This window comes from Halomonas sp. Bachu 37, from assembly GCF_039691755.1.
In the GTDB taxonomy this organism is placed as follows: Bacteria; Pseudomonadota; Gammaproteobacteria; order Pseudomonadales; family Halomonadaceae; genus Vreelandella; species Vreelandella kashgarensis.
In genome coordinates this window covers 3,383,596-3,439,483 of record NZ_CP137552.1, presented here as the reverse complement: position 1 = coordinate 3,439,483, position 55,888 = coordinate 3,383,596, and the positions used below count along the sequence as shown (strand labels likewise).

The 55,888-nt window shown below is 60.6% G+C and carries 56 protein-coding genes (2 of these 56 running past the window's edge); 40 read left to right on the top strand and 16 right to left on the bottom strand.

The annotated features are described in order from the left end of the window. The 14 genes from mnmG to mgtE all read left to right on the top strand — a co-directional run. Nucleotides 1-497 carry the 3' end of a tRNA uridine-5-carboxymethylaminomethyl(34) synthesis enzyme MnmG gene (gene mnmG, locus R5M92_RS15895; RefSeq protein ID WP_346796942.1) on the top strand. The gene continues 1,402 nt to the left of window position 1, outside the view, so only the last 497 of its 1,899 coding nucleotides appear in the window; the start codon falls outside the window, past its left edge; its stop codon occupies nt 495-497. Beyond that, nucleotides 490-1,170 (top strand): 16S rRNA (guanine(527)-N(7))-methyltransferase RsmG, encoded by a 681-nt coding sequence (gene rsmG, locus R5M92_RS15890; RefSeq protein WP_346796941.1) that lies wholly within the window; start codon nt 490-492, stop codon nt 1,168-1,170. Before mnmG ends, rsmG begins: the two co-directional genes overlap by 8 nt. A 186-nt stretch (nt 1,171-1,356) precedes the next feature. Then, on the top strand, nt 1,357-2,124 hold the full coding sequence (locus R5M92_RS15885; RefSeq protein ID WP_346796940.1) for a ParA family protein: 768 nt from the start codon (nt 1,357-1,359) through the stop codon (nt 2,122-2,124). A gap of 35 nt (nt 2,125-2,159) precedes the next feature. After that, a complete protein-coding gene (locus tag R5M92_RS15880; protein WP_346796939.1) occupies nt 2,160-3,131 on the top strand; it encodes a ParB/RepB/Spo0J family partition protein in 972 nt (323 codons plus the stop codon). Between the two features lie 281 nt (nt 3,132-3,412). Continuing rightward, complete coding sequence (locus R5M92_RS15875; RefSeq protein WP_417339039.1) at nt 3,413-3,730, top strand: ATP synthase subunit I; 318 nt, start codon at nt 3,413-3,415, stop codon at nt 3,728-3,730. Between the two features lie 12 nt (nt 3,731-3,742). Further along, the gene (atpB, locus tag R5M92_RS15870) at nt 3,743-4,570 is read left to right on the top strand and encodes a F0F1 ATP synthase subunit A (RefSeq protein ID WP_346796937.1); all 828 of its coding nucleotides are present in this window, start codon (nt 3,743-3,745) and stop codon (nt 4,568-4,570) included. A 64-nt stretch (nt 4,571-4,634) separates the two neighbouring features. Further along, the gene (gene atpE, locus R5M92_RS15865) at nt 4,635-4,862 is read left to right on the top strand and encodes a F0F1 ATP synthase subunit C (protein ID WP_018918432.1); all 228 of its coding nucleotides are present in this window, start codon (nt 4,635-4,637) and stop codon (nt 4,860-4,862) included. Nucleotides 4,863-4,938: 76 nt separating this feature from the next. Continuing rightward, nucleotides 4,939-5,409 (top strand): F0F1 ATP synthase subunit B, encoded by a 471-nt coding sequence (locus tag R5M92_RS15860; RefSeq protein ID WP_346796936.1) that lies wholly within the window; start codon nt 4,939-4,941, stop codon nt 5,407-5,409. 11 nt (nt 5,410-5,420) lie between these two features. Next, on the top strand, nt 5,421-5,957 hold the full coding sequence (locus tag R5M92_RS15855; protein WP_346796935.1) for a F0F1 ATP synthase subunit delta: 537 nt from the start codon (nt 5,421-5,423) through the stop codon (nt 5,955-5,957). Between the two features lie 16 nt (nt 5,958-5,973). Beyond that, a complete protein-coding gene (gene atpA, locus R5M92_RS15850; RefSeq protein WP_346796934.1) occupies nt 5,974-7,518 on the top strand; it encodes a F0F1 ATP synthase subunit alpha in 1,545 nt (514 codons plus the stop codon). 71 nt (nt 7,519-7,589) lie between these two features. Continuing rightward, entirely contained in the window at nt 7,590-8,489 is a 900-nt protein-coding gene (atpG, locus tag R5M92_RS15845; RefSeq protein ID WP_346796933.1) for a F0F1 ATP synthase subunit gamma, read from the top strand. Nucleotides 8,490-8,563: 74 nt separating this feature from the next. Next, nucleotides 8,564-9,940: a F0F1 ATP synthase subunit beta gene (gene atpD / locus R5M92_RS15840; protein ID WP_346796932.1), complete on the top strand. Its 1,377-nt coding sequence runs from the start codon at nt 8,564-8,566 to the stop codon at nt 9,938-9,940. A gap of 24 nt (nt 9,941-9,964) precedes the next feature. Next, nucleotides 9,965-10,393 carry a F0F1 ATP synthase subunit epsilon gene (locus R5M92_RS15835; protein ID WP_346796931.1) on the top strand — a complete coding sequence of 143 codons (429 nt, stop codon included), beginning with the start codon at nt 9,965-9,967 and terminating at the stop codon, nt 10,391-10,393. Between the two features lie 128 nt (nt 10,394-10,521). Next, nucleotides 10,522-11,910: a magnesium transporter gene (gene mgtE, locus R5M92_RS15830; protein WP_346796930.1), complete on the top strand. Its 1,389-nt coding sequence runs from the start codon at nt 10,522-10,524 to the stop codon at nt 11,908-11,910. An 86-nt stretch (nt 11,911-11,996) separates the two neighbouring features. Here mgtE and R5M92_RS15825 read toward each other — a convergent pair whose 3' ends face one another. Then, nucleotides 11,997-13,190, bottom strand: coding sequence for a cation diffusion facilitator family transporter (locus R5M92_RS15825; protein WP_346796929.1), 1,194 nt, complete (start codon nt 13,188-13,190; stop codon nt 11,997-11,999). Between the two features lie 220 nt (nt 13,191-13,410). Between R5M92_RS15825 and R5M92_RS15820 the strand changes: the two genes are divergently transcribed. From R5M92_RS15820 to R5M92_RS15790, 7 genes are all read left to right on the top strand, one after another. Next, nucleotides 13,411-14,211 carry an undecaprenyl-diphosphate phosphatase gene (locus tag R5M92_RS15820; protein ID WP_346796928.1) on the top strand — a complete coding sequence of 267 codons (801 nt, stop codon included), beginning with the start codon at nt 13,411-13,413 and terminating at the stop codon, nt 14,209-14,211. A gap of 9 nt (nt 14,212-14,220) precedes the next feature. Beyond that, the gene (locus R5M92_RS15815; protein WP_346796927.1) at nt 14,221-15,348 is read left to right on the top strand and encodes an FAD:protein FMN transferase; all 1,128 of its coding nucleotides are present in this window, start codon (nt 14,221-14,223) and stop codon (nt 15,346-15,348) included. Beyond that, nucleotides 15,323-16,732 (top strand): bifunctional UDP-N-acetylglucosamine diphosphorylase/glucosamine-1-phosphate N-acetyltransferase GlmU, encoded by a 1,410-nt coding sequence (gene glmU / locus R5M92_RS15810; protein ID WP_346796926.1) that lies wholly within the window; start codon nt 15,323-15,325, stop codon nt 16,730-16,732. The genes R5M92_RS15815 and glmU overlap by 26 nt, the downstream gene beginning before the upstream one ends. Before the next feature lie 50 nt (nt 16,733-16,782). After that, nucleotides 16,783-18,609 (top strand): glutamine--fructose-6-phosphate transaminase (isomerizing), encoded by a 1,827-nt coding sequence (gene glmS, locus R5M92_RS15805; protein ID WP_346796925.1) that lies wholly within the window; start codon nt 16,783-16,785, stop codon nt 18,607-18,609. 287 nt (nt 18,610-18,896) lie between these two features. Then, a complete protein-coding gene (locus R5M92_RS15800) occupies nt 18,897-19,241 on the top strand; it encodes a hexameric tyrosine-coordinated heme protein (RefSeq protein ID WP_346796924.1) in 345 nt (114 codons plus the stop codon). Nucleotides 19,242-19,609: 368 nt separating this feature from the next. Further along, nucleotides 19,610-20,761, top strand: coding sequence for an AraC family transcriptional regulator (locus R5M92_RS15795; protein ID WP_346796923.1), 1,152 nt, complete (start codon nt 19,610-19,612; stop codon nt 20,759-20,761). Nucleotides 20,762-20,965: 204 nt separating this feature from the next. Next, on the top strand, nt 20,966-21,553 hold the full coding sequence (locus R5M92_RS15790; RefSeq protein WP_346796922.1) for a DUF6448 family protein: 588 nt from the start codon (nt 20,966-20,968) through the stop codon (nt 21,551-21,553). 385 nt (nt 21,554-21,938) lie between these two features. Here R5M92_RS15790 and R5M92_RS15785 read toward each other — a convergent pair whose 3' ends face one another. Further along, complete coding sequence (locus R5M92_RS15785) at nt 21,939-22,478, bottom strand: CAP domain-containing protein (protein ID WP_346796921.1); 540 nt, start codon at nt 22,476-22,478, stop codon at nt 21,939-21,941. A 4-nt stretch (nt 22,479-22,482) separates the two neighbouring features. Continuing rightward, nucleotides 22,483-22,971: a pyridoxamine 5'-phosphate oxidase family protein gene (locus R5M92_RS15780; RefSeq protein WP_346796919.1), complete on the bottom strand. Its 489-nt coding sequence runs from the start codon at nt 22,969-22,971 to the stop codon at nt 22,483-22,485. Between the two features lie 230 nt (nt 22,972-23,201). On the opposite strand from R5M92_RS15780, the gene nirK reads away from it, so the two are divergent. Continuing rightward, the gene (gene nirK, locus R5M92_RS15775; protein ID WP_346796918.1) at nt 23,202-24,611 is read left to right on the top strand and encodes a copper-containing nitrite reductase; all 1,410 of its coding nucleotides are present in this window, start codon (nt 23,202-23,204) and stop codon (nt 24,609-24,611) included. 60 nt (nt 24,612-24,671) lie between these two features. On the opposite strand, the gene R5M92_RS15770 is transcribed toward nirK, so the two are convergent. Together R5M92_RS15770 and R5M92_RS15765 are read right to left on the bottom strand one after the other, a co-directional pair. After that, nucleotides 24,672-25,688, bottom strand: coding sequence for a sodium:calcium antiporter (locus R5M92_RS15770; protein ID WP_346796917.1), 1,017 nt, complete (start codon nt 25,686-25,688; stop codon nt 24,672-24,674). A gap of 73 nt (nt 25,689-25,761) precedes the next feature. Continuing rightward, entirely contained in the window at nt 25,762-26,085 is a 324-nt protein-coding gene (locus R5M92_RS15765) for a thioredoxin family protein (RefSeq protein ID WP_346796915.1), read from the bottom strand. 233 nt (nt 26,086-26,318) lie between these two features. Between R5M92_RS15765 and R5M92_RS15760 the strand changes: the two genes are divergently transcribed. Next, on the top strand, nt 26,319-27,332 hold the full coding sequence (locus R5M92_RS15760) for a c-type cytochrome (RefSeq protein WP_346796914.1): 1,014 nt from the start codon (nt 26,319-26,321) through the stop codon (nt 27,330-27,332). Between the two features lie 162 nt (nt 27,333-27,494). On the opposite strand, the gene rep is transcribed toward R5M92_RS15760, so the two are convergent. Then, nucleotides 27,495-29,552, bottom strand: a complete 2,058-nt coding sequence (gene rep, locus R5M92_RS15755; protein WP_346796912.1) for a DNA helicase Rep — start codon at nt 29,550-29,552, stop codon at nt 27,495-27,497. A 94-nt stretch (nt 29,553-29,646) separates the two neighbouring features. On the opposite strand from rep, the gene R5M92_RS15750 reads away from it, so the two are divergent. Continuing rightward, nucleotides 29,647-30,117, top strand: a complete 471-nt coding sequence (locus tag R5M92_RS15750) for a tRNA (cytidine(34)-2'-O)-methyltransferase (protein WP_346799407.1) — start codon at nt 29,647-29,649, stop codon at nt 30,115-30,117. On the opposite strand, the gene pyrE is transcribed toward R5M92_RS15750, so the two are convergent. Beyond that, a complete protein-coding gene (pyrE, locus tag R5M92_RS15745; RefSeq protein ID WP_346796911.1) occupies nt 30,114-30,773 on the bottom strand; it encodes an orotate phosphoribosyltransferase in 660 nt (219 codons plus the stop codon). The genes R5M92_RS15750 and pyrE overlap by 4 nt on opposite strands. A 154-nt stretch (nt 30,774-30,927) precedes the next feature. Between pyrE and R5M92_RS15740 the strand changes: the two genes are divergently transcribed. Next, nucleotides 30,928-31,695, top strand: a complete 768-nt coding sequence (locus tag R5M92_RS15740; RefSeq protein ID WP_346796910.1) for an exodeoxyribonuclease III — start codon at nt 30,928-30,930, stop codon at nt 31,693-31,695. Nucleotides 31,696-31,782: 87 nt separating this feature from the next. Here R5M92_RS15740 and rph read toward each other — a convergent pair whose 3' ends face one another. Then, nucleotides 31,783-32,538 (bottom strand): ribonuclease PH, encoded by a 756-nt coding sequence (gene rph, locus R5M92_RS15735; RefSeq protein ID WP_346796909.1) that lies wholly within the window; start codon nt 32,536-32,538, stop codon nt 31,783-31,785. Between the two features lie 120 nt (nt 32,539-32,658). Here rph and R5M92_RS15730 point away from each other — a divergent pair, with 120 nt between their 5' ends. From R5M92_RS15730 to R5M92_RS15720, 3 genes are all read left to right on the top strand, one after another. Further along, complete coding sequence (locus R5M92_RS15730) at nt 32,659-33,537, top strand: YicC/YloC family endoribonuclease (protein WP_346796908.1); 879 nt, start codon at nt 32,659-32,661, stop codon at nt 33,535-33,537. Nucleotides 33,538-34,048: 511 nt separating this feature from the next. Next, nucleotides 34,049-35,089 carry a zinc-dependent alcohol dehydrogenase family protein gene (locus tag R5M92_RS15725; RefSeq protein WP_346796907.1) on the top strand — a complete coding sequence of 347 codons (1,041 nt, stop codon included), beginning with the start codon at nt 34,049-34,051 and terminating at the stop codon, nt 35,087-35,089. A gap of 139 nt (nt 35,090-35,228) precedes the next feature. Further along, on the top strand, nt 35,229-36,107 hold the full coding sequence (locus tag R5M92_RS15720; protein ID WP_346796906.1) for a pirin family protein: 879 nt from the start codon (nt 35,229-35,231) through the stop codon (nt 36,105-36,107). Nucleotides 36,108-36,129: 22 nt separating this feature from the next. Here the strand turns inward: R5M92_RS15720 and R5M92_RS15715 are convergent, their stop codons facing one another. Next, nucleotides 36,130-36,741 (bottom strand): DNA-3-methyladenine glycosylase 2 family protein, encoded by a 612-nt coding sequence (locus R5M92_RS15715; protein ID WP_346796905.1) that lies wholly within the window; start codon nt 36,739-36,741, stop codon nt 36,130-36,132. Between the two features lie 185 nt (nt 36,742-36,926). Here R5M92_RS15715 and R5M92_RS15710 point away from each other — a divergent pair, with 185 nt between their 5' ends. Together R5M92_RS15710 and R5M92_RS15705 are read left to right on the top strand one after the other, a co-directional pair. Then, entirely contained in the window at nt 36,927-38,114 is a 1,188-nt protein-coding gene (locus tag R5M92_RS15710) for an MFS transporter (protein ID WP_346796904.1), read from the top strand. A gap of 126 nt (nt 38,115-38,240) precedes the next feature. Continuing rightward, on the top strand, nt 38,241-38,486 hold the full coding sequence (locus tag R5M92_RS15705) for a hypothetical protein (protein WP_417339038.1): 246 nt from the start codon (nt 38,241-38,243) through the stop codon (nt 38,484-38,486). 2 nt (nt 38,487-38,488) lie between these two features. On the opposite strand, the gene R5M92_RS15700 is transcribed toward R5M92_RS15705, so the two are convergent. Further along, a complete protein-coding gene (locus tag R5M92_RS15700; RefSeq protein WP_346796902.1) occupies nt 38,489-39,184 on the bottom strand; it encodes an extensin family protein in 696 nt (231 codons plus the stop codon). A 144-nt stretch (nt 39,185-39,328) separates the two neighbouring features. Between R5M92_RS15700 and gmk the strand changes: the two genes are divergently transcribed. The 4 genes from gmk (at nt 39,329) to R5M92_RS15680 (ending at nt 42,923) form a co-directional block, all read left to right on the top strand. Next, nucleotides 39,329-39,961: a guanylate kinase gene (gene gmk, locus R5M92_RS15695; protein ID WP_346796901.1), complete on the top strand. Its 633-nt coding sequence runs from the start codon at nt 39,329-39,331 to the stop codon at nt 39,959-39,961. Nucleotides 39,962-40,052: 91 nt separating this feature from the next. Further along, nucleotides 40,053-40,313 carry a DNA-directed RNA polymerase subunit omega gene (gene rpoZ, locus R5M92_RS15690; protein WP_346796900.1) on the top strand — a complete coding sequence of 87 codons (261 nt, stop codon included), beginning with the start codon at nt 40,053-40,055 and terminating at the stop codon, nt 40,311-40,313. 22 nt (nt 40,314-40,335) lie between these two features. After that, a complete protein-coding gene (locus R5M92_RS15685; RefSeq protein ID WP_346796899.1) occupies nt 40,336-42,471 on the top strand; it encodes a bifunctional (p)ppGpp synthetase/guanosine-3',5'-bis(diphosphate) 3'-pyrophosphohydrolase in 2,136 nt (711 codons plus the stop codon). 62 nt (nt 42,472-42,533) lie between these two features. Then, on the top strand, nt 42,534-42,923 hold the full coding sequence (locus R5M92_RS15680; RefSeq protein WP_346796898.1) for a RidA family protein: 390 nt from the start codon (nt 42,534-42,536) through the stop codon (nt 42,921-42,923). A 131-nt stretch (nt 42,924-43,054) separates the two neighbouring features. On the opposite strand, the gene R5M92_RS15675 is transcribed toward R5M92_RS15680, so the two are convergent. Continuing rightward, nucleotides 43,055-43,933 (bottom strand): SDR family oxidoreductase, encoded by an 879-nt coding sequence (locus tag R5M92_RS15675; protein ID WP_346796897.1) that lies wholly within the window; start codon nt 43,931-43,933, stop codon nt 43,055-43,057. Nucleotides 43,934-44,058: 125 nt separating this feature from the next. Between R5M92_RS15675 and R5M92_RS15670 the strand changes: the two genes are divergently transcribed. Beyond that, nucleotides 44,059-44,994 (top strand): hydrogen peroxide-inducible genes activator, encoded by a 936-nt coding sequence (locus tag R5M92_RS15670; RefSeq protein WP_346796896.1) that lies wholly within the window; start codon nt 44,059-44,061, stop codon nt 44,992-44,994. Next, nucleotides 44,991-47,072, top strand: coding sequence for an ATP-dependent DNA helicase RecG (gene recG, locus R5M92_RS15665; protein WP_346796895.1), 2,082 nt, complete (start codon nt 44,991-44,993; stop codon nt 47,070-47,072). The genes R5M92_RS15670 and recG overlap by 4 nt, the downstream gene beginning before the upstream one ends. A 17-nt stretch (nt 47,073-47,089) precedes the next feature. Here recG and yccS read toward each other — a convergent pair whose 3' ends face one another. From yccS to R5M92_RS15645, 4 genes are all read right to left on the bottom strand, one after another. Next, nucleotides 47,090-49,300, bottom strand: coding sequence for a YccS family putative transporter (gene yccS / locus R5M92_RS15660; RefSeq protein WP_346796894.1), 2,211 nt, complete (start codon nt 49,298-49,300; stop codon nt 47,090-47,092). 152 nt (nt 49,301-49,452) lie between these two features. Further along, entirely contained in the window at nt 49,453-49,809 is a 357-nt protein-coding gene (locus R5M92_RS15655) for a hypothetical protein (protein ID WP_346796893.1), read from the bottom strand. Continuing rightward, nucleotides 49,809-50,081, bottom strand: a complete 273-nt coding sequence (locus R5M92_RS15650) for an HU family DNA-binding protein (protein ID WP_346796892.1) — start codon at nt 50,079-50,081, stop codon at nt 49,809-49,811. The genes R5M92_RS15655 and R5M92_RS15650 overlap by 1 nt, the downstream gene beginning before the upstream one ends. 167 nt (nt 50,082-50,248) lie before the next feature. Further along, a complete protein-coding gene (locus tag R5M92_RS15645; protein ID WP_346796891.1) occupies nt 50,249-51,412 on the bottom strand; it encodes an FAD-dependent oxidoreductase in 1,164 nt (387 codons plus the stop codon). 99 nt (nt 51,413-51,511) lie between these two features. On the opposite strand from R5M92_RS15645, the gene R5M92_RS15640 reads away from it, so the two are divergent. From R5M92_RS15640 to phoR, 4 genes are all read left to right on the top strand, one after another. Beyond that, nucleotides 51,512-52,027 (top strand): chorismate--pyruvate lyase family protein, encoded by a 516-nt coding sequence (locus R5M92_RS15640; protein ID WP_346799406.1) that lies wholly within the window; start codon nt 51,512-51,514, stop codon nt 52,025-52,027. Between the two features lie 53 nt (nt 52,028-52,080). Further along, nucleotides 52,081-52,971, top strand: coding sequence for a 4-hydroxybenzoate octaprenyltransferase (gene ubiA / locus R5M92_RS15635; protein ID WP_346796890.1), 891 nt, complete (start codon nt 52,081-52,083; stop codon nt 52,969-52,971). Between the two features lie 108 nt (nt 52,972-53,079). Then, the gene (gene phoB / locus R5M92_RS15630) at nt 53,080-53,769 is read left to right on the top strand and encodes a phosphate regulon transcriptional regulator PhoB (protein WP_346796889.1); all 690 of its coding nucleotides are present in this window, start codon (nt 53,080-53,082) and stop codon (nt 53,767-53,769) included. 1 nt (nt 53,770) lies between these two features. After that, complete coding sequence (gene phoR / locus R5M92_RS15625) at nt 53,771-55,063, top strand: phosphate regulon sensor histidine kinase PhoR (protein ID WP_346796888.1); 1,293 nt, start codon at nt 53,771-53,773, stop codon at nt 55,061-55,063. Nucleotides 55,064-55,524: 461 nt separating this feature from the next. Here phoR and R5M92_RS15620 read toward each other — a convergent pair whose 3' ends face one another. Then, nucleotides 55,525-55,888, bottom strand: partial view of a copper chaperone PCu(A)C gene (locus tag R5M92_RS15620; protein WP_346796887.1) — the 3' portion only. Its footprint extends 113 nt past the window's final position; only the last 364 of its 477 coding nucleotides appear in the window; the start codon falls outside the window, past its right edge — the gene reads right to left on this strand; the stop codon is at nt 55,525-55,527.

Below are 55,888 nucleotides of genomic sequence, written 5' to 3'. Positions count from 1 at the left end.
TCAAACGCGACGCCATCGACAAGGAGAGCCAGCGTCTTGCCGCCACCTGGGTCCAACCCGGCAGCGCCGAAGCCGATGCCTTGGCCGGCAAGCTGGACAAGCCGTTGACGCGGGAACATCGCATGATCGACCTGCTCAAGCGTCCGGAGCTTACCTATGCCGACATCGCCAACTTGGCGGAAGACTCGCCAATGCTGGACGAGCAGGTAAGCGAACAGGTGCAGATCCAGGCCAAGTACCAGGGCTATATCGAGCGTCAGCAGGACGAGATCGACAAGCTCAAGCGTCACGAAGCCACTCCGCTGCCGGCAACACTCGATTACCAGAAGGTCGAAGGGCTCTCCCACGAGATCCGCCAGAAGCTCGACCAGGCTCGCCCCGAGACCCTGGCGCACGCCGCTCGGATTTCCGGGGTTACCCCGGCGGCGGTATCGATCCTGCTGGTTCACTTGAAAAAGCGTCGCCTGCTGGGAGACGCCAAGGTGAGCAATGGATAAGCCGATATCGGAAACCTTGAAACCCTTGATCGCTTCGCTGCCCTCGGCCGCAGTCGAGCGTCTGGATCAAGGCCTTGACCAGCTGCAACTGGATGTCAGCGCTCACCAGCGTCAACAACTGCTGGGGCTGCTTGCGTTGTTGCACAAGTGGAATCGGGCTTATAACCTCACCGCAGTACGCGATCTTGAAGAAATGGTCTCGCGCCATCTTCTCGATAGCGCTGCGGTAAAGCCCCATGTATCGGGGCCACGCTTGCTGGATGTCGGCTCGGGGCCGGGATTGCCGGGGCTGGTACTGGCGATTCTCGACCCGACGCTCGACGTCACCCTGCTCGACAGCAATGGCAAGAAGGTCCGTTTCCAGCGCCAAGCGGTGATGGAGCTGGGTTTGTCTAACGTCGTCGCGACGCAGGCGCGGGTGGAGTCCTTCGCCGGGGAAGCGTTCGATCAGGTGATTTCCCGAGCCTTTGCCAGCCTGGAGGACTTCGTCACCCTGACTCGTCAATTGCCGGTCCAGGGTGGTCAATGGCTGGCCATGAAGGGTCCCGGCGCCGATGAAGAGTTACGCGACTTGCCGCCCGAGATCGAACTCGAAAGCCGCCATGTCCTCGATGTACCGTTTGAAAACGCGCAGCGCCAGGTCCTGATACTATCCGCCAGGCGCGGTTCTTGATCGGCATGATGGCCTGTGTTTCGTCGCTCTAGGCTTTGTCTGAAAAGTCAGCTAGCAATGGCCAGGCTAGGCAAAAATCGGCGAAAAAACGGAGTTTACGGGTTGTAAATGAGTATTTTGAGCCGATTTTTAACACCGCATGGCTGAGCGTAGCCAGTTTTCAGAAAGAGCCTAAGGAGTTTGCTCGTGAGCCACATTATTGCCCTGACCAACCAGAAAGGCGGTGTGGGCAAGACCACCTCGGCCGTGAATCTGGCCGCCAGCCTGGCAGCACTCGATCGCCGTGTGCTGCTGGTGGATCTTGATCCCCAGGGCCACGCCAGCATGGGCAGCGGTATCGACAAGCATGAACTGGACCATAGCGTGCTGGACGTTCTGCTGGGTGAGCAGCCCGCCGAGGCGGTGATCGAGCGCAATAGCGCGGTAAAATTCGATGTCTTGCCGAGCAACGGCGATCTCACCGCCGCTGAAGTGGAGCTGCTCGATCGCGACAAGCGTGAGCGTTGTCTCGAGACCGCCCTGGCCGGCGTTGCCTCGCACTACGATGTCGTGCTCATCGACTGCCCGCCGTCGTTGAACATGCTCACGGTCAATGCCTTGACCGCCGCCGACGGGGTATTGATACCGCTGCAGTGCGAATTCTATGCGCTGGAAGGGCTCTCGGCCTTGCTCGATACCGTCGAGCAGATCAAGCACAGCGTGAACCCGGAGCTTGCGATCAGCGGAATCCTGCGCACCATGTACGACAAGCGCACCAGCCTCACACGGGAAATTGACAAGCAGCTGCGCGACTATTTCGGCGATGCCTTGTTGAAGACCACCATACCGCGCAACGTCAAGGTTGCGGAGTCGCCGAGCCACGGCTTGCCGGTCACCCAATACGCCCGCTTTTCCCGGGGCAGCCAGGCCTACCGTGTGCTGGCCAAGGAAATGATTCGCCGCTTGTCGCTGTAAGAATCCATGGGACACAAATCGATGAGGAAAGATCGATGACGCGTAAACGCGCTTTGGGACGCGGGCTGGATGCCTTGATAGGCGCTGGCGCCCGCCGTCGAGACAGCCTGGACCTTCCCGGTGGAGAGGAGCTTGGTGAAGAAAAGCTTAGCGAACTGGCCCAAGCCCACGAGAGTGATGGCAAGGGAGCCGGAACATCGGTGCAAGCCCCTCAGTCGGGCAGCGAGGATCGCCTGGAACGCCTGCCGCTGGGCCAGCTGACGCGGGGCAAGTACCAGCCGCGGCGCGATATCCAGCCCGAAGCGCTAGAAGAGCTTGCCGACTCGATCCGTGCCCAGGGTGTGATGCAGCCCATCGTGGTGCGCCCCATCGGTGAGAATCGTTACGAGATCATCGCCGGGGAGCGGCGCTGGCGGGCCGCTCAGCTTGCCGAGCTAGACGTCATTCCCGCCGTCATTCGCGAAGTATCCGATGATATCGCCCTTGCCCTGGCGCTGATCGAGAATATTCAGCGTGAAAACCTCAACGCCGTTGAAGAAGCCATGGCTCTCAAGCGCCTGAGCGAAGAGTTCACGCTGACCCAGCAACAGGTAGCCGATGCGGTGGGCAAGTCCCGGACTCAGGTCGCCAATCTGCTGCGCCTGCTTGCCCTCGATCCCGAGGTGCAGACTTTGCTGGAACGCGGCGATCTGGACATGGGCCACGCTCGAGCTCTGCTGACTCTGGGCGCGGCCCAGCAGCGCCAAATCGCCCACGAAGTGGTCAACAAAGACCTTACCGTAAGGGCGACGGAAGCGCTGGTGAAGAAATACCAGACCCAGACCGGAGCGAAACAGGTGCAAGGCCGTAAGGATTCCACTCCCGATGTGGCTCGCCTGGAAACCCGCCTGGGTGAAGTGCTGGGTGCGCCGGTAGCAATTCGCCACGGTTCCAGTGGCAAAGGGAAAGTGACAATTCGCTATTCCAGCCTGGAGGAGCTCGACGGTATTCTCGAACATATTCGGTAATAACGGAAAAATGGAGGGAATTTGTTAGCAAGTTAATCGATTGAGCTGAAAATCCCCCTTTGGTCGCAAGAGCCAAGGGAATATCCAAAAACGTACGGGCTTTGGTTGAAGCCGTGATAGGGCTTCCCTATAATCGCGCAAGCTTTCACTATGCTAAACGTTGAATCGCCGTCATTCTTAATTATCGTGAGAAAACGTTTATGCAACGACCGGAAGTCAGGCGTAGACGCACCCATCTTCGACGGCTGGTGCTGGCGCAGCTGGGAGTCACGAGTCTAGCAATGGTCATTGCTTATCTCCTGGCCCAATCGGCAGGTTTGAAGGCAGTATTCATGGGAGCATTGGTCGCATTCTTGCCCCATCTTTTTTTTGTCTACCGCATGGGCTGGTTGCGCAATTCCCCTGCGAGAGGTAACCGCTCTGTCCAACTTTTTCGGGCAGAAGCGGGGAAGTTTGGTTTGACGGTGGCGTTGTTCGTCCTGGTGTTCGTCACAGCGCCCCCCTCAAACCCTGCTTTGTTTTTTTACGCTTATGTTGCGGTAGTTCTAACGCATTGGCTCACACCGTGGCTGATGCCTGGAAAACGCACAAATGATTGAGGTGACAGGTCCATGGCCACAGGAAACGAAGTCTCTCCGACTTACTATATTCAGCACCACCTGCAGAACCTGACCTTTGGCAACCACCCCGTTAATGGCTGGTCGATAGCGCACTCTTCCGAGGAAGCTCGTGAAATGGGCTTCTGGGCCATTCACCTGGATACCATGGGCTGGTCGATCGCCATGGGCGTGTTGTTCATATGGTTATTCCGTAAAGCCGGTAAAATGGCGACCACAGGGGTGCCAGGCGGGCTACAGAATGCGGTGGAAATGGTCGTCGAGTTTGTCGAGAACTTGACGCGTTCAACGTTCCACGGACGCAACCCTAATATCGCTCCGCTAGCGTTGACACTGTTCGTCTGGATACTGTTGATGAACACGTTGAAAATTATCCCTGTGGACTTTTTCCCGGTTCTATTTGCCAAGCTGGGTGTGGAATACATGAAGATCGTTCCCACCACCGACGTGAATGCTACGTTGGGCATGGCGCTTGGCGTGTTCTGCTTGATTCTGTATTACAACTTCAAGGTCAAGGGTGTGGGTGGTTTCGCCAGAGAGCTATCCCTGACCCCGTTCAACCACTGGGCGCTAATTCCCTTTAACCTGGTGCTGGAAACCGTTTCCCTCCTGGTTAAGCCGTTCAGCCTGGCAATGCGTCTGTTCGGTAACATGTTCGCCGGTGAAGTCATCTTTATTCTGATTGCCATGTTGCCGTTCTGGGCTATTTGGCTGCTGGACGTGCCATGGGCGATCTTCCACATTCTGGTGGTCACTCTGCAGGCCTTCATTTTTACAACCCTGTCTGTTGTATACCTAAGCGCGGCACACGAACACCATTAACCGAGCAATAACATTTTCACTAACCCCCAACCCTTAACCAAAACTTAAACTCAGGAGCAACATCATGGAAATGGTTTATCTTTCTGCTGCTATCATCATCGGTCTGGGCGCACTGGCTACCGGCATCGGCTTCGCCATTCTGGGCGGCAAGCTGCTGGAATCTACTGCGCGTCAGCCGGAACTGGGTGACCAGCTGCAAACCAAAACCTTCATCATGGCCGGTCTGCTCGACGCCGTACCGATGATCGGCGTGGGTATCGCGATGTACCTGATCTTCGTTGTTGCCGGTTAATGACGCTTGACCGAGCGGCTTTCCGCTCGGTTTCGTTTCACTCCGGTCGCCACGAACTTGTCAGAGGTACAGCCCTGTGAATATCAACATGACGCTAATCGGGCAAACGATCGCCTTCGCGATCTTTGTCTGGTTTTGCATAAAGTATGTGTGGCCTCCGATCAGCAACGCGCTTCACGAGCGTCAGAAGAAGATTGCTGATGGCTTGGACGCAGCCAGCCGGGCATCGCGTGATCTTGAGCAATCTCAAGAGCAGGCGGCTCAGACGCTGCGCGAAACCAAGGAACAGGCTTCGCAAATTCTCGAACAGGCCAACAAGCGTTCTGCTCAGATGATCGAGGAAGCGCGCAACGAAGCACGCGCCGAGGGCGAACGCATGATCGCTTCCGCTCGCTCCGAGATCGAGCAGGAAATCAATCGCGCCAAGGAGGAGCTTCGTGCCCAGGTATCGCATCTTGCGGTCATCGGCGCCGAGCGCGTACTGGAAGCCTCCATCGACGAGAATACGCACCGCAAGTTGCTGGATGAGCTTGCTGCCGAACTGTAAGGAGGTGAATCATGGCGGAAACATCTACCGTCGCTCGTCCTTACGCCAAGGCGGCGTTCGAGATTGCCCGTGACCACGAGATATTGGACCAGTGGTCGCAGGCACTCAATTTGCTGAGCCAAGTCACCGCTGACACCGAAGTTCGTCGTCTGTTGGGCAGTCCCAAACTCGACAGCGAACAGAAGGTGTCTTTGCTGGCGGATATGCTGCCGGGTGAGACCAACGATGCGATTCGTCGCTTCCTGGAAACGCTGGCACAGCAACATCGCTTGATGGTCCTGGGTGAAGTCGCCGAACAGTTCGAGCAGCTTCGTGCAGAACATGAAAAGCGAATCGACGTCACCGTGGTATCGGCTTACGAGCTGGACAGCAAGCAGCAAACCAAGCTGGCAGGCGCGCTCAAGAAGCGCCTGAATCGCGAAATCTCCATTACCACTCAGGTAGACCCGGCGTTGCTGGGCGGCGTGATCCTGCGTGCCGGCGACACCGTCATCGACGGCTCGGTACGTGGTCGATTGAACCGTCTTTCCGAAACGCTTTTCGCCTGAGTCTGAGGGACATGGCATGCAGCAACTGAATCCTTCCGAGATCAGCGACATCATCAAGCAGCGGATTGAAAAGCTTGACGTCGCGTCCGAAGCCCGCAATCAGGGCACCATCGTCAGCGTTTCCGACGGTATCGTGAAAGTTCACGGCCTCGAAGACGCCATGTTCGGTGAAATGATTGAATTCCCCAACAGCATCTACGGCATGGTACTCAACCTGGAGCGCGACTCCGTGGGTGTCGTGGTACTCGGCGACTACGTGCTCCTGGAAGAGGGCATGACCGCCAAGTGTACCGGTCGCATCCTCGAGGTGCCGGTAGGCCCGGAGCTGGTCGGTCGCGTGGTCGATGCGCTGGGTAACCCCATCGACGGCAAGGGCGATATCAACGCCAAGCTGACCGATGCGGTGGAAAAGGTCGCGCCCGGGGTCATCACTCGTCAATCTGTTGACGAGCCGATCCAGACCGGCCTGAAATCGATCGACGCCATGGTGCCGATCGGCCGGGGTCAGCGTGAATTGATCATCGGTGACCGCCAGATTGGTAAGTCGGCCATCGCTGTCGATGCGATCATCAACCAGAAAGGCAAGGGCGTCACCTGTGTCTATGTGGCGATCGGCCAGAAGCAGTCGACCATTGCCGGCCTCGTGCGCAAGCTCGAGCAGCACGGCGCCATGGAACACACCATCGTGGTTGCCGCCGGCGCCGCCGATCCAGCCCCGATGCAGTTCCTCGCCGCCTACTCCGGCTGCACCATGGGCGAGTACTTCCGCGATCGTGGTGAAGACGCCCTGATCGTCTATGATGACCTGTCCAAGCAAGCCGTGGCCTATCGTCAGGTCTCGCTGCTGCTGCGTCGTCCGCCGGGCCGTGAAGCCTACCCGGGTGACGTTTTCTATCTCCACTCGCGTCTGCTCGAGCGCTCCGCACGGGTCAACGTCGACTACGTTGAGAAGTTCACCAACGGTGAAGTGAAGGGCAAGACCGGTTCGTTGACCGCACTGCCGATCATCGAGACCCAGGGCGGCGACGTCTCGGCGTTCGTTCCGACCAACGTGATCTCGATTACCGATGGTCAGATCTTCCTCGAGACCAGCCTGTTCAACTCGGGTATCCGTCCGGCGATCAACGCGGGTCTGTCGGTGTCGCGTGTCGGCGGCTCGGCACAGACCAAGATCATCAAGAAACTTGGTGGTAGCGTGCGTCTGGCCTTGGCCCAGTATCGCGAACTGGCGGCGTTCTCGCAGTTCGCCTCCGATCTCGACGAAGCGACCCGCAAGCAGCTCGAACATGGTCAACGCGTCACCGAGCTGATGAAGCAGAACCAGTATTCGCCGTTCTCCGTGGCCGAAATGGCGCTGTCGCTGTACGCCGCCAACGAAGGTTATCTGGACGACGTCGAGGTAGACAAGGTATTGGACTTCGAGCGTGCCCTGCACGACTACATGAAGTCCGAGCATGCCGAGCTGCTCGACAAGATCAACCAGACCGGCGACTACAACGACGAGATCAAGGACGGCTTGAAGTCGGGTCTCGAGAAGTTCAAGGCGACTCAGAGCTGGTAATGCCCCAGGCCCGCCTGGCAACGGGTGGGCCAGCATGCTTTCTGAGAGCCACGAACGAAAGGTAGATCGCTATGGCAGCTGCAAAAGAGATACGCACCCAGATCGGGAGCATCAAGAATACGCAGAAGATCACCAGCGCCATGGAAATGGTGGCTGCATCGAAAATGCGTAAAGCACAAGATTTGATGAGGGCCAGCCAGCCTTACGCCAAGCAGATCCGTAAAGTGGTGGGCCACATCGCCGACGCCAACCCCGAGTATCGCCACGATTACATGATCGAGCGCGATGAGGTGAAGCGGGTAGGCTATATCGTGGTCTCCTCCGACCGCGGCCTCGCCGGCGGCTTGAACGTCAACCTGTTCAAGACCGTGCTGAAAGATGCCGTCGCTTGGAAAGGGGAGGGTGCCGAGCTGGATTTCTGTGCGCTGGGCTCCAAGGCCGCAGGCTTCTTCCGCAACTATGGGGGCAACCTGGTTGCTGCCAAGAGCGGCTTGGGGGAATCCCCCTCGATGGAAGACCTGATCGGTAGCGTCAAGGTCATGCTCGAAGCGTACGATGAAGGCAAGATCGACCGCCTGTTTGTGGTGTACAACGAGTTCGTCAACACCATGACGCAGAAACCGGTGGTTCGCCAACTGCTTCCCTTGTCGCCGGATATGGGCGTCGCGGAAGGGCAAGGCGATACACAGGACGATGAAAACGCCCGTCCCGGAAGCTGGGACTACCTGTATGAGCCGGATGCCAAGGCGTTGCTGGATAGCCTGCTGGTTCGTTTCATCGAATCGCAGGTATATCAGGCGGTGGTGGAAAACGGCGCCTGCGAGCAGGCTGCCCGCATGATCGCCATGAAGAGTGCCACCGACAATGCCGGCGGCCTGATCGATGATCTGGAGATGGTATATAACAAGGCCCGCCAGGCCGCCATCACCCAGGAAATTTCCGAGATCGTCGGCGGTGCCGCTGCCGTATAACGCCAGGGAGCTTGAGTAGCAGAGCAGGCTCCCGGCATGCAGGTTTCATTTGCAGGTTTTTGAGAGGAACCAAGATGAGCGGACGTATCGTACAAATCATCGGCGCGGTGATTGACGTAGAGTTTCCGCGGGACACCGTTCCCAAGGTCTACGACGCGCTGAAGGTCTCGGATGCCGAGACCGTCCTCGAAGTCCAGCAGCAGCTGGGCGACGGCGTGGTTCGTACCATCGCCATGGGCTCCACCGAGGGGCTCAAGCGGGGTATGACAACCGAGAATACCGGAGCTGCGATTTCCGTGCCGGTAGGCAAGGAAACACTGGGCCGGATCATGAACGTTCTCGGCGAGCCGATCGATGAAGCAGGACCGATCGGTGAGCAGGAACGCATGCCGATCCACCGCAAGCCACCGACTTATGCCGAGCAGGCCGCTTCCAACGAGCTGCTGGAAACCGGTATCAAGGTCATCGACCTGGTGTGCCCGTTCGCCAAGGGCGGCAAGGTCGGTCTGTTCGGCGGCGCCGGTGTGGGCAAGACCGTCAACATGATGGAATTGATCCGCAACATCGCCACCGAGCATAGCGGTTACTCCGTGTTCGCCGGGGTGGGGGAGCGTACTCGTGAGGGTAATGACTTCTACCACGAAATGACCGACTCCAACGTTATCGACAAGGTATCGCTGGTTTATGGCCAGATGAACGAGCCGCCCGGAAACCGCTTGCGCGTGGCCCTGACCGGCTTGACCATCGCCGAGAAATTCCGTGATGAAGGCCGCGACGTGCTGTTGTTCGTCGATAACATCTACCGTTATACCCTGGCAGGGACCGAGGTTTCGGCACTGCTCGGTCGTATGCCGTCAGCGGTAGGTTACCAGCCGACACTGGCCGAAGAGATGGGCGTTCTGCAGGAGCGTATCACCTCCACCAAGACCGGCTCGATCACGTCCGTCCAGGCCGTCTACGTGCCCGCGGATGACTTGACCGACCCGTCGCCGGCGACCACCTTCTCGCACCTGGACGCCACCGTGGTACTGGCGCGTTCGATCGCCGAGCTGGGTATCTATCCGGCCATCGATCCGCTGGATTCCACGTCGCGCCAGCTCGACCCGCTGGTGGTGGGGGAAGAGCACTACAACACCGCTCGTGGTGTGCAGAACGTGCTCCAGCGCTACAAGGAACTCAAGGATATCATCGCGATCCTGGGCATGGACGAGCTGTCCGACGAGGACAAGCAGGCCGTTGCCCGTGCGCGTCGTATCCAGCGCTTCCTGTCGCAGCCGTTCTTCGTCGCCGAGGTATTTACCGGGTCTCCCGGCAAATACGTATCTCTGAAGGACACGATCAGTGGCTTCCAGGGTATCCTCAACGGTGATTATGACGATCTGCCGGAGCAGGCCTTCTACATGGTTGGCAGCATCGACGAAGCCGTCGAGAAAGCCAACCAGATGAAGTAATCCCGTCCATCAGGGGGATTCGCTATGGCGAACAGCTTCACATGCAACATCGTCAGCGCTGAAGCGTCGATCTTCTCGGGCACTGTCGAGCAAGTCATCGCTTCCGGGGTCTCGGGTGATCTGGGCATTCTGCCCGGTCACGCTCCCCTGCTGACCGAGCTTCAGCCGGGGCCGGTACGGGTGATCTACGATGGCGGCAAGGAGGATAACTTCTTTGTCTCCGGCGGCTTCATGGAAGTCCAGCCGAAAGTGGTCACCATCCTGGCCGATGCGGCATCAAGAGCCAGCGACCTCGACGAGGCCGCCGCCGAAGAAGCCCGTCAGCAAGCGCTGAAAGCCTTCAGCGACAAGTCTAGCGAGCTGGACTATACCCGTGCAGCCGCAGAACTTGCCGAAGCCGTGGCTCAGCTGCGTACCATCCAGCAGCTGCGCAAGAAGGCCGGTAAAGGCTAATTTGCCGCTTGGCGTGAACAAAACGCTCCTTGAGCCCTGACGGGTTTAAGGAGCGTTTTTTTTGTCTGGTAGTATGGTGCAGAAGGAAAATCGGCCGCGTGATGCTCGTCTGCCTATAGGGGATAGCCATGGCATTGAATGATGAAAGCTTGCAGGAATTGAAAACCGAGCTGCTCGACGAGCTGGAAAAGGATGCACCGAGTAAGTCGCTGCTGGCCGAGCGTCTGTCGGAAGTGCGATCAGCCGATATCGGTGAAGTGATCGAGGAGCTTGTCGAGGAGGACGAGGAGCTGTCCGCTGCCCTCACGATCCTCGACATTCTTTCAGATGAGCGCGCCGCCAATGTGCTGGGCTACTTGCCCGGCGAGAGCCAGTTGGAAGTGGTGGGGGAGCTGAGCGATTCTCAGGTGCTCACGCTGCTGGAGGAGATGGGCTCGGATGAGCGGGCGGATCTGTTCAACCTGCTGGGGGAAGACCGTCGCGAAGTGCTGCTGCGGCGCATGGCCCATCAGGAGCGGGAAGACCTGAAACGGCTTGCCAGCTACGAAGAGGGAACGGCGGGCGCCATCATGACCTCTGACTATGTGGCCATAGCCAGTGGCATGACGGTGTCGCAAGCGATGATGCGCGTGCGCCAGACTGCGCCGGATGCGGAAACGGTCTATCAGCTGTACGTCTTGAACAGCGGTGGGGAACTGATCGGGACGATGTCGCTGCGCCAGTTGATGGTGGCCCGCCCTGGTGCGGTGGTCGATGACATCATGATCAAGGACGTCATCAGTACCCCTGTGGACGAAGAGCAGGAGGAGGTCGCCCGCATCGTGGCGCGCTACGACTTGCTCGCGCTGCCGGTGATCGATGCCGAGGCCCGTATGGTAGGTATCGTGACCCACGATGACGCCATGGACGTAGCCGAATCCGAGGCCACCGAAGATATCCACAAGGGGATGTCCATCGGCCAGCTGGAAGATGGCGTCAGTCGTGTGCCGCTCTGGAGCCTGTATCGCAAGCGGGTGTTCTGGCTGGTGTTGCTGGTATTCGCCAATCTGTTTTCCGGAGCGGGAATCGCCTATTTCGAGGACACCATCGCCGCTCAGGTGGCGCTTGTCTTCTTCCTGCCGCTGCTGATCGGCAGTGGCGGTAATGCCGGCGCCCAGGCCGCAACACTGATGGTACGCGGTATGGCGACCGGCGATGTGGGAGTGAAGGACTGGAGCAAAATGCTGGGTCGCGAGCTGCTGGTGGCTGGTTCGCTGGGGATAACCATGGCGATTGCCGTTACCCCGATCGGTATTTTCCGCGGTGGCGAAGCGGTGGCGATTATCGTTGCGCTCAGCATGGTCACCATCGTGCTGTTCGGCAGCATGATCGGGATGTGCCTGCCGTTCGTCCTGGAGCGCTTCAAGATCGATCCGGCGACGGCTTCCGCGCCGCTGGTGACCACCTTGATCGACGCCTCGGGCGTGCTGATCTATTTCAGCATCGCCACGGTGATTCTAGCGCAGACATCGCTGTAGCAGGCGGCGAAGGGCAACCGGGAGCCATCAGCGTAAACCGGAGCCGCTAGCGTAAACCGGTAGCCATCAGCGTAAACCGATAGACATCAACGCATCGAACTGCTGGCCGCCCGGGTAATGAACATCACCTCGACGTGGCCTAGCCACTCGATGTCGCTGGCCAGCGCTTTCAGCTGGCTGGCGAGACACTGGGGCGGCTGCTGGACGGCATTGTCGATGATCAACGATACCGAGACCTTGTCATCCAGATAGTGCAGTTGCAGCTCGTTGAGCGTGCGCCATACCGGGTGCTTGTACCAGCGCTCGTTGAGTGCCGCTTCTACCTCGGGACGCAGCGGCAGCCCCGGCAGGCGGCTGGGATCGCCCTCACCGGCATCGTCCTCGGGGTCGATATGGAAAATTACATCGGTCAGCGCGGGAAATTCGTGGCGCAGGCGACGGCTCACTTCATTACCGATTTCATGGGCCTCGGAAACGGTGATCTTGGGCGCCACCACCACATGCAAATCGACCATCACCCAGCCGGCGGATTGGCGAGTGCGCAATTCATGCACGCTATCAACGCCGGGAGCACTGCACGCCACGTCGTGCATCTGCTGCTGGATATCCTCCGGAAGCGCTGTGTCGACCAGTTCCCGGGCCGATTCCCACAATAGGTCCCAGCCTACCTTGCCGACCAGCAGGCCGACGATGATAGCGGCCACAGCATCGACCCAGCCGGCACCGAACTGGGAGGCGATCATCGCCGCCAATACCACCGCCGTGGAGAGGGCGTCGCTGCGCGAATGCCAGGCATTGGCCTCGAGCAGTTTCGACTTCACGCGCTTGGCGACGCGCATGGTGTAGCGAAAGATCCACTCCTTGGCCAATAACGCGGCGAAGGCGACCAGAATCGCCCAGGCTCCGGGGGGCTCCACCGCTGTGCCGTTGAACAGGCGCACCAAGCTCGACCAGGCGATACCGCCAGCGACGAAAATCAATACACTGCCGAGCAGCAACGTGGTCAGGGTTTCGATGCGACCATGGCCATAATGGTGATCGTCATCGGGCTCCTGATGTCCATAGTGGATCGCGGCGAGTACGAAGCCGTCGGTCACCAGGTCGGAGAAGGAGTGAATGCCGTCGGCTACCAGCGCCGCCGAGCCGACCATGAACCCAACAACGACCTTCACGATGCTCAGCAAGCCGTCCAGCCAGGCACCGACATAGGTGACGCGCTTGGCGTCACGACTTTGCAGCTGTCGGTCGTGAACCTCTGGCGATTCAACGGTCTGAGTCATAAGATACCTTGCAGGGCGTACACGTTCGGTAGGCTCCATTGTAGCGCACTGCTCCCCCTCCTCTAATAGCTTGCTGTGAATAGCTTGCTGTGGCGCGAGCGGATTTTGATCTCGTGTACCGCACAAGGGCGGACAATAAATTGGTGGATGTGTATCCTTTGACTCGCTTGGCGCTATTAATTCTAGTGAAGACCTCAACTCGCTTACGCACAGGATGACTATGGATTGGTTACAGGTGGTGGTGTTGTCCCTCGTGCAGGGGTTGACGGAATTTCTTCCTATTTCCAGTTCGGCCCACCTTATTCTGGTGCCGGTACTGACTCATTGGGAAGACCAGGGACTCGCCTTCGATGTAGCCTTGCACTTGGGCAGCCTGTCGGCGGTCGTCATCTATTTTCGTCAGGAGTTGTGGCGCATCCTCCTAAGCAGCCTGATGGCAATCAAGGGCCGTGGGGTAGATCAGGACGCCCGGCTGGGTTTCTGGGTGTGCCTGGCCACGCTGCCGGTGAGTATCGCCGGTTTTCTGTTGCACGATCTGGTGTCCGCCGGCATGCGTTCCACTGTCATCATCGCCACCAGCCTGATCGGGTTCGGCGTGCTGCTGGGCTATGCCGACATGCGCCGGGGCGGTACGCAGAGCGAGTACCAACTGGGGCTGAAGGAGGTCCTGTGGATTGGCGGAGCCCAGGTACTAGCGTTGATTCCGGGCACCTCGCGGTCGGGTATCACCATGACCGCGGCACTGCTGGTCGGCATGAGCCGCGAAGGAGCGGCGCGTTTCTCCTTTCTACTCTCCATCCCGGTAATCGTGCTGGCGGGAGGATGGGAGGCCTTGAGCCTTTGGCAGCAGCCGCAAGCCATCGACTGGCCCGCGCTGGCACTAGGCACGTTGCTCTCCGCCATCAGCGCTTATCTGTGTATTCACTATTTTCTGGTAGTGATCAAGAAAATCGGCATGCAACCGTTCGTCATCTACCGCGTACTGTTCGGCGCATGGTTACTGTGGTTTTTTCATGGCTGAGGGGAGTTGATGGCAATCCAGTTTGGCAGACCGCTTACGCACCATGTCTACGCCCGTGCTATCGGATGGGGGCTAGCCGTCCTTGCCCTGGCGATACTCGTTGGATGCTCGGAGTCCGATCGTCCCCTGGAGACGCCGGTACGCCTGGAAGGTGAAATTTTCGGCACGTTCTACCAGGTCACCATCGCCGATCCCTTGACCCAGGGACAGGCTCAGACGTTGGAAGAGGGCTTTCTGCAAGAGCTGGAAGATGTCGACCAGGCCATGTCCACCTATCGCGATGACGCCGAGCTGGTACTGTTCAATCAGGCTCCCTTAAACGAGTGGCAGCCATTGTCCGACGAATTGATCGAGGTAATGGCCATCGCCCGCTCGGTGGCCGAAGCCAGCAACGGTGCCTTCGATGTCACCATCGGCGATGTCGTCAATCTGTGGAGTTTCGGCCCGGAAGCGCGCCCGCAGGAGGTTCCCGACGAGAGCCAGCTGCAGGAGCGCCTCTCTCTGATCGGCTTCGACGCTCTGGAGCTGGATACCCAGGCGTTGCAGGCCCGCCGTACTCGAGATGTGTTCGTCGATCTTTCCGGCGTGGCCAAGGGCCACGCCACCGACCGGGTGGCGGAGTACCTGGAGCGCCAGGATATCGAGCACTATCTTGTCAACCTGGGGGGCGAATTGCGGGTCAAGGGGTATCGCGAGCAGGATAGTCAGGAGCCTTGGCGAATCGGTATCGAAGTTCCGGAAAACGGACCACAGCGAGCGCAGCACGTCCTGCCTGTACACGACATTTCCGTGGCCACTTCAGGCGACTACCGCAATTATTTCGAAGAAGACGGGCGGCGCTACTCCCACACCCTCGACCCGCGCAGCGGCAGGCCTATCGAACATCATGTGGCATCAGTCAGCGTGGCGCATCCCTCCAACGCCTGGGCCGATGCCTGGGCCACGGCGCTTAGTGTACTGGGGGGCGAGGCCGGCATGGCGCTGGCTATAGAGCAGGAACTCAAGGTGTTGATGCTGGTGCGCCGGGATGACCAATGGGTCAGCCTCGCCAGCCCGGCGTTTGTGGAATTCTTCGGCGCGGAAACAATGGAGCAACTGGGAATACAACGCTATGACACAGACCAGCACGATGCATGACGAGATAGCCGCAGAACGCCAAGCGCTGGATGTGGTGATACTGGCAGCCGGCAAAGGTACCCGCATGCGTTCCCAGCGCCCCAAGGTGCTGCACACTCTGGCCGGAAAGCCCATGGTGCGCCATGTCATGGACGTGGCCGAGCGGCTACGTCCCGAACGCCTGCACGTGGTGGTGGGCCATGGCGCCGAGCAACTGCGCGAGGCACTGCGCGACACCTCCGCCCGCTTCGCCCTGCAGGCCGAACAGAAAGGCACCGGACACGCCGTGGCCCAGACGCTTGAACAGTTGGGCAACGGCAAGGTGTTGATCCTTTATGGCGATGTGCCGTTGATTCGCCGCGATACCCTGACGGCTTTGCTGGCCCAGGTCGATGACCAGCATCTGGGCTTATTGACCGTGACGCTCGCCGACCCCACCGGTTACGGACGGATTCTGCGCAATGCGGCGGGAGAGGCGATCGCCATCGTCGAGCAGAAGGATGCCTCACCGGATGAACTCGACGTCCGCGAATGCAATACCGGCATCATGGCCATGACGGCGACGCAGCTGAAACGCTGGTTGCCGCGACTCTCCGCCGACAATGCCCAGGGCGAGTACTATCTCACCGACGTGATCGCCATGGCCGCCGAAGAAGGTATTCAGGTAGCAACCGCCCAACCGGCCACGGCGCTGGAGGTAGAAGGGGTCAATAACCGGGCCCAGATGGCGCGCCTGGAGCGGGCCTATCAGGAGCGGCTGGCGCAGCGGTTGCTGGAGCAGGGCGTGGCCCTGGCCGACCCCGCCCGGCTGGATGTCCGCGGGCAGTTGAATTGTGGCCATGACGTGGAAATCGACGTGGGTTGTGTCTTCGAAGGCGAGGTGGAACTCGGCGAGGGCGTTCGCATCGGCCCCTACTGCGTGATTCGCAACAGCACCCTGGGTGCCGGTAGCGTGGTGGAATCACACAGCGTGATTGACGGCGCTGTAGCGGCAGGGCGCAATCAGATCGGGCCGTTCGCCCGGTTGCGCCCCGGCACACGCCTGGCGATCAAGGCGAAGGTGGGTAATTTCGTCGAGACCAAGAATGCCGAAGTCGGGGAAGATTCCAAGATCAACCACCTAAGCTACGTAGGCGATGCCCGGCTGGGGCGCGGTGTCAACATAGGCGCGGGGACGATTACCTGCAACTATGATGGTATCAACAAGCATCGTACGGATATCGCCGATGACGCCTTCATCGGTTCCAACAGCGCCCTGGTGGCACCCGTCAGCATCGGCCGTGGCGCCACGGTGGGCGCGGGTTCCACCATTGCCAAGGATGTGGCGGACAATACCCTGGCGGTGACACGCGGCCGCCAAGTGAACAAACCCGACTGGCCGCGTCCCGGCAAGAGCGATAAATAACCTTTTCCGGTGCCTGGGCACCATCCAGCGACCAATTTTGGAGCCAACCCATGTGTGGAATTGTCGGCGCTGTCGCTCAGCGCAATGTGCAGGGCATCCTGCTGGAAGGTCTGAAGCGACTCGAGTATCGCGGCTACGATTCCGCCGGCATGACCGTGCTTCACCAGGGATCGCTCACCCGGCATCGCGCCGTCGGCAAGGTGGCGGCATTGGAAGCATGCCTTGCCGAACAGGCCCTGCCCGGCATGTGCGGCATCGCCCACACGCGCTGGGCCACCCATGGGCGCCCCACTGAGGCCAATGCTCACCCGCATCATTCGAGCGCGCAGATCGCCGTGGTACACAACGGCATCATCGAGAATTACGAGACGCTCAAGCGCGAGTTGCAGGAAAAGGGCTATCGGTTCGGTTCCGAAACCGATACCGAGGTCATGGCGCATTTGCTCGATCAGTTGCAGCAAGAGGGCCTTCCTCTGTTGGCTGCCGTGCAGCAGTGCCTGGCCAGGCTGCATGGCGCTTACGCCCTGGGCGTGATGAGCGCGCGGGAACCGGGCGTGGTGGTGGGCGCACGCCAAGGCAGTCCGCTGGTGGTGGGGGTGGGCATCGACGAAGCCTTTATCGCCTCCGACCCGCTGGCGCTTTTGCAAGTCACCGACCGCTTCATCTACCTGGAAGAGGGCGATGTGGTCGAATTGCGTGACAGTGGCCGGATTACCTTGTTCGATGCCCAGGGGCGCGAGGTCGAACGCCCCGTGCATGTCTTCGAACATGGCGATGGCGCGGCGAGCAAGGGCGAGTACCGCCACTATATGCTTAAGGAGATCTACGAGCAGCCGACAGTGATCGCCGCCGCCCTGGAAGGGCGCCTGGGCGAAGAGGGTGTTCTGGTCGAAAGCTTTGGCCCCGAGGCAGCGGCGCTCTTGCAGCAGGCTCGGCAGATACACATCGTCGCCTGCGGCACCAGTTACCATGCGGGGCTGGTGGCACGTTACTGGCTGGAGCGCTATGCCGGCATTCCGGTACAGGTCGAAGTGGCATCCGAGTATCGCTACCGCGACGTGGTGGTGCCCGAAGAGACCCTGCTCGTCACCCTGTCACAATCGGGGGAAACCGCCGATACCCTGGCGGCGCTGCGTTTTGCCCAGAACAAGGGTTACCTGAGTAGCCTGGCGATCTGCAATGTGCCGGGTAGCTCGTTGGTGCGCGAGTCGGATCTGTGTCTGATGACCCGAGCCGGGCCGGAAATCGGCGTGGCCTCGACCAAGGCCTTCACCACCCAACTGGTCGCCTTGATGCTGCTTACCCTGGCAACGGCTCGCGCCAAGTCACGCAGCGTTGATCCCGCGATTCTCTCAGCGCTACGCAAGCTACCCGACTTGTGCCGGCAGGTGCTCGGCCTCGACCGGGAAATCGAGGCGCTCTCCCAGGCGTTTGCCGAAAAACAGCACGCACTGTTTCTCGGCCGTGGCGCTCATTTCCCCATAGCCCTGGAAGGCGCACTCAAGCTCAAGGAGATTTCCTATATCCATGCCGAAGCCTACCCCGCCGGTGAGCTCAAGCATGGCCCGCTGGCACTGGTCGACAGTGAAATGCCGGTAATCTCCATCGCCCCCAATGACGACCTGCTGGGAAAGCTCAAGTCCAACCTGCAGGAAGTTCGCGCCCGTGGTGGGCAACTGTTCGTCTTTGCCGATGAAGGCGTCGGTATAGACGAACAGGAAGACACCCGTGTATTGCACCTGCCCCACATTCACGAAGCCCTGGCACCGCTGCTTTATACCTTGCCGCTGCAGCTGTTGTCCTATCATGTCGCCGTGCTCAAGGGCACTGACGTCGACCAGCCGCGTAACCTGGCGAAAAGTGTGACGGTGGAATAGGCGTCGTGGAGCAGTGACTTCTGGTTGAGCTGATCGGGTGAGAGCTGGGACAAGGTCGGGCGGCATGGCCATCCGGCGATTGGGCTGAGCGCGTTTACCCGTAAGTTCATGTGCTGACCTCTGAATGACGCTAGGCGTGAAGTTTTCCACCTTGGTTAGTGGCATGGGAAGCCTCCCCCGACGTGTTGACGGTGAAGAGGTATGGGCTACCTTAAAAATGTATTATTGATGCACCTTAAAATACGGGTACCATCTACCCATGATTCAAGGCAACGTAGGAGACCTCCATGCCGACTTCTCATCGAATACTTTTCTCGCTTGGCAAGGCAGCAGGCGCTGTGATGCTGGCCATTTCACTGGCACTGGGCAGCTCCGCCACGGCTGATAACCACGAAGCCGAAGCAAATGATGCCTGGCTGCCAAGTCTGATCACCGAGTCGCCCCAGGAAGGCTTTGCTCTGGCCATCACTCTGTCCCAGAAAGGGGTGGCTAACACTCAGCCAGATGCCGAGATACGCAAGCAACAGCGTCCTGAGTATGCGCAGGATCCCGATAGCTTGATCGCGATCTCCCATGTGATCGCCACACATTTTCAGACCGTTGCCGCAGCCAACGACTATTGGCGAGAGTGATGTGGGTCGATTCTCATTGCCCGCTTGGAAATCCATTAACGACAGGACGATCAGGAGATCGATCTCGGTTATCCGGTCAGCCGACTGGGTATCTGTTGAATCGCCCGGTTCTCCCTGCGCAAGGTGGTTGAATTTCAGCAATCCATAGAATCCCTGGGCTCTGGTGATTTTTCCCTTGTTGCAGTGGGTCAGCTACCAAGCGAATTCGAGCCCACTGCCATGCAATGACTGAAAATTCAGAGATAAGGCGATCGCCTGAAGAGCATAGAAATCAGGCCACTCAGGAGCTCCCGCACAAGGCAAAAGGTTAGTAATCGCTGGCTCAGATTGCTGACTAACCCCGGCTCTTCCGAGTGGAGTTGTTTACTATGTACCTGACACTTACTGATCTCGTACTGCTGACGAGCATCATTCAGTCGCTGAGTCTGGCCTTTTTCCTGCTGCTTCCCTTCAACATCCGGCTCGTCAGTAATCGGCTTCTGGTCGCCACATTGGTCTTCTTCGCCGCTGGACTTGGCGAAATTTTCCTGTATGGCAGCGGGTTGGCGCTCGAGCATCCTAATTTCGCCTACCTCGGGACTCTCATTGGACTCCTGCAAGCGGGGACCCTCTATTTGTATGCGCAATCGCTCATGTATCAAGGCTTCCGGTTGCGCAAGGAACACTTCGTACATACTCTGCTGTTTTGGGTTGTCGGCGCCATTTTCTTGGTTGAGTACTATTTACAGCCGACCGATACTAAAATGCAGATCCTGCTTGAGCGGGACCATCCAGGCGTGCTGACCTCACCCCTACTCGCGGTGACGATACATGCTGTCTTTCTCGGTTATTTATACGCCACGATTCGAACGATCAATCGCTTCGGCCTGGGCCTTCTACAGATTTTTTCGAGCATCGAGAACAAGCAGCTCGCGTGGTTACGGATGCTCCTGATCGGCTACGCAGTGGCCTGGACAGTGAGCATGTTCTACTGCCTCACCGCGCATGTGTCCAGAAGTGCGCCTGGAACCGAGTGGGTGGCAGGTGTTGGCGCCGTGACCGGCTTCGTCTTCATCAACTTTTTGATGGTGAACTCCCTTCGTCAACCGGTCATCTTCTCCGGGCTTGCAGCCGACCAAGCTGCGTTGTTGGAGGAGGAGACGGCGCCGCGATTCGATCAGACGCTGAAGACGAGGCTGGAGAGGCAGATGCATGAGGAAAAGCCGTACCTGTACTCCAATCTGACTCTGGAGCAGCTTGCTCGGAAAGTCGAAGCGCATCCGAGAGAGGTTTCTCGGGTGATCAACCAGGGCTTCGGGTGCAATTTCTTCGAATTCATCAGCGGTCATCGCCTCGAGGAGGCAAAGGCACGTCTAGCCGACCCGGCCAACAATTCGAATATCTTGCAAATCATGTACGACTCGGGCTTCAACTCGAAGTCCGTGTTCAATACCGCCTTCAAGAAAGATGTGGGGCTTACGCCCAGTGAATATCGCCACCGAGCCCGCCACGACCACATCGGTACCGGGCCTCAGTCCTGAATGATGCTCCACGAGGTTCGCGTTTTGTCCTGTTGGAAATTAGAACCTTTAAGTAACTGTTATTTATAGCATTTCATATTGGGTACGATAGTGGTTCGACTTCAGCCTCGCGAACGCTTCTTGGGGCACTCTCCCGTAAGCTGATTTCCCAGCGGTACCGAATCCGGTGCTCGTGCGAATCAACGCAACATGAGGAGATCGTCCATGAAAACGAAACTACGTAAAGTTGCCTTTACTGCGGGTGCGGCAGTCATCTTCAGTCTAGTGTTCGCCGGTAACGCCCAGGCGCATTGTGATGCCTTGGATGGCCCTGTAATTACGGATGCCCGCGCAGCGCTCGAGGCAGGCGATGTTAAGCCCCTACTCAAGTGGGTACCCGCTGAGGACGAGGCAGAAATCAAGCGCGTGTTCGCCGACGTGCGCAGAATCCGCGGGCAGAGCGAGACCGCACAAGAAATCGCGGACCAGCATCTGTTCACGACCCTCGTGAGGGTTCATCGAGCCTATGAAGGCGCGCCGTTCACCGGCATCAAGCCTTCCGGACAGATCGATCCTGGACTTGTTGCTGCGGATGCAGCTCTCGAGAACGGAGAGATCGATCGCCTGATCGCAAATATCACCCGCAAGGTCGAGGATGGCATTCGCGAGCGTTATGAGGAGGCGCGCGTCGCCTGGGCCAGCGCCGATCAGAGCGTAGAGGAGGGCCGCGACTTTGTCGCTGACTACGTCAACTACATCCACTACGTCGAAGGCGTACACGGTGCCGCTGTAGCTGGCGGACATGGGCACTGAGCTTTCCTTGAGCACGAACGCAAAGCGGGCTGCAGAGCCCGCTTTCTTCATCCTAAACCAGACATACCACGATTTAGCACCACATAAACATAGATGACAATCTAACGTAAGTGTCCGGTTTCATTCGGCCAATCCATCCTGACCTCCATTAGCTGCAAGGGAAACTGTTGGCAAACGGGTTCATGGAAAGTTTCTTCGACTCTAAGCAGAGTAACTGGCTTGGGATAGCGGTACTGACCATCTTTGTGATTCTGGTGTTCTATCCAGTGCTGAAGCTTTAGCCGGTTTGCCAATTCTGGCTTGAACGGTGGCTGCGATGTTGATGACGGCAACGGCACGTACGCAGCGCGTAAGGTTCAGCAGTATGCAATAGACGTTTTATAGTCTAGCGCGGCTGGGCCAGTACCTGAGTCCAGTATGACGAGTATTCCGAGTCCGGATCGTCGGCCTTGGCCATGCCCATCTCGGTGAAGGTATCCTTCATGATATTACGACAGTGCCCCGGGCTCTCCAGCCAGCCATCCACCACGGCGGCGATCGACATCTGCCCGGCGGCGATATTCTCGCCAACCGCCCGCCATACGTAGTCCCTCTCGCTGACTCGCTGCTGGATGCCCACGCCATCGGGGCCGGTATGACTAAAATAGTCGTTCTCGGCCATATCGCGGGAGTGCGCCTCGGCAGCGGCTTCGAGGGTGCAATCCCACGACAGCTCATTCACCGCCGCAAAGCGCTGGTTGCCGCATTGACGAGCCTGACTGCGCGCCTCGTTGACTCGCGACAGCATTTCGCGCTTGCGATCGGTGAGTTCACAACCGTTTCTGCTTGCCGAGTCGTCCGGCTCGCTTTCCGTGGCCCATGCGCCAGCGGACATCAAGAGTGCCAACACGCCAGCCAGCAACCAGGCGATGGGACGAATCTTCATGTGCTTAGCCACCGAACTTTTCATTCTCGCCCATGTTCGGGGTGGCGTCTTTCTTGATGTTGGCCTTGGCGATCTCGTAGAGCTGGAACGTCTTGCTCTCCTTGGCTTTCCAGTGCTCACCCATCTGCACCTTGATTTCCATCAACGCCACGTCCGGGTCGTCCTTGCCTTCGGGGAACCAGGCCGCGATGAAGGGATTCCAGTATTTCTCGATCAGCTCGCGGTCATCGGTCAGGTTGGCCTTGCCCGAGAGCGATACGTATACCCCTTCTTCCTGATCGGAGAAGCTGAGACAGACATCGCGGTCGGTGGCGGTTTCGAAGACCTTCTCGGCGCTGCGGCGGGTGTAGAACCACAGTGTGCCGTCGTATTCATCTTGAACCAGGTGCATCGGACGGGCACGCGGCACCTCGTCATCCAGCGTCACCAGCATGCCGACTTTAATATCCTTGATCATCTTCCAGATCTTCTGCTTGTGCTCGGGACTGGACATGGTTTCAACCTCCTGTTGAATACGGCGATTAGTAGAAATGACGATGCCTATGCGTCGAGCATGACTAGAACCAGCCTAGCTACCATCGCCCACCTCGGCAAACACTCTCGCAGTAATAAGAAAATTGCGCAGCGAGTGATTTCTTGACGAAGGTCAAATCAAATATTCATTCATAATGCTACTTTTACTCCGTCAGCAGGACGAAACGATAATCCTCACGAGGGGATAAGATGATGAAGTGTAAAAACAGCTTTTTTCTCAAGACCGCCGCCGCCGCTCTGATCTCCAGTGCCGCACTCGCCAGCCCCGCCATGGCCGCACACGGCGAGGAACTCAGCCCCGCCGAGGTCACGCCAGACGTGACTTATACACTGCGTACAGCGGTGCAGGATGGCAAGCTGGTATTCATTGGCGACAAGGGCAGGATCAAGGATGTCGTCAATCCCGACCTGCACGCACCGGTCGGTGCCGTGGTACAGATCAACCTGATCAATGGCGACGGCGCTCTGCATGATATCGCGCTGCCCGAGTTCGACGTCGACTCCGATGACATCGGCGGCCAGGGTTCGGCCACCGCCGTGGCCTTCCGGGTCAATGAGGAAGGCAACTTCGAGTACCTGTGCAGCCTGCCCGGACACAAGGCGGCCGGCATGGTGGGGAATTTCATCGTCGGCGACCCCAAGCCGGAAGCGAAGGGCGAAGCCGCCCAGGACCTGGCGAAAGATCCCCATGACGTGGGCGAGCCGGTCGGCGATCGTGGCCCGCAGGAAGTCACCGTCAATCTCGAGAGCACTGAAGTGGAAGGCTACCTGGCGGACGGCTCCAGCTACAAGTACTGGACCTTCAACGACACGGTGCCTGGCCCCCTCGTACGGGTTCGTGTAGGTGACACCGTCAACGTCAACCTGAGCAATGCCGAGGATAGCGCGCACATCCACTCCGTCGATTTTCACGCCGTGACCGGCCCCGGCGGTGGTGCCGCGGTGACTCAGGTAGCGCCCGGTCATTCCAAGAGCTTCTCCTTCAAGGCGCTGGCGCCTGGGCTCTACGTCTACCACTGCGCCACACCGATGGTCGCCCAACATATCTCCAACGGTATGTACGGCATGATCCTGGTCGAGCCGGAAGGCGGACTCTCTCCGGTGGAGCGCGAGTTCTACATCATGCAGGGCGAGCTCTACACCGCCGAACGTCACGGTAGCCAGGGTCTGCAAGAGTTCTCCCTCGACAAGCTGCTCGATGAGCAAGCCGAGCACTTCATGTTCAACGGCAACATGGATGCGCTCACCCAGACGTACAAGATGGAAGCCGACGTGGGCGACGACGTCCGTATCTTCTTCGGTGTAGGCGGCCCCAACGCCACCTCCAGCTTCCATGTGATCGGCGAGATCTTCGACAAGGTCTACGATCAGGCCTCGCTGACCAGCCCGCCGCTGACCGATGTGCAGACCACTCTGGTGCCCCCGGGCGGCGCCACCATGGTTGAGTTCGGCGTCGAGTATCCCGGCAAGTACATCCTGGTCGACCACGCGCTATCGCGTCTGGAGAAGGGCCTGGCCGGCTTCCTCCACGTCAATGGTGAAGAAGATTCCGCGATCTTCCACACCGAAGAGGCACACGACCCCAACTCCGGCCACTGATACTTGCTTCATCTTGCAGGAGAGCCCCGCCGATTCGGCGGGGTTTTTGCGTGGTGCGGGCTAACCGCCACTCAACACGATGACCGCCCCGGTGAGATACAAGCCAATGAGGATAGCGCTTTCAAATCCGATATCAGCGAAGCCGTAGGTCTGGCGGCGCAACAGTCCCAGCAATAGCACACCGGTCATGAGCAGCGAAAGCGCCACCCATAGCAGCACTTCATGAGAGATAGCGTGATAGATGGACCCTTCGCGGTAGGCGATATCCGAGGCCGCGGCGAACAGCGTATCGAAGGCGTTACCGCCGATGATACCGCCCACTGCCAGGGTAAGGGCGCCACGTCGCACCGCCGCTACCGATGTCACAAGCTCCGGCAGCGATGTCACGATAGAGGTGAGCAGCACCCCGACAGCCGCCTGGCTCATGCCGGTCTGCATGGCAATGACCGTGGCCGTGCGTTGCAGCAGCCAGCCCGTGATGCCCAGTATCAGGGCCATTAACAGAAAGGATAACCACAAGACGATCAGGGAGTTCTTCTTCGACGCTTCGTCAGGAACGTCTTCTTTAGTTTCACGGGTGCGAGCCGGTTTCCACATGGGGTAGGTTTGGCCCTGACGCACGATTCTCAGCCCCAGGAAATATCCCAGCACCAGCAGCGGCGTGACCGGATGAATGCTCCACAACGTGAGTTCGGGGGAATAACTGCCCACTAAAATCAACGCCAGCATGCACAGCAGCAAGGTGCCCTGCATGAGATTGCCGAGGGAAGCCGCGGCATGTTCCAGGTTGACGCGACGCAAGCAGATATCCGCCACCGTGAGGAACAGGGTCTGCACGGCGATGCCGCCGAGAGCGTTGCTCATCGCCAGTTCGGGCTGACCTTCCAGAGCCGCGGTGAATGACAGCACGATGCCCGAAAGCGATGTCGCCATGCCCAGCAGAACCGCTCCCGCCAAGGCTTCTCCCAGGCCGGTGCGATCGGCCAGCTCGTCCACGACGCGAGTCAGCCGTGTACCCACAATCCCGATCACCACGGCACTGATGGCGAACAGAACGATACTTGTGGTCAGGGACATTCCCTGCAGTTCAATCAAAACGGACCCCTCGCAGGGACGTGAACCAGGTCTTCGAAGATGATATACGCTTAGCCTAGCTCAACTTGGCCAGAGCCTCGCTAATGGTCTGGGAGCTTGCTGGACGAACCCGACGGTCGATTTCCTCGCCGTTTTCGAGAAAAACTAGTGTCGGCCATAGTTTGATGCGAAAGGAGCGGCCCAAGCGGCGCCGGGGGGCGTCCTCGATCTTGATATGGGTGATTTCGGGTCGCTCGGCCAAGGCCGTCTCGATCCTGCTTTGCGCGGTCTGACAAATAACGCACCAGGGCGCGCCGAATTCCAGTACCACCGCTCCTGGCATGGCTTCGACCTGTTCGCGTGTCGGCTCTTTTTCGGCGTAAGTGTGTGTCATCGTCATGCCAATTCTCCTGTTGCCCATGCGCAAACCATAGACGCTGTACAGTGAATTCGCCGGTTGTCTACGATATGAGTCGGTCGTCCACGCGGTAATAGGAGCAAGTAGGCATTTTCCAGCGGTTTACGATGCCGGTATACTACCGTCATGTATGTCCTGGCGTCCCGGCTGCGCTCTGTCGACCACGGCGCCGCCACGCGCAGAATTCAATGATAAAACTCAATGAGGTGGTGAGAGTGAAATCCAGCAAGCTGATCATGAGCAGTCTGGCGGCTCTTGGCTTCGTCACGGGAGTAGCAACCGTGCAAGCTGACGTGGATCGTGACGCCATGGCCGAGCGTTTGAAGCCGGTGGGCGAGATATGCCTGCAAGGGGAAGAGTGTGGTACGGCTTCGGCACCAGCGCAGGAAGAGAGTAGCGGTGGCGGGGGTGTGGATGGCGCCGGTATTTACAACAACGTCTGTATGGCGTGCCACGAGACCGGCGCCGCCGGGGCGCCGATCCGTGGCGATGAAGCAGCCTGGGCGGAGCGTACCGAGAAGGGCTTCGCCACATTGCTCGACCATGCCATTAACGGCTTCAATGCCATGCCGGCCCGTGGCGGCAACCCCAGCCTCTCCGATGAAGAGATGGAAGCGGCCACTGCGTACCTGGTCGAGCCGGTAATGGAAGTGCCCGAACTGGCTGGCGGCGAAGCAGTGGGTGAAGATACCGAAGCTGCCGTCGAAGATGCGGTCGAAGCTTCAGCCGAAGAAGCTACCGAGTCCGTGGCCGAAGAGGGCGCCTTGGAAGAGGAAGCCGCAGCCTCCGCCGTGGCGGTAGAGGAAGTTCCCGCTGATGAAGCGGCCGAAGAGGAAGCGGCTACCGAGGCCGTGACCGAAGAGGGTGCCTTGGAGGAGGAAGCCGAAGCTTCCGCTGTGGCGGTAGAAGACGCCCCCGTTGATGAAGAGGCCGTTGAGCAAGCGTCTGCTGATGATCAGGCCACTGGCGACGAGCCGGCCCATGCCGGGATCGATGGTGAAGCGATCTATAACCAGGCTTGCATGGCGTGCCACATGACCGGTGCCGCCGGCGCTCCGCGCCGTGGCGAAGCCGGCGAGTGGGAAGGTCGCGCTGATCAGGACATCACCACGCTGTATGACCACGCCATCAACGGCATCGGCGCCATGCCACCCAAGGGCGGCAATATGGGTCTCTCCGATGACGAGGTCCGCGCTGCCGTGGACTTCCTGGTCGAACCCGTCAAGTAATCGTGTACGGGTCTGAAGCCAATACGGGGCGCCTTCGGGCGCCCCGTTGTGTTTTTGAGTAAGTACCGTGTTTTTGAGTAAGTACCGTGTTTTTGCATGAGAACCGTCGGTCCGGCCCAGCGTCCACGTCACAAGACGCTTTCCAACAATAACGGGATGCTTTCAGCCCAATAATGAGCGCAGGCCAGCGATGGCGTCCTTGCCGCGCTCCTGCTTCCGCTCGGGATCTTCCTTGTCGGTGCGGCCCTCCCAGTCAAGATCGTCTTCCGGTAGCTCCTCGAGGAAACGGCTTGGCGCGCAGTCCATCAGCTCGCCATAGGCCTTACGCTGGCGCGCAAGCGTCAACGTCAAGGTGCGCCTGGCGCGGGTAATGCCGACATAGGCTAGGCGGCGCTCCTCCTCCACTGTACCCGCCTCGATGGCGTTGCGGTGGGGCAGCAGGTCTTCCTCCCAGCCCATCAGATAGACATGAGGAAACTCCAGACCCTTGGAGGCGTGCATGGTCAGCAACTGCACCCGGTCAGAGTCGTCCTCCTCGGCCTGCTGCTCGAGAATATCGCGCAGTACCAGCCGCGAAATGGCCGCCTCGACGCTATCGGTCTCGGTTTCGGTCGATGCGGTATCGTCTTCTGGATCGCGGTTGAGCGACTTTTCCAGCTGGTCGATCAAGATCCATACGTTGGCCATGCGCCGTTCGGCAATGGTCGGCGCGCTGGCGTTCTGGTACAGCCAGGCTTCGTAATCCATGTCGCGCAGCATGTCGCGAATGGCGGCGATGGCGTCGCCTTCGTCCATGCGCCGGCGTACACCATCGATGAAATGGATGAAGCGGGAAAGTCTCTCCACCGCCCGTGTCGGCAGCACTTGCTCGAGTCCTAGCTCATGGCAGGAGGCAAACAGCGAGCCCCCGCGCTCGGTGGCATAGTTGGCGAGTTTCTCCAGGGTGCCAGGGCCGATCTCGCGGCGCGGAACGTTGACGATGCGCAGGAAGGCATTGTCGTCGGCCGGATTGATCAGCAGCCGCAGGTAGGCCATGGCATCCTTGATCTCGTTGCGTGAGAAGAAGGAGGTGCCGCCGGAGAGCTTGTAGGGAATCTGGTAGTGCTGCAGCTTCAACTCCAGCAGGCGGGCCTGGAAGTTGCCGCGATAGAGCACGGCGAAGTCGCGCCATTCGGAGCGCTCCTTGATCCGCCGGGTGAGGATCTCGCTGGCCACGCGCTCGGCCTCGGCCTCCTCGTGCCGGTTGACGATCACGCGGATGGCATCGCCCTGGCCCATATCCGACCATAACGTCTTCTCGTAGACGTGGGGATTGTTGGCGATCAAGGTGTTGGCGGCACGCAGTATGATGCCGGTGGAGCGATAATTCTGCTCCAGCTTGATCACCTTGAGCCGCGGGAAATCCTCGCCTAGGGTGACCAGGTTTTCGGGCCTCGCGCCGCGCCAGGCATAGATCGACTGATCGTCGTCGCCGACCACGGTGAAGGTCGAGCGCTCGGCCATCAGCAGCTTCACCAGCAAGTACTGGGAGACGTTGGTGTCCTGGTACTCGTCCACCAGCATGTAGTGGATCTTGCGTCGCCAGCGCGCCAGCGCCTCCGGGTCGCGCTGCAACAGCACCACCGGCAGCAGGATCAGGTCGTCGAAATCGACGGCGTTATAGGCTTTCAGATGGCGCCCGTAGGCCTCGTACACCCGGGCGGCGAAATGCTCGTCATCATCGGCGGCATGCGATAGTGCCTCGCCGGGTAGCACCAGGTCGTTCTTCCACTGGGAGATCCGTCCCTGCACGGCGTTGATCTGTTCGGCGTCGACCTGAGCGTCCTTGTTCATCAGGTCACGCAGCAGCGCCTTGGCGTCCTCGGGGTCGAACAGAGAGAAGCCCGGCTTATAGCCCAGCGCCTTGAGTTCACTGCGAATGATGTTGAGCCCCAGGGTATGGAAGGTGGAGACGGTGAGACCGTGGCCTTCCTTGCCCTTGAGCATCTGCCCCACGCGCTCCTTCATTTCGCGGGCGGCCTTGTTGGTGAAGGTCACCGCGGCGATACGCCGGGCGCTCATGCCGCACTCCTGCACCAGGTAGGCGATCTTGGTGGTGATCACGCTGGTCTTGCCCGAGCCGGCGCCGGCCAGCACCAGGCAGGGACCATCGATATAGCGCACCGCTTCCTGTTGACGAGGATTCAAGCCGTTGAGGCGTTTGGCGATAGTGGGCGTCATGACGGCATGTTTCCTCTACAATCGGCGGCGGCTGGGGAGTACGCCCGGCAGCGCAATATAACCAATGACAGGGCTGATGATCAGGCAGGTAGCGATGTTTGAAATAGCACTATTCGAGCCGCGCATGGCGCCCAATACCGGCAATATCATGCGCCTTGTGGCCAACAACGGTTGCCGGCTGCACCTGATCGAACCGCTGGGGTTCGACCTGGAAGAGAAGAAGCTGCGCCGTGCCGGGCTCGATTATCGCGACCTGACCAACGTGACGCGCCATGCCGACTATGCCGCGTTTTCCCAAACCATGGCGGACCGGCGCATCCTGGCCTTGACCACGCGCGGTACGCGCGCCTACAGCGATTTCGCTTTTGAGCCCGGCGATGTCCTGCTGTTCGGCTCGGAAACCGGCGGCCTACCGGACTATGTTCATCAATCCTTGGCCGAGTCCCGGCGCCTGACGATCCCCATGCAGCCCAACAATCGCAGCTTGAATCTCTCCAACGCGGTTGCCATCGTGAGCTATGAAGCCTGGCGTCAGCAAGGCTTTATCGGCGCGGTGAAAGCCTAGACCCCGTAGCGGTCGCGATAGGCACGAATCGCGTCGGCATGGGGCTGCATGTCCGTACTTGCCTGGGTTTCCAGATAAGTCAGTACTTGCTCAAGGGTCACGATGCTGACCACGGGAATGCCATGGTTGGCTTCGACTTCCTGGATGGCGCTCATGGCACCGGTGCCGCGCTCCTGGCGATCCAACGCGATCACTACCCCGGCGGCGCGTGCCGGATGCTGGGCGATCAGCTCCATGACCTCGCGAATGGCGGTGCCGGCGGTAATCACATCGTCGATGATGAGTATATCGCCCGCCAGCGGCGCGCCGACGATATTGCCGCCTTCGCCATGGGTCTTGGCTTCCTTGCGGTTGAAGGCGTAGGGCGTATCGCGCTGATGATGATCGGCCAGGGCGACGGCCGTGGTGGCCGCGAGGGGAATTCCCTTGTAGGCCGGGCCGAACAGCACGTCATAGCTAATAGCGCTATCTTCGATAGCCTGAGCGTAAAAACGGCCGAGACGTGCCAGGGCGGCACCGCTCTGGAACAGTCCCGCATTGAAGAAATAGGGACTGACACGGCCCGATTTCAACGTGAACTCACCGAACTTGAGCACACCTTGCGCGATGGCGAATTCAATGAAATCGCGCTGGTAGGGTTGCAGGGTATCGGCCACGGCTATCCTCGCAGGGTAGAGAGTTGGATCGGTGAATGGGAAAGTAGGCAATAGCGAAAATATCCAGCTGGAAACCGGCACAATTGCGCATGGGCTTTACCCAAACGTCTAAACGTCGGGTATCATACAGCAGCGACGCTAAAGGGACGATTTTATGAAAATTGCCAGCATCAATGTCAATGGTATTCGTGATGCCGTCGAACGGGGGTTCCTGGACTGGCTGGCTCAGCAGGATGTCGACGTCGTCTGTGTGCAGAACATCAAGGCCAAGAGCTTCGAGCTCGGCGACCATATTCTGTATCCGGAAGGCTATGAAGGTTACTTCCTGGATGCCGAGGAAGATGGGTTTGCCGGCGTGGCGCTCTATTGTCGCCAGATCCCCAAGGCGATCATGTACGGGCTGGGGTTTCCCCAGTGCGATCATGAAGGACGTTTTCTTCAGGCCGATTACGACCGTTTCAGCATCGCCACTTTCCTCATGCCCGATGGCGACGACATGCAGGCCAAGCAGGCGTTCATGAATCAGTACCAGGAATACCTGAGCAAGATGGCGCGCAAGCGACGCGAGTACATCATTTGCGGTACCTGGAACATCGCGCACAAGACGATTGATCTGGCCAACTGGTCCGACAACCAGCTCACCCCGGGCTTCCGGCCCGAAGAGCGTGCGTGGATGGATCAGCTGTTCGGCCCCACCGGATTCATCGACACCTTCCGCGAGATCAATCGCGATGCGGGTGAATATACCTGGTGGCCCAAGCTGGATCAGGAAGTTTCGCGGGAGCGCCAGGAAGGCTGGCGCATCGACTACCAGGTGGTCGGTCCCAACTTCCGCCGCCACGTGGTGGATGCATGGATCGATTATGACGCCACGTTCTCCGAACATGCGCCATTGATCGTCGAGTACGATCTCACCCTTTAAGCCTGTGTCCCTGCTTCGCTATACACGCCGGCTCGATGCCGGCGTGTCGCGTTATGTGGGTCGGTAGATAGCGTGGTTCGAAACGGCTTACTGCCGAATTCCCAGCGCTTCACGCTGATGGGCGCGTAGCTGGGCGCCGGCTTTCTCGGCCAGATCGAGCATGGCATTGAGCTCGGCACGGGTGAACGCACCCGCCTCAGCGGTGCCCTGCACCTCGATCAGCTCTCCGCTCTCGGTCATCACCACGTTCATGTCGGTATCGGCGCTACTGTCTTCGGGGTAATCGAGATCGACCACCGGCATTCCTTTGTAGATCCCCACCGACACCGAACTCACCAGCTGCTTGAAGGGATCGCCCTTGATCTTCTTCTCCCGCTGCAGGTAGCGGATCGCATCGACCAAGGCCACGCAGCCGCCCGTGATCGAGGCGGTGCGAGTGCCACCATCGGCCTGGATCACATCGCAATCCACGGTAATGGTGAACTCGCCCAGCTTCTTCAGATTCACCGCCGCACGCAGGCTGCGGCCGATCAGACGCTGGATCTCCAGGGTACGCCCGCCCTGCTTGCCACGTGTCGCTTCACGACCGCTACGCGAATGGGTCGCCCGGGGCAGCATGCCGTACTCGGCGGTAACCCAGCCCTGGTTCTTGCCGCGTAACCAGCGTGGCACTCCCGCTTCCACACTGGCGTTGCACAGTACCTTGGTATCACCGAATTCCACCAGTACCGAGCCTTCGGCATGGCGGGTATAGTCGCGGGTCAGGCGGATTTCGCGCGGCTGGTCAGCCTCGCGACCGCTGGGGCGCGCCACATCGGGGCGCGTACCGGATTTCTTCTCCATGCTCTCTGTTCTCCATGGTCGTATTAGCGGGCTCGCCATTCTACACGGCTTGCACCCCGTCTTATCGGGTAGACTGGAGGAAATCTCGTTTACCCTCTCGTTTACCCAATAGAGGACGCCATGGCCCAAGTCTCTCGCGTACACAGCATGACCGCCTTCGCCCGCACCGAGCAGGCCGCCCCCTGGGGCACGCTGCAGGTGGAAATTCGCTCGGTGAACCAGCGCTACCTGGAGCCGCATTTTCGTTTACACGAAAGCCTGCGCGACCTGGAGCCGGTACTGCGCGAAGCGCTCCGTACGCGGCTGGCGCGGGGCAAGATCGAATGCAGTGTGCGTTTTGAAAGTGCGGAGACCACCCAAGTTCCCGCCGTGAATGCCGCGCGCCTGGCCGCGATTGGAGAAGCGCTGAACGCCGTGCAGCGGCAAGTCCCAAGTGCCGTGCCGCCCACCACGCTTGAGCTGTTGAATCAGCCCGGTGTGATGGAAACGCAGCATCTCGACCAGGAGGTCATCAAAGCCGGCGCCAAGGCGCTGTTCGACCAAGCCCTGGACGAATTGCTCGACGCCCGTGCCCGTGAGGGCGAAAAGCTTGCCGAGATGATCGAAAGCCGACTCACGGCCGTCAGCGAGCAGGTCGCCACCGTGCGCAGCCTGCTGCCACAGATTCTGGAACGCCAGCGCGCCCAGCTGCTGGAGCGCCTGGAAATCGCCAGGACCGAACTCGATCCCCAACGCCTGGAAGCCGAACTGGTGCTGGTGGCGCAGAAAGCCGATGTGGACGAAGAGCTGGATCGGCTCACCGCACATGTAGGAGAAGTCAGCCGTCAGCTCGCCCAGAAAGGCCCCAAGGGCCGCCGCCTGGACTTCCTGATGCAGGAGCTGAACCGCGAAGCCAACACGCTCTCGTCGAAATCCGTAGTGGCAGAAACCACCCGCTGCGCGGTGGAGCTGAAGGTATTGATCGAGCAGATGCGCGAGCAGATTCAGAATATTGAGTGATGAAGACGAGTCGAGCGATACCCTGGAGCGCAAGCGAGGTCGAGGCGACCGCCCTCACCTATCGGCAGATGCTGGTGGCTGAGCTGAATGACCAGCGCTGAAGCGTGCAATTAGTGGGAGGCACTTCACCCGCCGAGGGGTTCCTGAACGGTTTCGCCGGCCAGTGGTAGCCTTCCGGCAAGGGTGCTTCTCCAGCGTACATTGTGCTTCTTCATGTATATAAAATAGAAAGATTTATACATGACGCCTCATATATGCAAAGGAAACCGTTTTTTCTTTGCATATACTGCGTCTCATATAGAGATAAGCGTAAAATTTATATATTTCGCCAGTGGTTCGAGAGGATTATCACGTCGCTGCCGAGGCCTCATTACCTCGTTGGGTGCTTCCAGCATGCTGTCCATCGAACATGGGTATACATGATGCGTAGCCGTGCTGGATTTAAAGGCCCTCTTAAACCCCAGCCACTCCGGAATCGGTAGAATAAGAAAAAAAGCGTAGGGAGCCACGAATGAAAGCCGTTGTTTTCGAAAACTTTTCCGCCCCGCCAAGCATTCAGAAGTTGCCTGATCCTGCCCCAGAAACTCACGGTGTCGTGGTGAAGGTGATGGCCAACGGTGTATGCCGCAGCGACTGGCACGGCTGGATGGGCCATGATCCGGGTATCCGGCTTCCCCATGTGCCGGGCCATGAGCTGGCTGGTGTTGTCGAGGCCGTAGGCAAAGACGTTAAACAGTGGCGTGTTGGCGACCGGGTGACGGTGCCGTTCGTGGGCGGGTGCGGCGCCTGCCCCGAGTGCCACTCCGGCAATCAGCAGGTGTGCGAAAGTCAATTCCAGCCGGGCTTTACCCACTGGGGTTCCTTTGCCGAGTATGTGGGTATCCATTACGCCGACGTGAATCTGGTCGCGCTGCCGGAGACGCTCGATTTTGCTACCGCTGCGAGTCTGGGCTGCCGTTTCGTGACCTCCTTTCGGGCGGTGGTGGATCAGGGCAGAACGGCGGCGGGCCAGTGGGTAGCCGTTCACGGCTGCGGCGGGGTGGGGTTGTCGGCGGTGATGATAGCCAACGCCGTGGGCGCCAATGTAGTAGCTGTCGATATTTCCGAAGAGGCGCTGCATTTGGCCCGCCAAGTGGGCGCGGTGGCCACCGTGAATGCAGCGAACGTAGCCAACGTGGCTGAAGCCGTAATAGAAATCACGTGCGGCGGTGCCCATGTGTCGCTCGATGCGCTGGGGCACCCCACCACCTGCTTCAATTCCATCAGCAACCTGCGCAAGCGCGGCAGGCACGTGCAGGTGGGGTTGATGCTGGCGGATCACAGTACGCCTGCCATCCCCATGAGCAAGGTGATTGCCGACGAACTGGAAATACTGGGCAGCCATGGCATGCAGGCGCATCGTTATGACGCCATGCTGGCGTTGATCGAGTCTGGCAAGCTCTCGCCCGAGCGGCTGATCGGCCGGCGGATCACGCTGGAACAGTCGATCGGCGCGCTGATGAACATGGACAAGTTCGAGGGGGCGGGAGTGACGGTAGTGACGGAGTTCTGAGCAAGACGAGTGGAAGTCTCGGCCTTTATGGCGCTAGACGGGCTTCTGCCAATTTCCTTCAACGAACCGGGGAAAATTATTCGCTCCTCATCTCTCGGTGCAGGTTTTACGCTGGGCGATATTTGTTAAGGAGCGCGTCATGTCTTCAGCTAATTCTTCTCAGGCAGTGCGTCGAGTCATCGCCCTGCACCCGGCACGGCGCGATGATATCGGCGACCTGGTCACGCGGCGGCCATTGCCGGGGCCAGGGCTCGATCAGCTCGACCCGTTTCTGTTCTTGAACCACCACGGCCCGCAGGTCTATCCCCCCAATAACCAGGGGCTGCCCTTTGGCCCGCACCCGCATCGGGGCTTCGAGACGGTGACCTTCATTCTGCAAGGATCGCTGGCCCATGCGGATAGCGCCAAGCATCAGAGCGTGATTCACGCCGGTGGCGTGCAGTGGATGACGGCGGGCAGCGGTATCGTGCATGCGGAAGTTTCATCGCCTGATTTCCTGCGCGATGGCGGCCCGCTGGAGATCCTGCAGCTGTGGGTCAACCTGCCGGCGCGCCTGAAGATGAGCGAGCCGCGCTACGTGGGGCTGCAGCAGGAGTCCATTCCCGCCATTGCGCTGCCGGGCGGTGGCGAGCTGAACCTGATCGCCGGCGAGTGGCAAGAACACGCTGGCCCCATCGAGACGTTGACGGGTGTTTTCATGTCGACGCTGAGGCTGCCCGCCGGCACGCACGAACAGTTGCCCGTCGCGCCAGGACGGCAGGTATTTCTCTATGTGGTGGAGGGTGATGTCACGGTCGGTGGCGAGCCCGTCAAGGCCCACCATCTGATCGAAGTCGACCGCGACGGTGAGCGTCTGGTGATCGAAGCCGGTAGCGATGCGCGCCTGCTGTTTGGCCACGGCGATGTAATCGATGAACCGATGGTGTCTCACGGCCCGTTTGTGATGAACAGCCGGCAAGAGATCGTGCAGGCGATAGAAGATTATCAGCATGGCCGATTTGGTGGGCTCGACGTCTAATCGCTACATATTAATTTAATCCCTACACCGGTTCGCCACGATAGTAGTGCCATAGAAACAGCGATCCCACGCTGCGCCAGGGCGACCAGTGCTCCACCAGTTGGCGCGCCTGCTTGGGCGTGGGTTTGGTCTCCATGCCTTTCAGGCGGCCAAGCGCCACGCGCAGGGCGAGATCGTCGGCGGGGAAGACGTCGGGGCGCTTGAGCGAGAACATCAGATAGATCTCCGCGCTCCAGCGGCCGAAGCCGCGCAGCTGGGTAATCGCGGCAATGGCTTCGTCATCACTGAGCTGCTCGAGCCCATCTGCGCTGAAGGTGCCGGCGAGCTCGGCTTCGGCAAGCCCTTGGGCGTATTCGATCTTGCGCCAGGACAACCCTGCATCACGCAAGGCTTGTCCTTCCACGCCCATCACCGCCTTGGCGTGCAGTTCCGGCAGTAGCGCATTGACGCGGCCCATGATGGCGCGGGCGGCTTCGGTGGATATCTGCTGGCTGACGATGGTCGAGAAGAATGTCGCGAAACCCGGGTCGCGCTGGCGAGGGGAGGGCGCCCCGACCAGCGGGTAGGCGCGGGCGATGTCCGGGTCGGCGAGTATTAGAGTCTGCATGCCGCGTTCGATATTCGATGCGTTCATCAATAATCCTGCCTATAGAGATGCAATCAAGAAAAGCGCGAGTGCGTTGTCCTTAGCCTAGCGTTTCGAGGGTTGTCGCGGCGCACGTGTTTCCACTTTCGTCTAATCCTGCGATCATTTCCGGCTTTGTTCAGGCGACGGCAGTGTCATGTCACCGGGCATTGCCATGCCGAAGGGAGAGCTACATGCAGGATACGACATCCACATCGTCTGGCGGACTGGCGCGTAACCCGCGCCTGGCCGAGTTCGCCCTGGCCTTGGGCGGCTTCGGCATCGGCACCACCGAATTCGTGATCATGGGACTGATGAATCGGGTGGCGTCGGATCTGTCGGTGTCGGTGCCCCAGGTGGGGTATTCGATCAGTAGCTATGCCTTGGGTGTCGTAGTAGGGGCGCCGCTGATTTCGGCATTGGCGGCTCGGGCGCCCAGGCGGGCCTTGTTGATCGTGCTGATGCTGGTGTTTGCCCTGGGCAATATCGCCAGTGCCTTCGCGCCGGGATTCTGGTCCTTCGTGGGCTTGCGGTTTCTTGCCGGCCTGCCCCATGGAGCCTATTTTGGCATCGCCGCCCTGGTGGCGGCGGGCGCGGTGCCCATCGACCAGCGAGCCCGCGCGATCGCCCGCGTGATGCTGGGATTGACCGTAGCGATCCTGATTGGCGCGCCACTGGGCACCTGGGCGGGCAACCAGCTGGGGTGGCAGGTGGCGTTCATCGGCGTGGGCGCGATTGCGCTTCTCACCGCCTTGCTGATTCGCCTGTGGGTGCCGGTGCAACCGTTCGACCCCTTGGCCAGCCCGCTGCGCGAACTGTCGGCACTACTCAAGCAGCGTGTCCTGGTGACGATCGCCATTGCCTGTATCGGCTGCGGCGGAATGTTCGCCATCTTCAGCTATGTGATGCCGACATTGACCCGGCAGGCGGGGATGAGCGAAGCGCTGGGACCGTTGGTGCTGGTGGTGTTCGGGCTGGGTTCGATAGTGGGCAACATGGTGGGGGGACGCGCCGCCGATAGAAACCTGATGCGGGCAATCCCGATGATCCTGCTGTGGTGTGTCACCATCCAGGGACTTTTCTACTTTGCCGCCAATAACGTCTGGACGGGGTTGTTGTTCGTCGGTCTGGTGGGGACCAGCATGGCGCTGGCCCCTTCGTTGCAGACCCGGTTGATGGACGTCGCCGAGGATGCCCAGACAATGGCGGCGTCGCTCAACCATGCCGCGTTCAATGGCGCCAATGCCCTGGGCGCCTGGCTTGCGGGTATCGCCATCGAGATGGGATTCGTGTGGTCGAGTACCGGCCTGGTGGGCGCCGGGCTGGGCCTGTGCGGCCTGGCGATCTTTGCGCTGGGGCGCTGGCTGGAAAGGCGTACTTGAACTAGAAACGCAGGCCTGGAGGGGGTCGACCGCTCGGCTGGCCGAGAGGCGAACAGTGTGCGTTAACTGGAAAAGTAGTGAGAGTCTTCTAGGGTGTAAGGGGAGCAAACCCATAAGGAGATGACCATGCCTATTGTGAAAACCACACGTATTGTAGCCCTCGGGGCGATCGTCGCACTCACCCTCGGCCTGGCGGGCTGCGGAACTAGTACCGGTGAGCGGGCGGCAAGCGGTGCTGGCGTGGGCGCGGCCGTCGGTGCGGGTGCGGCAGCGGCGACGGGCGGTAATGTTGGACAAGGCGCGGCCATCGGTGCCGGTGCTGGGGCTGCTACCGGGGCGGCAACCGATGAAGATGATGTCAGCCTGGACTGACATTAGCGGCACAAGCGGTAGCCGCGCATGCCGAGATGAAAATGATCAGCGTGCGCGGCGTTGTACTCCGGCCCCAGTACGTTGCCGAATGTCGTACAGGCATCGTCGCGCAACTGCTGCAGGTATTCCCCTTTCTCTCCCGTCTCATTCCAATCCCGTAGCAGGGTTATATGCTGGCCTTGGTCTAAACGGCATCCCGTGACATCCAGCGCCTCGGCCGTGGCGTGCTCGCTACGTCGTCCGGTTTCGCGTCCGTAGACATTGCGGCAGGCGAAGCTGCCGGCGTGTTCGACCCGGCTCACTCGCGTGTCGAACAGCCGTTCGGCTGTCGGCTGCAGATGGTGGCGCTCGAACATCACCCAGGCCAGCGCCAGCGGGCAACTGGCGATGAAACTCTGATTGAAACTGACGCTGGTGGAGTGGACGCGCACCACGTTTTCCAGCGGGCAGGCTTCCACCGGCGAGTGGTCGGCCAGCGGCGTATAGCTAAGCGCGTTTTCCGGGGTGGTAGCCAGCGCCGCCAGGCATGCTTGCCTGTCATCGGATAGGCGCTTTAGCTTCCATTGGGTCACCAGTGTGAGCGGGTCATCCACATGCAGGGGCTGCCACGGTACCCATTGGCGCGGAATCTCCCACCAGCCTTTCTGGTACGTGATGCCGATGGCGATAATCAGCAGGAAAACAATGACACTGCGCATGCAGGCACACCTGATGGAGTGGTTGAGTTGAACGGGGGGAAATCCTACAGCCCCGAGGGTGATATGTGGCATAATCGCGCTTTCCAGCCGCCGTTCGACCGGCGCTCCATCTTTCCCCTTATTTGGCAATCAGGGAAGCGCTTCATGTCCCAAGGTACGCTTTTCATCATTTCCGCCCCCTCGGGCGCCGGCAAGACCAGCCTGGTGCGTGAACTGATTGAAAGTCTCGACGGCATTCAGGTGTCGGTCTCGCACACCACCCGGGCACAGCGGGAAGGCGAGGTGGACGGGGTCAATTACCACTTTACCGACCCGGCCACTTTCGAGGCGATGATCGAACGCGGTGAATTCTTCGAACATGCCTGCGTATTCGGCAACTATTACGGTACGTCGCGGCGTAGTGTCCAAACTATTCTAGATGTAGGCCAGGACGTCATCCTGGAAATCGACTGGCAGGGCGCGCGTCAGGTCCGCGAACAGATGCCGGAGGCCGTGTCGATCTTCATCCTGCCGCCTTCCCGCGAGGAGCTGGAACGCCGTCTGGCCGGGCGTGGCACCGACGAGCATGCGGTGATTGCCAAGCGCATGCAGGAAGCCGTCAGCGAGATGTCGCATTATGCGGAGTACGACTACCTGGTGATCAATGATGACTTCACCACGGCGCTGGAAGAACTGCAGGCACTGGTCATCAGTCGTCGTCTGACACGGCACAACATGCAGCATCGCCACGCCCCGTTGCTGGCGGCGCTCTTGTCACGTGAGCCCGGCGTCGAGTAATCTAGACGATCCACTACCCTATTCTTGCCGGGTCGGCTTCACGCCGGCCCGGTTCCGTCATTTCAGCTCCATCGTTACAGGAACATTGCCCATGGCACGCGTTACCGTCGAAGATTGTCTCGAGAATGTCGAAAACCGCTTCAAGCTGGTGATGATCTCCACCCAGCGCGCCCGCCAGCTGGCGCGCGGCTCACGGGATGCCCACCTTCCCTGGGAAAACGACAAGCCCACCGTCATGGCTCTGCGCGAGATCGCCGCGGGCATGGTGGACCACACGGTACTGGACGAGCCCGTCGAGGCACCGGTCCGTCCCCGCCCGGCCCTGGCGCCCAGCGTCCAGATCGACGAGTAACCACCAGGCTGGGGGCGCGTGAATGTTTACCATCGATGACCTGGCCGACCGGCTTGGCGGCTATCTTCCCCAGGACGAGATCCAGCAGGTCAAGCGCGCCTTCTACTATGCGGAACAGGCTCATGATGGCCAGCGGCGGCGTTCGGGCGAACCCTACGTCACCCACCCGCTGGCGGTAGCCAATATCCTGGCCAACATGCACATGGACCATCAGAGCCTGATGGCGGCCATGCTGCACGACGTGATCGAGGACACCGGCGTCTCCAAGGAGGCCCTCGCCGAGCAGTTCGGCAAGCCGGTGGCGGAACTGGTCGATGGCGTCTCCAAGCTGACCCAGATCGCCTTCGAGGACAAGGCCGTCGCCCAGGCGGAGAATTTCCAGAAGATGGTGCTGGCGATGTCGCGGGACATCCGCGTGATCATCGTCAAGCTCGCCGACCGCCTGCACAACATGCGCACCCTCGGTGCGCTGCGCCCGGAAAAGAAGCGCCGCATCGCCCGCGAGACGCTGGAAATCTACGCCCGCGTGGCCGGTCGCCTGGGGATCAATACCATTCGCGTGGAGCTGGAGGATCTCTCCTTCCAGGCCATCCACCCGATGCGCTCCGAACGTATCAAGCGAGCGGTTTCCAGCGCCCGCGGCCATCGGCGCAGCGCCATTCGCGAAGTGCAGAGCACGCTGCAGAAGAGTCTGGACGATGAAGGCCTGAACGGCACCGTTATCGGCCGCCAGAAGCACCTGCTGTCGATCTACAAGAAGATGCGCGACCAGCGCAAGCCGTTCGCCGAGATCATGGATGTGTTCGGTTTTCGCATCATCACCGAGGACGTGGCCAGCTGCTATCGCATCCTCGGGATCGTGCACAATCTCTACAAGCCGGTGCCGGGACGCTTCAAGGACTACATCGCCATTCCCAAGGCCAACGGCTACCAGAGCTTGCATACCACGCTGTTCGGCTCGCGGGGCATGCCCATCGAAGTGCAGATACGTACCCGCGAGATGGAAGCCATGGCCAACAACGGCATTGCCGCCCATTGGCTCTACAAGGCCGGCCAGACCACGCACCCGATTGCCGAAGGCAGCCATGCCCGGGCGCGGGCCTGGGTCAAGGGGTTGCTGGAAATGCAGCGCCACGCCGGGGATTCGCTGGAGTTCATCGAGAACGTCAAGAGCGACCTGTTCCCCGACGACATCTATGTCTTCACCCCCAAGGGCGACATCATGGAGTTGCCCCAGGGCGCCACGGTGATCGACTTCGCCTACACCGTACACACCGATATCGGCAACAACTGCATCGCCTGCCGCATCGACCGCCAGCTGGCGCCGCTCTCAACGCGCCTGGAGAGCGGTCAGACCCTGGAGATCATTACCGCGCCGGGGGCGCGTCCCAATCTCGCCTGGCTCAATTTCGTCGCCACCGCCAAGGCGCGCTCGGCGATTCGTCATGCGCTCAAGCACCAGCAGCAAGCGGAAGCCGTGCAATTGGGTCGGCGCCTGCTCAACAAGGCGCTGGCGGAGTTTTCCACCAGCCTCGAGGAACTGAACGACAGCGTGCTGGAGAGTGTGCTGGCCGAGCTGGAGCAGTCCCAGGAGACGCTTCTGGAGTCCATCGGCCTGGGAACGCGCCTGGCCCATGTCGTCGCCCGCCGCCTGGTGGACATGGATGACGACGACAAGGCCGAACGGCAAGGCGATGAAGCGCCGGAACGCCAGCGCCCGGTGATGATTACCGGCAGCGAAGGAATGGTGACCAAGTTCGCGCGCTGCTGCCACCCGCTACCCGGCGATCCAGTGGTGGGGCATCTGTCGGTCGGCAAGGGGATCGTGGTACACCGGGCGGAGTGCCGCAACCTGGCGGAACACAGAAACGATCCCGACAAGCTGTTTGCTCTGGAGTGGTCGGAGGATATCCAGGAAGACTTCCCGGTAGCACTGCGTATCGAATTCGAGAGCCGGCGGGGCCTGGTCGCCGAGCTTGCCGGCCTGGTGACCGATGCCGACGCCAATATCGAGCGTATCGGCATCGAAGAGCGCGATGCACGGCTCTCCATCGTTCACCTGACCCTGGCGGTACGCGGGCGTATCCACCTGGCGCGCTTGATCAAGCGCATCCGCAACCTGCCCAACGTGGGTAAGATCACGCGGGTCGGCAATTGAGCGTTCGTTGATTCTGTTTATATCCATTCCCTTTTCTTAAGCGTCTTCTTCAAGGAGCCATCATGAGCAACAAGGCCGTAATCAATACGGAAAAAGCCCCGGCGGCCATCGGGCCCTATTCCCAGGCGGTCAAGGCCGGCAATACGGTGTATCTCTCCGGTCAGATTCCGCTTGACCCGGCCAGCATGACGATCGTGTCCGAGGATTTCGAAGCCCAGGCACGCCAGGTCTTCCGCAACATGCAGGCGGTCTGCGAAGAAGCGGCGGGCTCGTTGAGCGATATCGTCAAGCTCAACCTGTACCTGGTGGACCTGGACAACTTTGCCATCGTCAACCGGGTGATGGAGGAGTTCTTCACCGCCCCGTTCCCGGCGCGCGCTGCCGTCGGTGTCAAGGCTCTGCCCAAGGCGAGCCAGGTGGAAGCGGAAGCCGTGATGATCATTGGCGACTGACAGATTTCACGCCAGTCTGCGAAGAACCAAAAAAAGCCCTGTCGTATCAAACGGCAGGGCTTTTGGCTTTGTAGAGTACGGGCTTCGTTGATTCGTTGGCTACGTCTCACGCTTTCTGCAGGAGCTCGGATTTACACCTTTTGCAGCAGATAGCCGCCTTCCTTGATGACTTGCCGATACCCTTCGCGATAGGTGGGGTACAGGAACTGATACCCGGTTTCGCGGATGCGCGTATTGTCGCAACGTTTGCTGGCACGACGGCGCAGCGGCGACTGCATGGTATCGGTCACCTCGACCTTGAGCTGTTCGGCAAGCCAGGTCATGACGCTATGCATCGACACGGGCTCGCAGTCGCTGGCCAGGTAGAGCGGCTCCAGCGCGTCTCCGTTCTTGTCGCAGGCAATCAGGTGGGCAATGATCCCCACGCAGTCATCGCGATGAATGCGGTTGGAGTAGAGTAGCGGCGTGACGGCGGCGACGCGGCCCTCCGCCACCTGACGAATCAGGCGATCGCGCCCGGGGCCGTAGATACCCGAAAAACGCAGCACCGTCCCCGGTAGCTCATGATCGATCAAGGCCTGTTCGGCCTCGCACATCAAGGTGCCGGAAAAACTGCTGGGCTCGGTGGGGCTGTCCTCGTTGACCACTTCACCTTCCTGCTGACCATAGACGCTGGTGGAGGAGACGAAGAAGACCCGTTTGGGAGGCTTGGCATGCTGGCGCATGACACCCAGTACGCGTTTCAAGCCTTCGGGATAGGCGCGTTGATAGGCGCTCTCTTCGAAGCGGTCGGCGCTTACGCTGTAGACGACATAGTCGGCCTGCGGCAATGCCGTGGCATCCTCACTATCCAGCGTATCCAGATCCACGGACAACGCCTTGATGCCGGTGCCTTTCAACGCCTTGGCGTTGCGGCGCGCTCCGATGACATGGTACCCCTGGTCGAGCAGCTGTTTTCCCAGGGTAATACCGATATCACCGCAACCGATGATCAATATAGTTGGCTTCACCTTGCTCACTCCCCTTGATAAATATTCCCTATCAGATACAAAGTCTCTATCGGACGTCTTGTCCAACCAGACTTGATCTGTCATTTCCCGGTGATTGCTACGAGAGGATGCCCGTTGGCACTATTATGACTCTAACAGAACTCCGCTATATCGTAACCCTCGCTCAGGAGCGCCATTTCGGGCGAGCGGCGGAACGCTGCCATGTGTCCCAGCCCACCTTGTCGGTGGCGGTCAAGAAGCTCGAGGAGGAACTGGGCACGCCTCTGTTCGAACGCTCCAAGGCCACGGTGCAGGTCACCCCGTTGGGCGAGAGAGTCGTGGCCCAGGCGCAGCGTGTGCTGGAACAGAGCAGCCTGATCTATGAAATGGCCAGTGCCGGCAGGGATCAACTGGCCAATCCGTTGCGTATCGGCGCGATCTATACCATCGGCCCTTACCTGTTTCCCGACCTGATACCGGAGCTGGCCGATGCCGCCCCGCAAATGCCGCTGTATATCGAAGAGGGCATGACCGGACACCTGCGACGCAAGCTGAGAAACGGCGAACTGGACGCCATCATCATCGCCTTGCCTTTTACCGAAACCGACGTGGTGACCAAGCCGATCTACGACGAGACATTCGAGGTACTCATGCCGGCCAATCACCGCTGGGTGGAGCGAGAGAGCATTTCCAAGGAGGATCTTCTGGAGGAGCGGCTGTTGCTGCTGGGCGAGGGTCACTGCTTTCGCGACCAGATTCTCGAAGCCTGCCCGGCCATCGGCCAGAAGCTCAACAGCCCGCACAATACCTTGATCGCCGAGGGCGGGTCGCTGGAAACCATTCGTCATATGGTGGCTTCTCGCCTGGGCATCACGGTATTGCCGCAGTCGGCGATCGGCACCAGCTCCTACGAAAGCGGCATGCTGGTGAGCCGCCCGTTTGCCGACCCGGCCCCCTCGCGCACGGTGGCCGTCGCCTGGCGCGCCAGCTTCCCCCGGCCCAAGGCGATCGACGTCCTGACCGAGGCCATCGCGCGGTGCCGTAAACCGCATCGGCAGGCACCGGCCATGGCCAGCGCATGAGTGAGCTCCAGGCCCCGGTGACGTCGCTCAAGGGCGTGGGGGAGGCGCTGGCGCTGAAACTGGCGCGACTGCGGCTGGATACCGTGGCCGACCTGCTGTTTCACCTGCCGCTGCGTTATCAGGACCGCACCCGGTTGACGCCCATGGGCGGCCTGCGGGCCGGTCAAGAGGCGGTGGTCGAGGGCGATGTCATGGCCTGCGATATCGTCAAGGGGCGCCGACGCAGCCTGCTGGTGCGGCTGCGTGACGGCTCCGGCATTCTCAGCCTGCGCTTCTTTCATTTTTCTCCCGCGCAACAGCAGCAGTTCACGCCCGGCACGCGCATCCGTGCCTTTGGCGAAGCGCGTGCCGGGGCCACCGGCCTGGAAATCTATCATCCCGAGTACCGCCTGGCGGGCGCGGCGGCACCCGCCGTGGAGGAGCACTTCACGCCGATCTACCCCACCACGGAAGGGCTGCACCAGAGCCGCCTGCGCGCGTTGGTGCAGCAGGCGTTGCGGCGTCTGGAAAGCCACCCCGAGGAACTGCCGGAGCTGTTGCCCGTTGCCTTGCGCGAGCGCTTCCACTTGCCGCAACTGGGCGATTCCCTGCATCTTTTGCATCAGCCGCCCCCGGACACCGACCTGGCGCAACTGGCCGAAGGGCGCCATCCCGCCACTCGACGGCTGGCGCTCGAAGAACTCTTGGCGCATCAGCTCAGCCTGCGCGAGGTTCGGCGCCGCATCCAGGCCGATGGTGCCCCGCCGCTGCCTTCCGGACGCGGCTTGCAGGCCCGCTTTCTCACCCAGCTTCCCTTCGCCCTGACCGGTGCCCAGCGCCGTGTTCTGGAGGAGATCGCCCACGATCTTTCGCGGCCGGCCCCCATGCTGCGCCTGGTTCAGGGCGACGTGGGCTCCGGCAAGACGGTCGTGGCGGCAATGGCCGCCCTGGCCGCGTTGGCGGGGGATTGCCAGGCCGCCATCATGGCGCCCACGGAGATTCTCGCCGAGCAGCATTATCGTTCGTTCAAGGCGTGGTTCGAGCCGCTGGGCGTCGACGTGGCGTGGCTGTCGGGCAAGCTCAAGGGCAAGCAGCGGCTGGACGCCAAGGCGGCAATCGCCGATGGCCGGGCGCGCATGGTGGTGGGCACCCACGCCCTGTTCCAGGAGGACGTCCATTTTCAGCGCCTGGGCCTGGCGATCATCGACGAGCAGCACCGCTTCGGCGTGCATCAGCGCCTGGCGTTGCGCGAAAAAGGCCAGGCCGGTGGCCTTACGCCCCACCAGCTGATCATGACCGCCACACCGATTCCGCGCACCCTGGCCATGAGCGCCTACGCCGATCTGGATGTCTCGGTGATCGACGAGTTGCCCCCGGGGCGTACGCCGGTCAAGACCGTGGTCGTGCCCGACGAGCGTCGTCCGGAGGTGGTCGAGCGCATTCGTCGTGCCTGCCGCGAAGGCCGCCAGGCTTATTGGGTATGCACCCTGATCGAGGAGTCGGAGGCGTTGCAGTACCAGGCGGCGGAAGCCACGCGCGAGGAGCTGGCCGAGGCGCTTCCCGAGCTTGCCATCGGCCTGGTCCATGGGCGCATGAAATCAGCCGAGAAAGCCGAGATAATGACGGCATTCAAGGCTGGCGAGCTGGACCTGCTGGTCGCGACCACGGTGATCGAAGTCGGCGTGGACGTGCCCAACGCCAGTCTGATGATCATCGAGAACCCCGAACGCCTGGGGCTTTCGCAGCTTCACCAGCTCCGCGGCCGGGTGGGGCGGGGGGACACCGAGAGCTTCTGCGTGTTGCTCTATCATCCCCCATTGAGTGCCGGCTCGCGGCAACGCCTGGGTGTCATGCGCGAAACCACCGATGGGTTTCGCATCGCCGAGAAGGATCTGGAGATTCGCGGGCCGGGTGAAGTCCTGGGGACCCGCCAGACCGGGCTGGCGCAGATGAAGGTGGCGGACCTGGAGCGGGACGCCGATCTACTCGAGCAGGTGTCGGCGCTGGCTCGTGCCATGCTCGAGCAGGCCCCCGAGGCGGCGCCGACTTTGATCCGCCGCTGGCTGGGCGAGGAGGCGGGACGCTACGGTCAGGTCTGACGGTTCGGCACGGCGGATCAGCCGGTCACCGGCGCGTTGGCGGAATCATCGGGACTCGTGACCAATCGGTTGGCGGCTGCGCCCAGCGGTGCCAGCTGCTCCGCGATCAGGCGTAGCTGGCTCTGGATAGGGCGGTACGGCGCGATGGCCTGCTCCTCCGCCGTCGCGCTGTCTGTCTCCTCCAGGCGGGCGAGCAGCTCGGCGGTGCGATCCGCCAACGTCGCCACCGGCTGGCGCCTATCCAGGCATTCCGCGAGGTATCCCAGTGTTTCTCCGATGCGTTTCGCCACCGGCACGAGGGCGGCGTCGTCTTCATCCTCCGCCAGGCGTTGGCGGTGGGCGCCCAACGCGGAAAGATGGCTGAGCAGGGTATGGGAAAGCACCAAAAAGCGCAGGCCGTCGTCGGCATCGTGCTTCCGGTAGTGCCCCGGTTCGTGCAGCATGTTGGTCAGCAGGGTGGAGAGCGCCGCGTCGGCATTGTGGGCGTTGCGGCGCGCCAGGCGGTAGGCCAGGTCGTCCTGTTTCCCCGCTTCGTACTGGTGAGTGATCTCTTCCAGGTAGCGGCGATGGTTGGTCAGCACCTTGGCGGCTTCCCGGTAGAGCTGCCGTCCTTGCCAGTCGGGCAGGACGAAGAACACCGCCAGGCCGGCAATCAGCGAGCCCAGCAAGGTATCGAGCAAGCGCGGCAGGATCAGGTCGAAGCCGTCGCCGACCTGGTTGAAGCTGCACAGTACCAGCAGGGTGATCGAGGCGGTGGCGATCACATAGTGCTTCTCGCGGTTGGCGAAAAACGCCACCCCGGCGGCGACCGCAATAAGACTCTGGGCCAGGGGATGGGGAAACAACGAGATCGACGCCCATCCCGCCACCAGGCCGAGCACGGTGCCGCTGATACGCTGGCTGAGAAAGCGCCGGGTGGCGGCGAAGTTGGGGCGACACACGAACAGCGTGGTAAGCAGTATCCAGAACCCCTGCTGAGGATCGATCCACTGCATCAGTCCGTAGCCGGCAAGCAGCGCGAGCGACAGCCGCAAGGCGTGGCGAAAGGTCGGTGAGCCCAGCGTCAGGTTGAGGCGTATGCGCTCCCATACCTCTTTCAGGCTGGCGGGGGAGCGGTCGAACAAGGTGTCGTCGCGCCGGGAGTCGCCGGCATTCGGATTGTGGGCGCTGGCCAGCTGGCCTTCCAGGGTCGAGAGATTGTCGGCCAAGGCCTCCAGGGGGTAGAGCAGTGCTTGCCACTGTGGCCGCCGCTGGTCGCGCAGGTTGTCGATCGAGGCACGCAGGTCCGTGAGCGCCTGTTCGCTCTGGCGATGGTCGAAGGGCCGGTTCAACAGCAGTGCCTTGGCCAGGCGTTTACAGGCCTGCCCTTGCTGATCGAGCAAGCGCTGACAGCGAAACAGCACATCATGGTGAAAAAAGGCCTCGGTGAGGTCGGCATAGGGATAGTGGGTCGAGCTGGCGCGTTCGTGGATATCCTGGGCGATGAAATAGATGCGCAGGTAGCGGTTGAGCTTGCGGTTGCCGCGCTGGCCTTCCAGGCGGCGAAAGATCATCTCCTTGGCCTGGTTGAGCGCTTCCACCACCTTGCCGTTCTGGCGCGCCAGTGCCAGCCGCCGCGCCTCGATATCGACATCGCGCAAGGGTTCGAACAGGGCCGACTTGATTATCAGGTACTCTCCCAGCGCCTTGTAGAGTCGCGCCATGCTCTGTTTCACCGGTTGGCGTGAAAACAGTGCGCACCATACCACCGAAATCAGCCCGTACCAGGCAGCGCCGCTCAGCAGCAGCAGGGTCAGGGGCCAGACGCCCTGTTCGGGCACGCCACCGTGCTGCTCGATGTTGATCATCGAATAGATCGCCAGGATCAATGTGCCGGACGCAATAGTCGCGTAGCGCTGGCCTACCGCCCCCAGCATGATCAAGCTGAACGTGGCGGCTCCCAGGCCCGCAGCGAACAGCCACGGCCAGGGATACAGCCACTGCACACTGAGCGAGGCAATGGCAAAGCAGCCAAGGGTGACCAGCAAGGCTTGCAGGCGCCCCTGCCAGCTATCATCGGTTTCCGACAGCGCGCTGGCGATGATGCCCAGGAACAACGGGATGACCAGCGCGATGTCGTCTTGCCCCCAGCTCAGAGCGAGCGCACCGCTGAACGCCAAGAACACCCGCAGGCTGTAAGCGAATTTATCCAGTGTCCAGAGACGTCGCAGCGGCAGGGAAATCGGCATGTAGGCTCTTGTGGCGATTATTAGACTTTGGTCGTGGGTGCCAGTATAGAGGATTGCGGGGCCGGCTGCCGCTATTGATAGCGGGTCTCAGCGCGCCGCTGAACGGCGCGCTGAGCCAGTCTCGAAAAAGAGCATGGAGGCAAGGAAGCGTACTACAGATACTTGAGCAGTTTCTGCAGCTTGTTCATGTCGGCGGAGTCGCCGACAAGGCGCACCTTCCCGGCGATCATGCCGTCGAGAAATGCCTGCTGGGTGGGCTTTCTGAGGACTTTCAAGGCGGTAGCCTCGTCCTCGAAACGCAGTTCTAGGTCAAGATCCACCGGCAACCCGCTGCCGCTGGTAATTGCCTTCGGCGTCATCCGGTAGTAACGCGCGACGGAAAGGTCTTCCGTGGCGATTCCCCAGTCCAGCCCTCGCATGCGTTCGAGCTGCTCGCGAAAGCGAGGCTTGCGGCGCAGGGCTCGCTTGAGCAGAACGCTCAATAGCCACAGCGTCAGCTTCAGTTTCATCAGGAAACCGCTTCCTTGAGGGCCTTGCCCGGCTTGAAAGCGACATTCTTGCTGGCGGGAATCTGCAATGGCTCACCGGTTTGCGGGTTCTTGCCGGTACGCGCGGCACGCTCGCGCACGGTGAAGGTGCCAAAACCGATCAAGGCAACATCGTCACCCTTGGCCACGGTATTGGTGATCTCGTCGAGGATGATATTGAGTACCTGGCCGGCCTTGTCCTTGGATAGGTCGGCACTTTCGGCGATGGCGGCGGCGAGTTCGGGTTTGCGCATGTGGATCTCCCTGCGATAGTACGTCGTTTGTAAGTCAGGTAGCGGATACGTTGCGATACGTGGCTGGTACCTGGTTGGTTGGAACCCATCGGATAGAGCGTGATGCAGCGGCTGCATCTTGAAACCGGGGCCAAGCGTTAAGAGCTTAGCCCTGAATATAGTGAAAATCAGCCTAGCAGCGGCGGGGCCGCTCTGGAAAGCTCCACTTTCCGTTTCACGCAGCTTCCTGTCAACGCAAAACCAATCAAACGTTCGTCTTGGTCTTCCGCCAGGGCGGTTATGTCCTGGCTTTCCCCTTCGATACGCCAGCGTGCGGGCTCGTGTAACGGGGGCAGCGCCACCACGGGCAGCAAGGGGGTTTTTACCATGACCGGCCAGGCCCCGAAACTGATCGTCGTGGGCTTGCCGTTCAGGCTTGCGGCAAGTGCCCGGACACAGGCTTGCAGCGGTTGCACGTACATGGCGTTGACCCCAGCGACGCAGGCGGCGTCGCCCAGGGCGTGTATATGGGGAGCGGAGGTTTGCAGATAGCGGTCGACCTGGATGCCGCTCTCTTCCACGCGCAGCCCGGCGGTTTCGGCCAGTGTCGTGCGCGGCTTGAGACCGGTGGCCATGAGCACGATATCGGCTGCGATCTCTTCGCCGTTGTCCAGCTGCAGCAGCACATCGCCGCCCTCGAGGGCTTGGCTGGCAAGCGTTCGTCCCAGATGCAGGGAGATGCCTGCATCGCTGAATGCCTCGCCCAGTGCCCGGCCCAGGGGCGGCGGCAGCAGGCGCGGCAGCGGAGCGGTTTCCGGCGCGATCAGGCTGACCCGATGCCCTCCGGCATGCAGGTCGTTGGCGAATTCGCAGCCCACCAGGCCGGCGCCGATGATCGCCACCCGAGCAGGCGTGGCGGCTTTTGCCAGGGCGGCGTGGAAGCGGCGATAGTCATCGAGATCGTTGATGGTATGAAAACGTGAGGCCACCTCGTCGGCGATGGCGAAGGGCACCCGGGGAGCGGCGCCGGTCGCCAGCACCAGCTCACCGTAACGGGTGGTGCTACCGTTGGCGCAGCGCACTTCCCGGGCGTCGGGGTCGATGGCACTGACCGGCGTATGTGCCAGTACCTCGACATTCAGCTGTTCGGCGAGCTCGTCGGCGCGGCGCACCGCGAGGCTTTCGGGCGCAAGCCCCTTGGCGAAGCCGGTGGACAGCAGCGGCTTGGAGTATTCGCTGCCGCTGTCGCTGCTGAACAACGTGATGGGGCGCCGGGTGTCCTGCTTGCGTATGGCGCGCGCCAAGCCGATCCCGGCCATGCCGGTCCCGATAATGACCAAGGGAGAGTCCATGGAATCACCTGAAAAACCTGTTCAACCACCATGTTACACTAGCCGCCCGGCGATTTTCCCGCGGAGAGAATAGTGTTGCATGCCTCGCATTCCCTTTTGATGCCCGCCTGGCGGCCACTGGCTGCTGCGCGCCCCCGCATGAGCCCCGCCTGGTGGCAATGGGTGGCGTCGACGGACTCCCTGACCGCGCGCTTGATGGCGGCGGGAGACGAAAAGCCCTTTCGCGTACGCTTGCTGAGCCAGGGTATTGGGCAACCGCAGGTCGATGAAGCCCGGGCGCTGGGCATTCCCCCGGGCCGGCATGCGTGGTTGCGCGAGGTCGCCCTGTGCCTGGATGGCGTCCCCTGGGTGACGGCGCGTTCGGTGGCGCCATTGGCACAGCTTCGTGGCCACCGCCTGGATCGCCTGGGCGAGCGTTCGCTGGGAAGCTGGCTGTTTCGTCAGCCCGATTTGCAGCGAGGGCCGCTGGAAGTGACCGAACGCGCTCCGCACTACAGCGATGCCCGCGGTCCCTGGGGCCGCCGCTCGGTATTTCGCCATCGCGGCATGGCGCTGCTGGTTCAGGAGCACTTTCTCTTCGCCATGGCGGATGAACTCGACTTGCCTTCGCGGTAGGCTCTAGGTTGTCGTCATTCCCCGCCGGGGATGACTCTGTTGACGAGGTAACCATGGATCGTTCCCTGTTGCGCCCCTCCGGCTTGGCGCGTGTACCCGATTTCCTGCACCTGACGCGCCTGGATCGTCCCATCGGCACCTGGCTGCTGATGTGGCCGACCCTGTGGGCGCTATGGGCGGCGGCCGAGGGCATTCCCGGGCGTGATGTGTTGCTGATCTTCGTTGCCGGCGTCTACCTGATGCGGGCGGCGGGCTGTGTGGTGAACGATTACGCCGATCGCCACGTCGACGGATACGTCAAACGCACCCGCAACCGACCGCTGGCCAACGGACGCATCGGCGAAGACGAGGCCAAGGGGCTGTTTCTGCTCCTGGTGGCGGCGGCCTTCGTGCTGGTGTGGTTCACCAATCTGTTTACCGTGATGCTGTCGCTGGTCGGGGTCTTCCTGGCGTTCATCTACCCGTTCATGAAGCGCTATACCCATTTCCCGCAGATATTTCTCGGCATGGCCTTCTCCTGGGCGATTCCCATGGCCTTCGGCGCGGTGCTCGGCCATATCCCCGTCGAAGGGTGGCTGCTGTTCGCCGCCAACGTGGTGTGGACGGTGGCCTACGATACTCAGTACGCCATGGTCGACCGCGACGACGACCTCAAGGTGGGCATCAAGTCCACCGCCGTGCTGTTCGGCCGTGCGGACAAGCTGATCATCGGCCAGCTGCAGCTGGCGACGCTGGGCCTGCTAGCCTGGTTCGGGATACGCCTGGCCCTGGGCGGATTCTTCTGGCTGGGCCTTGCCGCCATGGCGGCGACCTTCGTCCGTCAGCAGTTCCTGATTCGAGGGCGCGAGCGCGAGCGCTGCTTCCAGGCGTTTCTCAACAATCACTGGTCGGGCCTGCTGGTCTTCGCCGGTATCGCCTTGAGCCTGTGGCCGGCAGCGGCCTGAGTCGGCTGGTGTCTGTAACGGTTGTCATATAACTGTCATCAACACATGGTGTTATCGTCATTGACCTGTCACTGGATTTCTTTCCAACGAACACCGTGAGGCTCCGGGATGACCGCCAAGACCGTTCTGATCGTCGATGATGAAGCGCCTATCCGGGAAATGATCGCCGTGGCGCTGGAGATGGCCGACTATCGCGTACTCGAAGCGGATAACGCCCAGGATGCCCATGCCATGGTGGTCGACCATCACCCCGACCTGCTGCTGCTCGACTGGATGATGCCGGGCACCAGCGGTATCGAGCTGGCGCGGCGTCTCAAGCGCGAGGAAACGACCGCCGAGTTGCCCATCATCATGCTCACCGCCAAGGGCGAAGAGGATAACAAGATCCAGGGCCTGGAAGCGGGAGCGGATGACTACATCACCAAGCCGTTTTCGCCACGGGAGCTGGTGGCGCGGCTGAAAGCGGTGCTTCGCCGCACAACGCCCCGGGGAGTGGAAGATCCCATCGAGATCGACGGGTTGCTGCTCGATCCCATGAGCCACCGCGTCAGTACCCACGGCAAGGCACTGGAAATGGGCCCCACCGAGTACCGCCTGCTGCAGTTCTTCATGACCCACCAGGAGCGTGCCTACACGCGCAGCCAGCTGCTGGACCAGGTATGGGGCGGCAACGTGTATGTCGAGGAGCGCACCGTGGATGTGCATATCCGCCGCTTGCGCAAGGCACTAGGCGAAGCCCATCAGCATCTGATCCAGACCGTGCGAGGCACGGGCTACCGATTCTCGGCCAGGGTGTAAGGTGCGATCGTGGAGCCGAGAACTCTGGCGACTGGCTTGGCTTGCCACCGCCGGGCTCTTGATCGGGGGAATCGTCTCCCAGGCGGGACTGGGGCTGGCGGCGGGGCTTGCCGTGTGCCTCGGCTACCACTTGCGCCAGCTGCGCGCGCTTTATCAGTGGCTGACCCTGCATCCTCAAACGGAACCGCCCGCCGCCAGCGGCATGTGGGGTGAGCTGTTCGATCGTCTCTACCGCTACCAGAAAAGCCAACGCCTCACCCAGAGCCGCTTGCGGGCAACGCTTGCGCGTATCCAGGAATCGTCGGAAGCCATGCGCGATAGCGTGGTCATGCTCGACCGGCACGGCGATCTGGAGTGGTGGAACTCCGCCGCCAACGACATGCTCGGACTGCAAGCCGCCCACGACCGTGGCCAGCACATCACCAACCTGCTACGTGACCCGCGCTTCGTCGCCTACTTCAACGCCCGCGATTATCGCGAGCCGCTGACATTGCCGGCGCCGCTGGATGAGCGCCGTATCCTGCAGTACCAGATCACCCTCTACGGTGACGATGAACGCCTGGTCATGGCGCGGGATATCACCCGCTTGCACCGCCTGGAGCAGATGCGTCGGGACTTCGTCGCCAACGTCTCCCACGAACTGCGGACGCCCTTGACGGTACTCGCCGGCTACCTGGAAACCTACCTGGACCTGGCCGACCATCTACCCGATCGCCTGGCGCGCGGATTGACCCGAATGCAGGAGCAGACCCTGCGCATGCAGAACCTGGTCAACGACCTGCTGCTGCTGTCACGCCTGGAAATCGACCAGGGTGGCAATGATCACCAGCCCCTGGACATGCCGCGGCTGCTGGAGGGAGTGAAACGTGACGCCCTGGCGCTTTCCGGTGACCACCACGTCATCATGGTGGAAGTGGAAGAGGCATGCAGCGACAGGCTTGTGGCAAGCGAGCAGGAAATATGCAGCGCCGTCTCCAATCTTGCCTTCAATGCCGTGCGCTATACCGCCGCAGGCAGCCATATCACCCTGCGTTGGCGACGACACCCCAAGGGAGCCTGCCTTGAGGTGGAGGACAACGGTGAAGGTATCGACCCGGTGCATATACCCCGCCTGACCGAGCGCTTCTATCGCGTGGACAAGGGCCGCAGCACCGCCACCGGCGGCACCGGTCTGGGGCTTGCCATCGTCAAGCATGTCCTGCTGCGCCACGATGCCCAGCTGGAAATCGAGTCCCATCCGGGGCGCGGCGCGCTGTTTCGCTGCGTGTTTCCAGCATCTCGGGTGTCACAATGAGCCGTTTCGTTGTGGCTATAGTTTGCTCATGTGTCAAAGGTAGCCATTTTAAGTGCCCCTTTTTGGCAGCGCGAAAGCCGCCAGTTTGTTGGCCGTTTTTGCTAAATAATTGAAATTATTTCATTTAGCTTGTTTGTCATGAAAATGGCACGGCCCCTGCAATAACTGAGTGTAAGGAAGATCGTCTCATTTCCAGCAGTAAACGCTTGGACAATCAAGGATGATTGTTGGCTCAGGGATGAGTGATGAGATGTAACGGCAACGCCGGTCAGGGCTTTAACCAAGGTTGGTCGCCCGCAAAAGGAGAGGAAGCCGGCACGGTCCCGATACATTGATCCAGAGCGCTGAACCACCCACCCCGCCAAGCGGGGTGGTGGTGTTTTGGGCGGCTGTATTTCGCTTTCTTTCGTGTGCTCTCTTGTCTTCCAGGCTCTTGCACAACTCCTCCACGACGCTTCGCGTCAGTGGTGAGCGTCGTCCTGGCCTGCGCTTCTCTCGGCTCGTTCCACCCAGACTTCCACGTCGATCTCACCGCGCTGTTCGAATTCCAGCGTCAGGGGGAAGCGGTCGCCTTCCCGCAGCGGCCCGGTCAGGTTGATCAACATCAAGTGATACCCGCCGCCCGGACGCATGGCTCGGGTTTCGCCGGCGCCAACTTCGATGCCCTCGACCCGACGCATCTTCATCATGTCGTCTTCCATTGCCATCAAGTGCAATTCGACGGTTTCGCTGGCAGGAGTATCGGCTCCCAACAATGTGTCGCCGTCCGTTTCCGCTGTCATCTCCAGGTAGACCGCACCGTTGGGTGCGCCGGGAGGTGTCGGT

Bases quoted from the DNA above. Each gene is read 5' to 3' on its own strand.
- rsmG (WP_346796941.1), top strand. From the start codon at position 490: ATGGATAAGCCGATATCGGAAACCTTGAAACCCTTGATCGCTTCGCTG.
- R5M92_RS15880 (WP_346796939.1), top strand. From the start codon at position 2,160: ATGACGCGTAAACGCGCTTTGGGACGCGGGCTGGATGCCTTGATAGGC.
- R5M92_RS15875 (WP_417339039.1), top strand. From the start codon at position 3,413: ATGGTCATTGCTTATCTCCTGGCCCAATCGGCAGGTTTGAAGGCAGTA.
- atpB (WP_346796937.1), top strand. From the start codon at position 3,743: ATGGCCACAGGAAACGAAGTCTCTCCGACTTACTATATTCAGCACCAC.
- atpE (WP_018918432.1), top strand. From the start codon at position 4,635: ATGGAAATGGTTTATCTTTCTGCTGCTATCATCATCGGTCTGGGCGCA.
- R5M92_RS15855 (WP_346796935.1), top strand. From the start codon at position 5,421: ATGGCGGAAACATCTACCGTCGCTCGTCCTTACGCCAAGGCGGCGTTC.
- atpA (WP_346796934.1), top strand. From the start codon at position 5,974: ATGCAGCAACTGAATCCTTCCGAGATCAGCGACATCATCAAGCAGCGG.
- atpG (WP_346796933.1), top strand. From the start codon at position 7,590: ATGGCAGCTGCAAAAGAGATACGCACCCAGATCGGGAGCATCAAGAAT.
- atpD (WP_346796932.1), top strand. From the start codon at position 8,564: ATGAGCGGACGTATCGTACAAATCATCGGCGCGGTGATTGACGTAGAG.
- R5M92_RS15835 (WP_346796931.1), top strand. From the start codon at position 9,965: ATGGCGAACAGCTTCACATGCAACATCGTCAGCGCTGAAGCGTCGATC.
- mgtE (WP_346796930.1), top strand. From the start codon at position 10,522: ATGGCATTGAATGATGAAAGCTTGCAGGAATTGAAAACCGAGCTGCTC.
- R5M92_RS15825 (WP_346796929.1), bottom strand. From the start codon at position 13,190: ATGACTCAGACCGTTGAATCGCCAGAGGTTCACGACCGACAGCTGCAA.
- R5M92_RS15820 (WP_346796928.1), top strand. From the start codon at position 13,411: ATGGATTGGTTACAGGTGGTGGTGTTGTCCCTCGTGCAGGGGTTGACG.
- R5M92_RS15815 (WP_346796927.1), top strand. From the start codon at position 14,221: ATGGCAATCCAGTTTGGCAGACCGCTTACGCACCATGTCTACGCCCGT.
- glmU (WP_346796926.1), top strand. From the start codon at position 15,323: ATGACACAGACCAGCACGATGCATGACGAGATAGCCGCAGAACGCCAA.
- glmS (WP_346796925.1), top strand. From the start codon at position 16,783: ATGTGTGGAATTGTCGGCGCTGTCGCTCAGCGCAATGTGCAGGGCATC.
- R5M92_RS15800 (WP_346796924.1), top strand. From the start codon at position 18,897: ATGCCGACTTCTCATCGAATACTTTTCTCGCTTGGCAAGGCAGCAGGC.
- R5M92_RS15795 (WP_346796923.1), top strand. From the start codon at position 19,610: ATGTACCTGACACTTACTGATCTCGTACTGCTGACGAGCATCATTCAG.
- R5M92_RS15790 (WP_346796922.1), top strand. From the start codon at position 20,966: ATGAAAACGAAACTACGTAAAGTTGCCTTTACTGCGGGTGCGGCAGTC.
- R5M92_RS15785 (WP_346796921.1), bottom strand. From the start codon at position 22,478: ATGAAGATTCGTCCCATCGCCTGGTTGCTGGCTGGCGTGTTGGCACTC.
- R5M92_RS15780 (WP_346796919.1), bottom strand. From the start codon at position 22,971: ATGTCCAGTCCCGAGCACAAGCAGAAGATCTGGAAGATGATCAAGGAT.
- nirK (WP_346796918.1), top strand. From the start codon at position 23,202: ATGATGAAGTGTAAAAACAGCTTTTTTCTCAAGACCGCCGCCGCCGCT.
- R5M92_RS15770 (WP_346796917.1), bottom strand. From the start codon at position 25,688: ATGTCCCTGACCACAAGTATCGTTCTGTTCGCCATCAGTGCCGTGGTG.
- R5M92_RS15765 (WP_346796915.1), bottom strand. From the start codon at position 26,085: ATGACGATGACACACACTTACGCCGAAAAAGAGCCGACACGCGAACAG.
- rep (WP_346796912.1), bottom strand. From the start codon at position 29,552: ATGACGCCCACTATCGCCAAACGCCTCAACGGCTTGAATCCTCGTCAA.
- R5M92_RS15750 (WP_346799407.1), top strand. From the start codon at position 29,647: ATGTTTGAAATAGCACTATTCGAGCCGCGCATGGCGCCCAATACCGGC.
- R5M92_RS15740 (WP_346796910.1), top strand. From the start codon at position 30,928: ATGAAAATTGCCAGCATCAATGTCAATGGTATTCGTGATGCCGTCGAA.
- rph (WP_346796909.1), bottom strand. From the start codon at position 32,538: ATGGAGAAGAAATCCGGTACGCGCCCCGATGTGGCGCGCCCCAGCGGT.
- R5M92_RS15730 (WP_346796908.1), top strand. From the start codon at position 32,659: ATGGCCCAAGTCTCTCGCGTACACAGCATGACCGCCTTCGCCCGCACC.
- R5M92_RS15725 (WP_346796907.1), top strand. From the start codon at position 34,049: ATGAAAGCCGTTGTTTTCGAAAACTTTTCCGCCCCGCCAAGCATTCAG.
- R5M92_RS15720 (WP_346796906.1), top strand. From the start codon at position 35,229: ATGTCTTCAGCTAATTCTTCTCAGGCAGTGCGTCGAGTCATCGCCCTG.
- R5M92_RS15715 (WP_346796905.1), bottom strand. From the start codon at position 36,741: ATGAACGCATCGAATATCGAACGCGGCATGCAGACTCTAATACTCGCC.
- R5M92_RS15710 (WP_346796904.1), top strand. From the start codon at position 36,927: ATGCAGGATACGACATCCACATCGTCTGGCGGACTGGCGCGTAACCCG.
- R5M92_RS15705 (WP_417339038.1), top strand. From the start codon at position 38,241: ATGCCTATTGTGAAAACCACACGTATTGTAGCCCTCGGGGCGATCGTC.
- R5M92_RS15700 (WP_346796902.1), bottom strand. From the start codon at position 39,184: ATGCGCAGTGTCATTGTTTTCCTGCTGATTATCGCCATCGGCATCACG.
- gmk (WP_346796901.1), top strand. From the start codon at position 39,329: ATGTCCCAAGGTACGCTTTTCATCATTTCCGCCCCCTCGGGCGCCGGC.
- rpoZ (WP_346796900.1), top strand. From the start codon at position 40,053: ATGGCACGCGTTACCGTCGAAGATTGTCTCGAGAATGTCGAAAACCGC.
- R5M92_RS15685 (WP_346796899.1), top strand. From the start codon at position 40,336: ATGTTTACCATCGATGACCTGGCCGACCGGCTTGGCGGCTATCTTCCC.
- R5M92_RS15680 (WP_346796898.1), top strand. From the start codon at position 42,534: ATGAGCAACAAGGCCGTAATCAATACGGAAAAAGCCCCGGCGGCCATC.
- R5M92_RS15670 (WP_346796896.1), top strand. From the start codon at position 44,059: ATGACTCTAACAGAACTCCGCTATATCGTAACCCTCGCTCAGGAGCGC.
- recG (WP_346796895.1), top strand. From the start codon at position 44,991: ATGAGTGAGCTCCAGGCCCCGGTGACGTCGCTCAAGGGCGTGGGGGAG.
- yccS (WP_346796894.1), bottom strand. From the start codon at position 49,300: ATGCCGATTTCCCTGCCGCTGCGACGTCTCTGGACACTGGATAAATTC.
- R5M92_RS15655 (WP_346796893.1), bottom strand. From the start codon at position 49,809: ATGAAACTGAAGCTGACGCTGTGGCTATTGAGCGTTCTGCTCAAGCGA.
- R5M92_RS15650 (WP_346796892.1), bottom strand. From the start codon at position 50,081: ATGCGCAAACCCGAACTCGCCGCCGCCATCGCCGAAAGTGCCGACCTA.
- R5M92_RS15645 (WP_346796891.1), bottom strand. From the start codon at position 51,412: ATGGACTCTCCCTTGGTCATTATCGGGACCGGCATGGCCGGGATCGGC.
- R5M92_RS15640 (WP_346799406.1), top strand. From the start codon at position 51,512: ATGCCCGCCTGGCGGCCACTGGCTGCTGCGCGCCCCCGCATGAGCCCC.
- ubiA (WP_346796890.1), top strand. From the start codon at position 52,081: ATGGATCGTTCCCTGTTGCGCCCCTCCGGCTTGGCGCGTGTACCCGAT.
- phoB (WP_346796889.1), top strand. From the start codon at position 53,080: ATGACCGCCAAGACCGTTCTGATCGTCGATGATGAAGCGCCTATCCGG.